Below are 54,829 nucleotides of genomic sequence, written 5' to 3'. Positions count from 1 at the left end.
TAATGCCCCACAACTGACAGCCCCTGAGGTTCAACCTTTCCAGGTAACGCAATCCCAACCATCGCCTGTGAATTTAACACCGCCAGAAACAGTACTTAACATGCCTGGGCCTGTGAGAATTAACGATCCTTTCGATTCTCCACTCCCTGAAACTTCAAAAACAGATCCTTTTCGTGAATCAGCATCAACCCCTGAACCATTGGCGCTTCCCAATCCTGATCTTAGTCCCCCTGATATACTCAAATTTCAATTTAATCAACCAGAGCATCCGGTACCGGACATTTTCCACCCACCATCAAAACCGCCAGAGTTGCCTGCCGTTTGGCATAAAGCAGAGCAACAAGAAAATAAGAAACCTGATAAGCAGCAAGATGTTAGAGGGGTTTCGGTAGAATATAAGGTGAACCCAATTATTAATATAAGCGGTTCTCAGCCTCCGAATGGTTTAACGGAAAATGATGTACGTCGAACTGTGATCAAAGTTTTTCAACACCGCGAGTCAGAGCTGATACACGCATTGGATGATGCGCTACGCGAGCTATATAGCCGCCATGAATACCTGAACTAGCTAATTTTAAGATCTCATAAAACGGGCGTTTTATGAGACCTTTGATCCAAACACATTTAGAAGTACCAAATCTTAGTAAAAGTTGTCTTAGAAACTCATCTCAACTATCATAGTCTTATTATCTCAATAATTAGGGAGCTAAATGAGATTATGCCCACTCAAGAATCCAAGAAAGGAAAAAAGATCGGCTATGCTCGTGTCAGCACAAAGGATCAGGATCTATCTTTGCAACTTGATGACTTAAAAAGTTTTGGTGTCTTAGAATCAGATATATATTCAGATGTTGTATCGGGAGCGAAAGACAATCGCCCTGGATTAGACTCTTGCCTTGCAATACTGCAACCAGGTGACACATTGGTAGTATGGAGGCTTGATAGACTTGGAAGATCCATGGTCCACTTGGTAAATACTATTCAAGAGCTCACAGAACGCGGGGTTTTCTTTAAGTCACTTAATGATGGTGCTATTGACACAACAACTGCCAGCGGTGAGCTGATATTCAATATTTTTAGTGCGTTAACACAATTTGAAAGGCGATTAATTCAAGAGAGAACTAATGCTGGATTAAAATCGGCTAGAGCTAGAGGGAAGCTAGGTGGCCGTCCTCCAATAGGTGCGAATGATCCAACAGTTGTAATGGCTAAGCAGATGCATGAAAATAAGGCCTTATCTGTGGAGCAAATTTGCGAAACTCTGTGTATTAGCCGAGCTACATACTACAGATACATTTCTCTTTAAATCATGGGATTAATTAAGGAAAAAAATGAATTCGAAGGTTTACATTATTTTTGTGGCAATTGTGTCCATTATTCCATCATTGCTCATTTTAATATTTGCGCGTGATCACTATCTTGCTTTAGCCTTTAGCATAACCATATGTTCAGCTATTCAGGTATGGTTTTATGTCAAAAACGGAACGATATCTTATGCAGTGGCTTTAAAAAGTAATAGTATATTCGTTATGGCAATAATGGTGATATTACAATTTCTTTACTCACTCGCGGAGACAGAATTTCAATCAGTAAAAGCCTTAGCTATAACATGCATACTCTTGGGCAATGTTGTTTTTGGAGCTCAGTTTTACACCTTTCTCAAAGGGAAAGTTAATACGGCTAACCTTATAAAAGAATTCTTTACATTACTCTTTTTTGGACTGTCGAATATAGCCTTATTCGCAGCGTTCTACTATCACACTGGCTTGTTAGTTGACAAAACTCCAGTTCAAGACTTTCCAACAGCCATATATTTTTCGATTGTAACGTGGACAACTTTAGGGTATGGAGATGTCCTTCCTATTGAAGAAATTAGATTGATAGCAGCAAGCCAAGCCATACTAGGATATACCTACATGGCTATTCTAATTGGATTGATCTTAAACGTTATTCGAATTGAAAGTGAATAGGCCACGATGGCCTATTCATTTCTCTTCAAATACTCTCCCAGCACCATCAACATAATAGCCACTTCATCCTGAGTTTTTGAATCAAGTGGCTGCGCATTAATCAAATTTGAGATTCCGTTAAGGCTTGCAGCGACATTAGTCGCTCTACGTTCTGCATCTTCTAATTCGTTTGGGTTGTTACTCATTACTCTCTCCCGAAATGATAGGGTGACAGTAGAGCTTTAAAATGGATAAAGTGTAATTGAAAAGTTTCATAAGTGCTCCGGTATTTTTCGAATAAAAAGCGCTGTTGGGCGTTCGAAAGGCTACCAGAAAGTCGCCCGCGTTTATTCGCGTGTAGTCAATGCTACACCTTATTTCACGCCACCCAACACACAGCAGGGTATCGCAGCTGTTCGCAGTAGTCAATGCGTTCACTGATTGTAATATGTACTGTTTCTGGTCACGGTTTCGACGCCGTATTTGCAGCATAGCGTACTGGAAAAATAGAATGCAATAGTTGGATTTAGAAAAATCCACAATGAAAACGGGCATAAAAAAACCGACAAAATGTCGGCTTTTTCAAGTAGTTTAGTTTTATTGTTTCTTTTCTGCTTGCATAAATTTAAAGGTCATTGAATACAATGCAAACAGCTCTATGAACATAAACGCAGCTTTAACTTGCGGATGATACGCGTACAACCAACGGGCATTTTCATAATAATAGTTAACAGTGTCACTTGATATGCACTCTGTACAGATTGCGTTTATTACATCGAGACGCCTTAAAAAGTGCTCACCTAAAAACAATACATCTGCGATGGTTGCCAAAAGTAACAGTAAGATCATCATAAAATCTTGGCGTCTAAATGTGATATCCGTACGGCCTGTTAAACGATGAACAAGCGGCACTCTTAAAGTTAAAATTACTAACAGGGCTATATTAAATGTGGCATTGTAGGGATAGATAACCCATCCTGTGTAGAGTGCTTCAACATACTGAGGTAGTACTTGCATTGGTAAATCAAGTAACCTTGCTGCGAGTAAGATAAGGGCAAGTGATAACGTATCTATATCACGAATTTTCGTAATGCATATATACGCTATAGCGCCAATTGTCAGTGTTTGGAACATAATGGAGTCCTGAAAGATATGGACTCCCGTTGCGATGATTAAAGCAAAGACAGCTAAGTTTATATAACTAAGGGGCTGGTGGTGGTGTAATTGTCCCTCTAATCGCGAGCTCATAAATGTCCTGTTTTGCGTTTTCTTGCTGCGGTGGTGGTGTTATTGTACCGCCACCAAATACAGTCGTTAATTGTTTTTTATTCAGAGTTTTCATAACAACATCCTGTAACTATTGGAGTTATGAATATATCACTCAGAATCTCTATTTTCTACTTTGTCAATTTCTTGAATGCCTGCTTGTTCACCGCCACGCCTCAACGTGCTCAGTGAAGGTATCAAACGAGCTGGCTCTATTGAGAGTTTCATACATAGCAAAACATAGATGTGCAACGGAGGGGTTGTATCTCCATTTTCCCAATTTTGATAAGTGCGCAAGCTCACGTCAGCCAGCTTCGCTAATTCACCTTGCGTTCTGCCGCTGCAATTACGTAACTGTTTAAAGATCGTGGCTGTGAGTAGCTTCACTCGTTGATTTCCGTATCGACTATATCGTCAATTTATTTGTTATTAATATGTGAAATATATATCAATACATAATAGAAATTCAAATTTTTTTCATATTACGCAAAATATTGCATATACAACATTGTACATTGGCTGTATGTGGTGAATAAGGAGATTGAAATGCACAATCATCATATAAGAGCAAATTTAAAGGTACTATCATTATTTCTGATGGACAGCAGCACAGGATTAACCCAGGAACAAGCTGTCGAATTGGGAGTAGTTCTTGACGGTTTAGTTAATGAAATGCAGAAATCAAGCGAGTCAAAGGAGGCGGTAAAAGTTTCATCAGAATTATAAAAATATTTATTGCTTCCGCTCCCAGGGCTGATACCACCAAAAGTGGTTTGCCCCTGGACGAGCCTCTAGATCAACATAGAGTAGCGTTTTATGTTTTAGTTGTGCTCTTAAACGTTTTAACTGAGTCTCGCTTAACTCGTTTCGCTCAAACAACTTATCCAGCATTAGTAGCCCGTCTAACTCATCAGCCCAATTATCAGGCTCTAACAACAGCGTCAGCGCCATGCTCAACGACTCTTTACTTACTTTTGACGTATATTTGCTGTGCGCCATGACGCTTTAATCCTTCGTAATTATTGTTAGTCATAGTGTAAAACGTGCGTGGCCCGCCATCAAATGCTCTGAATCCAACGGCCATGCCTGTTTTCATTTTCTCGTCTTGCCACTTTATTACCACAATGGACGCATCAAACTCTCCGCTTTTACGTGGGCTAAACGCCAGCCACGCTTCGTCTGCATCTGAAATTGCCGCTTGTGCCAATTCTGTATGGTCGCTTAGTTCTGGACGTCGGTTCGTCGCATGATTGATTGCGGCTTTGCTTAATTTGGATTTTGATAAGTCCGCGATTCGGGTTGAAAAAAATCCACGGTTACTCGTCGCGGTATATTTTAGTATAGCCTCGCCTAGACCGTATTGAATCGCTCTAATCGCCAATGAATTAGGGATGGTTTTTAATGCAGCGCCAGGGTGTGCTTTGAACTGATGTTCACGTTTTGCGGTTGGATTTTTGTAAATATCCGCCGTTTTAGTGCTACTAACTGTGATTTTTCGGCTTTTTAGCTGTGCTTTGGTCGCTGCGGACACAATCGATCGACAATTATGATGATTTGTTGGGTGAAACGTGTTCCAAAAGCGATCTTTTTTTGGCTTAGTCGTACCGTGCAGCTTTTTGCATAGTTCAGTTGTATGACCATCCAGGATGGCGTTGTATATCAAGTACTCAATGTGTTCATTTTGCTCTATTTGAGCCCAGCGCCCCGCGTTGTATGCGGCCATCATGTTGTTACGATAGTGCGTGTGTAGCCATCCGGGGTTAGCCTCAGTCACGCCTGCAGCGTCTAACAATTGATTTAGGTTTTGTAAAAGGTGGGGCGCGCTGTGGCCTTCTTTTAACTGTGCCTGGTACATGCCTTTAATTTTTTGAATGACACTTTCTTGGCCTATTTTCGCAATGGTAAACGCTCTAAACTTTAGGCTTGCTTCAAGCTTTGCATAGTCATCTTTGTTGATAGGCACTTGGGCACGTAAGTGTTCCTCAGCTTCACCAAAGGACACTTCATACATATCATTGCTGAGCTCTATGGGGTCTGGGCTCTTACTTTGCTTATAGACATGATATTGGCCGTATAGCCAAGCTACAGTCATGGCTGAAGCGTATAGCTGAGCAAACCCCTTTGCATGTGTTTGCCCAAGCGGTGTGCGTTTGGTAAACCTAGCGGTGATTTCATCTTGTAGGATACGGGCGCTATGTCTGGCATATTGCCCCTCTAGGTCTATCATTTGTTGCAGTAGCACTGCATCGGCGAGTAATAAATCATCCATGGTGTTATAGATACAGGTTTAATGATGGGTCGTTAAAGCCGGTGCCTGGGTTGCTGAGATGCAGAGGCTCACTCTTTGATGACTGGGCTTTTTGACTTTCCTTATAGGCTTCATCATCAAATAAGAGCTTTGCATTGAGGTGACCGAGCCCGTTTAATTCCAATATCCAGCGAAACAGCGTTCTATTGAAGCGGTTTAGTAGTAGTTTTAAATCTTGAATGGCATACGCTTCTAGGGTGTTCTCATGGACCTTACCAAGCGCTTGAGTCCCATATTGGCTTTCGCCCTGGGCAAGCGTTTGACCAGAAATAACCTTAGAAATTGCTTTGTCTTTTTTATCAATGGCTTTAATCAATTCTTCGAGCTTGCCTGTCACCGTTAAAATGATGATTTCTTCAACCCCTGATACGGCAATTCCATTGCCATTTTCAATCCTCGCAAGTGCGGCTCCTATACGAGCCAACTCACCGTCATCATCTGTGTTGGTACGTGCAATAAATGAGGGTATAGAATATTTTTGGCCCAGCCGGGTAAGTTGTGCGTCTGCTTCCCACTTGGCAGCCCAATGCGGATAACACCCTTTTAGTACGCTTTCGCCATACGGGGCTTCACGTGTCGCGTTCCTGGTGAATAACATCACCTTTTTATCTGGCACGGGGTTAAACCCAAAATTCTTGTCACTAAATAGCAATTGGCCGCGTTGACCAATACGAAATTTTTCAGGTGAACGCTTTTCAATAGACTCGACATAGAACTCACTGCCAGATTTGGCCCACTGGATTTCACACGGGTTAAAGCCCAGTTCTAACATGCTCAGACCGTCCATTTGGTCCTGCGTAAAGGTTAGGTTACTCAATACACTTTTAATAAGCGCAATGGCATTATCATCACCCACCCATTTTGTGGGCTTGGCTAGCGCGCGGCTTTTTCTCAGCTCCAATGATGCAATAATTTGGTCATCTTGCATCATGGTATTAATTGCGCCCCAGTAGCTGTTAAAGGTGGGCACATCGTAGATTTGCCCGGGTTGCGGATAGTGCCCAATAATGGGGTTATCGTCCGCCGATAAAGGGGTGGTAAGGGTTGAATGATTGATTTGCATCTTTGCTCACACTTATTTTTGCGGTTCGTTTTACAGGCTGTTCATCGCTTTGCATGCCTAGGAGCGCATTCATAATGACATAGGCGTCTTTGCGCTTTTCCTCTGCGCTGCCTTCAAATTCACAGAGACTGTACAGCTCATAAATGGTCATCTTGCACATTGCTTCGGTGAGCAATGACAGCTCATCGTTATTGAATGTGTTGTTTTGCGCTTTGCCCTGGATAAGCTTTGAGTAGGCCCACGCCGCCGCTTTATCTATCGCTATTGGTACTTTTTGCGGTGAATCATAGGTCAGGGTTTCAAAAAGTTGGCTGTCGAGACTGTTTTGTACAGCCTCGACTGAGACCAAGATTTTGATCTCATCTAGTGTCATGCAGCAGGCTCCTGTGCCGGTGCAGGTTCCTCTACAACGGAGGCCCAACAAATTGCTGGAACAACAGGGCCAGGAAGAGGTTTAGAGCGGCCGATAATTTCCAATTGGCTTGGATTATCATTTAGGTTTTGGCTAGGGAAAAATGGTAATGCAATTAATCCAGCTTTAAGATCATCAAGAGCAAGCCACCAGAAACCGTGTCCAGCCTCAACGTCTACAGCAACAACCTCATGGTCAGGCACTTTTTTAGTGATAGCTTTGTTCACGCCAAGATATGTACCATTTTCCAAAGTAACACCAATCCCTCCGATATAAATGGTATTATCCTTAATCTCAACTTTAATCGCTTTGCTTGTTGATTTCTCAGCAATCGCAAGCAATGCCGAAAATGCTTTTTTACCTGCCTTAAATTCAACTTTAGAGCCAAATCCATTTTGTTCTATTTGGGCAGTCATTTCCATTAAGACGTCATACACCTTGGTCGCGGTTATGTCAGCGCTATCCCACTTTTTGCCTGAAACATGCTTGTTTGGATCGCCAAAGTTCACTTCATACGTATCCATGCCTGCATCCGTTTTCATTGGGTAGGCTATTTGACCTGTGATAGCTTGGGAGCATAAGGCTTCCGCAGATTTACTGACTATTTTCATCATTTTATCTGTTTTTTGATCAACTATTTGCTGAATAGAAGATGTAGAAAGCATTCTCATGTCGTTCAAGTCTTTTGCAGTTATTCCATCAATAATGTCAATCCCTTGCGGTTCAATCAGCTCCATTGACTTCCCATCGCTACCTATATTGTATGCAGATGTACCACGACGCACTACGGGCACATTATTAAGAACCTGTTGCAACTCTGAAATAGCGATATGCGCAAAATGGTGTTGGACAGCATTGCCAAATAACCAGTTGCGTATTGTTTGATTGATGGGTTTTTGCTTTGAGATCCGCAACGCAATATGCTGCGGCGTTAGGAAACCCTGTACAGTCTTAAGTGTTTGTGCAATATACAGCATACTGATTTACTCCTTCTCGCCCTGAGGCTGCGACGGTTTTGATTTGCCATTGGGCTTCATCAACTCATCAAAAGCGTTGCCCGCATTTTTAAGCTCTGTTAATGCAGCTTGAGCTTGCTTTAACTGTTCAGCTCTGTGTTCGCTGTGCAGCAAGTTGTGCGCATTACCGCCGAGATTTGACACGCGGCTCAAGAACGTGTTAAACGCATTGCTGTGATTCTCACGCGCTGCTCTGTGTTTTTGATCCTGTGTTGGATTCGTCATGGTTTTCTCCTTTTTGCGGCGGGCTAGCTCAGCCAAACGCCCGCTAACTTTAATTTCTTGGCCTGTGCTGGTGTGGGTGCATTGCCACTGACAAGGGCATGCTCAGCAATGACTTTCCCGTGTTCGATAACGGGGCCACTTGCAGCGGTGTCTGTGTCAATGTCTTCTGTAGCTACGCCTTCTAACGTGCCGTTTGTGCCATCCCACACAATGAGGTCGCCGCCGTTTTCAGCAACAAATGAGCCAGCCGGAATAAGCCCATTATTCATTTCAAATTTACGGTTGTTGATAATGGGCGGATGACTGGCATCAACAATGTTTTTTTGGGTGATTGTCACTTTTCCTGAGTTAAAATTGGTCATGGAGTACGTCCTATAGTTTGTTTGCCAGATCGGCTGTATCTAGCTGTTTTTTCTCACCATCACCGGGATTGGAGAGTTCCAACGGATTGAGCACATCTACGTTCGGCTCTGGTTCTTTTAACCCATTGATAAAGGTCAGAGTGCTGCAATAAGCGCTATTTGGCTTGTTATCAGCCAGTTCTACCGCCTCAGTAGCTTCAAGTCGCTCTACAATTGGTTTAATCTGCTCATCACTTAACCCTTTGTTTTTTGCGGCGGCTTGGATTGACTTAATTCGGTCTGCTTTAACGGTCTCAAGCAACGCACTCAGTTCTTTACTTTGTGGCTGTTCGGTATCAACGGGGCTGTTTTTATCGTCCTTGTCGCCCGCTTTTTTGCCCTTGTTTTCTAGCGCTTCAATACGCGCAACAACAGGTTCCAACGCTTCTACGAGCAATTTTTTCAGCTCTTCTGGTTCCATGTTTGTGTCCTCTTTAATAATTTCGGATGATAGGTAAATGATGTCGTCACCTGTCGCGCTGAGCTCGACGACTTCTAAGGTTTTGGTGTCTGCGGCAGGTGGTAATTGGCCGCATGCCGCCACGTGATGTAAATAGAATTCGCCTGTTTGTGGGTGCGGATGAATACCGCCACTGAACCCTTCAAACTCGCCTTTGTCCTCACGCGCTTCGAGTTCAGGGGTGTAGTTGAGGTTGAGCACCAATGCACCATCGCCATCAAGCTCTGGTTTACAAGCGCGACCAAAGGCGGGGGTTCTGTCTGCGCCTTTTTCCGGGTGCCCAAAAGTGATGGGGGGACGCGCATCGGCCTTGTAGTTTTTAACCACCTGCTCCAGGTGTTGTTTGGTGACTATTTGGCCGTTAGCTTGCACGCCTGGCTTTACTAATCTAAGTTTGCGAACGCGCATTACGCCAACTCCTTAGGCTCAACAACGCCGCTTGCCAAGTCAATGAGCAGTATCGTTCCTGACACATCTCTCATTTCAATGAATTGCACATTGATAGTCAGCTCGAATTCGGATTTACCTTCATCGTTTGGACCTTGCCCTGGGATGGTCTCACACCACCCCCGCAATATTGTGGTGGCCGCATTATCAAACGATAAGCCGCTGGTCGAGTCGAGCGAACGACATTCACCTGCAAACGTGACATTGATATAACCATCATTGTTGATGATTCTCCGCCAATCGCTAGGTGAAATATTGTTAAATTTGATTTTCGCGACCAGCGCTTCAAATTTACCGTTGGGCACTTTGGCCGTGCCCGGCATACCCAAGCCTTTGAGCTCTGCCATTTCCCGCTTCATTTCTAATTCGCCAGATTCAACGCGTCCGACATAATCAGAAAAGCCAATAAGTACGCGATTACGTCGCCATGCTATTGCTGCCATATTAACCTCCTATCAGTTGATTAAGTGCAATTTCAAGCCCCGGTACATAGACCTCAGCCTCATATGTGACATGCTCTATCGGCACAGGCGGCGTGGCCTGTAAGTGATATTTCACTTTGCCGTTTGCCAGGTTAGTGAGCGGGTTGTCTTCGATACGCAGCTCACACTTGCCATATACCAGCGCTGTGCCGACTTTCGAGCGCAAAAAGTCGTTTACACTCAATTCAATTTGCCCAATCAATGACGTGGCAATGTCATTCGGTCTTGTGAACATGGGCTTATCTAGGAATTGACGCGTAAAGAATTGGATAGAATCTTCGATGATATCCATCGTGCGCCGCCATGGAATGAATGTGAGTGAGTCTGAACTTGCTGGAAATGCCGTGGAACGATTCCCCCAGGCTTTAAATCCTGAACCCCCATTGAGCACAGACACGATCCCTTGGCCTGCTAGATAGTTGAGCTCATTGTCATCGTCCTTGGGGTTAAATTGAATGCTTCGCTCAAGACCGACCACCCCCTGTAAAACACGGTTTGATGCACTACACCAGTAGCCTGTTGGGTCGTTGTCACCAGTTTGGTTCTTATCAACTTGAGACATTAACGCGGCATATCGCGCGGATAACCAGGTCGCAACCACTTGACCATCATGGTTTAGCGTTTTAACACGTGGGTATGTGACAATAGCTCGATAGTCACTGAACGCGCCTTTGAACGCGACCGCTTGCTCAGGTGTGGCCGTTTCTGGGGCATCAATGATGGATACCGCACCAATTTTATTGCCAATAGACACCATCTCAGCGCCAACGCCCGTTTTGTGGCTGAAACCTGGCGCAATGATGATTTTAGGAAATAAGCCAAACTGGCCATAGGCATCTTCAATCAGCTTTAATCCCGCTACGATGTTTGCAATTTGCGTTGATTCCGTGCCATCGGTCGCAACGCGAATAGAAACAACCGTGAGTGTTTTTACATGGTCATAAATCGCATCAAATGCTTCACCGAGCGTGCCGTTTTTGCCATAAAGTGCAGCCGCTTCTTTGGCCGTTCTGACAATGTTAAGCGTGCCTAAATCGCCTGCATCCGCTGTGCCGACTACGGCAATGATGGCGCTTGCCATTTCATTGATAGGAATGGGGCCCGAGACAGTTTCAATTATCTCTACCCCTTTTTTAAAAGACATAGTTCTCTCCAGTTAGGTAACTGAGAGACAGTGTAGGGAGTTTTAAATTGCCACGTTGCTGTACAGCAAGCGGGTTATTGAGTTACGCGGGTTACATGCTCAAACCGCTGATTGTTATACGTATAGTGCAGCGTTATATGTATTTGCCCATTTACCGCTTGGTTAATGTCTGGTGCAACTTGGTTTAGCGTTATCCGCTTCTCATAGCGATTGATTGCGTTTGTGATATCGGCGATGAGAAAAGGCAAAGCCGTAATAGGTTGGTCCAATCGCTGCCATACATTGCACCCGAATTCATGGTCAGCAATTCGTGTCCCTTTTGACGTGGTCAAAATCACATCTAAACTTTGATTAATGTCGTCAATCACGTTGTCGATTCGTGACTGCCCTGAAAAACTCATTGCAAACATGGTTCATTGCTCCTCTATGCCCTCTATTTTTGATGCACATCAAACAGGTCACCCAACTGCACTTATAATACCTTTCAGCGCCTTAAATTGCGTTTCAGGGATTATTGTCGATTTGACGGTGGCGGCACTTTTTTGTTGTGATCGTGTTCATTGTAAATATCTCTGTCCTCTGACATGGCCCGTGTGGCGTCAGAGACTTCTGCATCGCTGTGAATATTACCCGTTGTGTCTAGTGTCCCGTCCATGTTGGTATTGCCATTGATTTGTGTATCCCCGTTAATGGTTACATTGCTATTGATGGTGGTCTCAGGTGCGGTGACAACTAGGGTGCCCGCTGGCATGTTAAGCTCACAATGATGCTGCACTTGGTCATAGTAAAAACGTGTGCCATCTTCAAATTGGATCCATGTCTGCGCCGCATTACTCGTGGGCGGTGTATCTTGGCGATTGAATGTTGCACCCAGCACTAGCCCTTTTTCCATGCCACTAAGTGGCAAAAAGAGCGCCCAACATTGTTCTCCAATTTTAGGCAGTGCATATATTTGCACGCCCATCGCTCGACGCGTCAACACAGGGAGCCAGCCAGTTTGAATATTATCGTGCCCTGGCAAAACCAATTTGACGCAATGTGTGTACGGGTCAACGTCCGACACTTCACCACAGGCGAGCAATCGCTCGAGACGTGACTGCACATCAACAACGCGCTTGATCAGCTTTTTAACGTCATTCAGCACTGGGAATGCCTTCCGATTTGAGAGTTAGGTGAAACCCGCTAATGGCATTTTTATTTTCAAGGTAGGCGGTGCGCGCTTGATCGCACAGCTCCGTCAATAGTTCATCTATGTTGCAATAGTAGGTTTCTCCTTCGCCAAAATCCGCGACGATCCCATTTTTAATGTTTTTACATTTTGCTTTAGTCATTATCTATATCCTCCGGTGAAAGCATTGATTTTTTCTACAATTGAGCGTGCTGCCACTTGACCAACTGTCACGCCACCTACAAAGCCGCCACTGTTTTCCAACTTTGAAACACACATCTCAAGCGCGTCCGGTAAATCGTCATGGTCTTTGGGGTAGTTTAAGAGTTGTTGAATGAGCAGTTCTTGGGACTCTTTAAACTGCAAAACACCATTTTCGACATACGGAGCCAGTGACTGAATACGTAAATCTTTGTTGCCGCCTTTGAACCCTTTTAATGGGAGTCTCACTCCCAGCTTGGCCGCTTCACGTGCCACCATCTTTTTATAGATTTTTTGGAACACCACCTCTTCAAACCAAACCTGTTTTGGACCCCACACTTTAAACACTTCGATAATTTTATATGCCAGCTGGAGGTCTGATTGCCGTGCTCCCCAGGCATATAGCACATAGTACACGCCAGATTCTGCGTCATACCCCACAACGACAATGGCACTGTAATCGCCATTTTTGGTACCTGTGGCTGGATCAACGCCCATCATGATTTTTAGCCGCCGCAGAACTTCAATGGGCAGTTGCGTGTAATACTCGATCCATTCTTCTTTGAATTTGCGTTCTTCATCGCTCAGCGGTTGATTGAGCCATTCTGTGCTAAAAATTGATACTCCGAGTTGCCTCGCTTTATCCAGAATATCTCTGATTGACCAGCGAGCAGGCCACAAGGGTTTGATATGCTCGTCAATGTCTTTGTGTTTGAGCGCGTCCCCCTGTTTATTTGGTTGCACAGCAGCGAACCGCAGCCCTAACCAGTTCTCCAATTGCCCGTCAGCTATCTCGTTTAACAGTCTCGATGGCAGGTCGTCAGGGTGCATGATGGTGTTGGCGATAATAGTTAATGCGCCTTTACCTAGATTTAAAATGACCCGCTTAAACCACTTATAAATTTTGTCTCGTTGCGCTTTGCTTTCAACTTCTTCATCTTTTAATAGGTCATCACAAATAACATAGGTAGGACGTTGGAATTTGTTTTTTATCCCGCGCAGTGGCTGGCCTGCACCCACAGCGGCAATGGCCGAGCCATTGGGCAACTGGATTTTTTTCTTGGACCAGGTATTCCCTTTGATTTTTTGTATGCCATAGTCTTCAATGATGGCGTCGTTATCTTCTAATGCGCTTTTGACTGCATCGAGCATGTCTGTAGCAGAATCTTTTGACGCGGCACAAATGACAGGGAACACGCCCGAGAAATTGAGTGCAAGCCACAAGGGCAAAGCCTGTGTATTGCGCGTCGTTTTACCGTGGTCCCGGGGCTCAATATCAAGTACCGCTTCCAACTCATCCCCATCGCGTGGCATCTTGATAAAATCATGATCTGCTTTTGCTATGAGCGATTTGAATAATCGTTCATTCTCAGCGCTCAGTGCGCGCGTTGATACCACATCAATCAACGCTTTTTGATACTCTGCAAAGTCTATCGGGAAAGCATGTGGCAAATAGGTTTTACAAAAGTACGCAAAATCCGACTTTGCTTTCCTTAAGCGAACTTTGCGCCGAATATCGGCATCTTCATCATAGTCTCCGTCTGCCTCTGCAAGTAGCTCTTCTAACATCACTTACTCTCAGCATTTATCCGTTTAACTATATCGCGTAGCTTCTTGAGTAAATCGGGTTCAGTTTTAAGCTCTTCAGCCAACTCTCTCAAAAATTGCTTTTTCGCGGCCGCAAAGCCTTTTTCATACTCCATGCGTAAACGGCCGATGTTAACTTGAGCGCGGGATAAATCTGCCAGGGACGCAATAAACTTTTCAGGATTTGAAAAATCCAATTCATCCAACGATTTTGCAAACCCAAGCATTTTACCCGCCATAATGGAGTGTACTGACTCAAAGATATCTGTATTGGGTGTATTCTTAACGGTATCCATGAGCAACTTTGCCTCATCGAGTACTTGCCGATGCTGCGCTGCGACTTCCTCATAAGATTTTAAGGAACGTTGGATCGCACTTTTACTAACGTCATACCCTTCGGCTTTCAAAATGGTTTCGATGGCACGAATTTCCATTTTGTCTTCGGCATACATTTTGATCACACGCTCTAATATTCCCAACATTTCGAGCTTAGGCCGTGGTGGCATTGTTAACCTCCTTTGGGGGCATACAGGTCGTTGACAATCTTGTCCACGCGACTTTTTAATTCGTCATGGGCACTTTGTTCTACTTTCGTTGCCACTTGAACTTGTGTTTGTTTCAACACTTCCGTTAGCCCTTTAATTTGACCGCTTAGGTAAATTACGGCAATGATAGCGCCGCCGTTTAAACACATTTTGATGGTTTCTGATAAATTTACATTATTGAATGTCATACCCACTCCTTTAATCCAAGCGCTTTACGTTGCGCATTCCACTGTTTTACTTTGGCTTGAACCTGAGCTGTAGGCACGGGTCTACCTTGCGCGATGCGCATTTGCTCCGCCGTTGCTTTTTCAAACTCAGTCATGGAGCCACCCCGGATATTTGTCTTCTATCATCATTTTTGCCAGGGTATAGGCGCGCTCTCCTGGGCAATTCCCAACATCGCGAGACCACTTAGAATTGAGCATTTCAAATGTGGCATCCACCCATTCACTGGTCTCTACTGCCTTACGCATACGTGCAAACCAACTGAGTCCTTGTATGCCTAAGTTAAATGCCATATCTCGCAGCACATCTTGGCGCACATCACTCAATTCCGCCCAGTTGGTGAATAGCTTAGGCAACCGGCGCTCGACGTACTCTAAATCACGTTGCAGCAGATAAATTGCAATGTCTTCGGTGATTTCCATCTTTGCGATGTCGCTATAGTCAACGCCGTTTTTATCCAAATACGCACACTCATCGGCAGACAGCCCGTTGTCATCTAGGTTGCGACCTATGCCAATAGTGAGCTTGGATTTTGGACAGTTATACGGTGTTGAACGGTAACCTTCATGTCTGAGTAATAGCTGTTGAATTTTCATGTTTATGTCCTTTTGTTTTCCACTTTTTCAATTGTGCTCAGTGTAACTGGCGCAAATTGATCACGTTGCTGTACAGCAACGCGCCGCAGCACAACCTGTCACACTGGCGGTATGAAAAAGTTTCTTAGTTCGTTACATAAATTTGAGCGCGCAGCAAACGGATTGCCTGAGGCCATTGGGCCGCTGGTTGCAGCGAGTGTGCAGCAAAACATCACGGAGTTCAGTGAGCCGAGCAACAGCCCTTTAACAAAACGCTTGAAGGGCAATAAAGGACCGCTTAAAGACTCAGGAGAGCTTCGGGCCAGTATTACGTATACCACCCGCAACGATACGCTGTTAGTGGGCACCAATAAGGCCCATGCGCAACTATTAAACGATGGCGGCGTTATCCGTGCCAAGAAGGCGAAAATGTTGACCATCCCCGCCACGCGACAGGTGAAGTTGCAAACCAACATCAAAGGCGTACGCGGGTTTTTAAGCGCCCTTGAGGCAAAAGGCTGGTCTATCGCCTGGCGCGGTGGGTCAGTGCTTGGCACACCGCCAATTGGGCAAAAAGGTCTGGGCGTTAAATTGCCCGCCAAGATTGGTAAAGATGGCAAAAAACTGCGGCCTGCATATTTGCTGTATTACCGAAAAAAAGAGGTGGAGGTGCCAGCGCGGCGATTTATGCGATTGACGGATCAAAGCAAAACAGAACTAAACGCATTTGTTAAAAATTACATGTCGGGAGCATTAAAATGAAAATCATAAAACATAAGGACAATACACTCGTCAACGGCGACGCGCTCGCCTATTTACGAACATTGGAAGATGCGAGTATTGGCGCGTTGGTAACAGACAATCCATACAGCTCTGGCGGTTTGCACCGCAGTGATAGGGTTCAAAAAACCAGCACTAAATACCAAGGCACAGGGTTTAAACATCTGTATCCTGAATTTGTCGGAGATAATCGCGATCAACTTAGTCAATTAGCTTGGATGAATTTGTGGCTCACTGACTGTTACAGAGTGCTAGAAGTTGGCGCATTTGTGCTGGTTTTTACAGATTGGCGTCAACTCCCCTTAACCTGCACCGCAGTGCAAACAGCGGGATTTATTCAACGCGGCATTGTGCCTTGGGATAAGACGCAAGCGACTCGACCACAAAAAGGGCAATTTCGCCCACAGTGTGAATATGTGGTGTGGGGTACCAAAGGCGGATTGAGTGAAGCAGCGAAAACCCGACCACCATTACCAGGTTGTTTTACTCATTCTTCACAAAAAGGCGGAAAGTTCCATATTGCAGGCAAACCCGTCGCGCTCATGCATGATTTAATTGAAATAGTGCCACCCGGCAAATCCATTCTAGATCCATTTATGGGCTCTGGCTCAACTGGTCTTGCATGTGAGGGGCGCAACCCCTTTGTTGGCGTAGAACTGACAGAATGCAACTTTGCGGTGGCTTGTGAACGGTTTGGCATAAGTCAGGAGGACATCGCATGTTAGAGCATTTGGAAGACCTGAAAAAGCAGCTCACTGGGCTGTTAGACATTCCGGGCGTAATAGAGCCGTCAAAAGCCAGTAGCACCAATTATTTCAGTTTGTTACCTGGTATCGTTGAGTTAGTCCCTCTGAGTCAGGAAATGGGACAAACGGATGTACCGTACGATGCACGTATAAAAGTGGTGTTTAGTTGGCGACTAGAAGGGGGTAACGAGAACCTAAACCTAACTAAAAAAGCACTGCGCCGGGCCGTACACGTTGCGGAGTTCTTCAACTCTGACAATAACATCACAACACACTGCGCTGCGCCGCAATGTGTGGATGACGAGTTGGAGTTATCTGAGTATGGGCGCGTAATGGATCCCAAAAAGCAAAGCGGTGATTTTGCCCGTATTGGCGATGACAACAAGCTGTTTCTTTATCGTGAAGACTGGGAATTTTGGTTGTGTATCCATGTACTTAGACGTCACACCCCGCCAACCCTGCAACAAGTAACGTTTGAGCGCGGCGACAGCGCACCACTGGTGGTGAAATAAATGCGCTGGGGAAGTTGGGGAAGTATGATATTTGAAACCACATCTAGCCCGGATAAGCTTGCCAGCGCGCGTAAGTATAATGTGGTGCCACATAACTTGATCAATCGCTATCCTGCCCATGAATTTATGGGTGAAGACGAACACACCCTCAATATGTCCTGGCACCTAAACAGCCGATTTACTACCCCTGACAGCATGTATGAGCAATTACACAGCGCGGCGCAAATCGGCACCATAGGGGCACTGATTATTGGTGGAAAGCAAATCGGACAATTTGCGATTAAAGAGTTGAAACAAGATTTACTCAACACAGCCCCAACAGGTCACACTCGCGAGATGAAAATTTCCGTGATATTGGTGGAAGTACGCCCATGAACACCACGATTAGTTTGGAAAATGAGCGATGGGATCAGCTTGCGAGCCGCACGCTCAAACGCGCTGATATGGACACGGTGACACACATCATTGCGCTAAATTCACAGCTTGTACCAGCCATCCGATTTGCAGCCACCTTGCCGGGCGGGCTCATCATTAAGCTGCCAGACATGCAGCAAATTCCAGCACCGACAATAGGAGCAGCCCCTTGGCGACGCTAAATCGCACACAATTACACATTACCTGGGCCAATAAGGATGTCACACACAACCTTTCGGCCTTTATCGAAGAGTTTACATTGACTGATTCCATCGAGGGCGGTCGAGATGAAATTACGCTGCGACTCAACAATCAAGATGGCCGCTTTTTGGACCAATGGCACCCGCAACATGGTGATGTGATAGAGCCCGTCATCGTTTCCAGTGCTGGCCGATGGCCTGTCGGCAAATATACCATTGATAAGCTGAGTATTCGTGTTAACCCGACTGTCATGGTGGTCTCTGCATTGGCCCAAGAGATAAACCGCGATGCCTTAGACAAAGTACAAAACCGTGCATTCACTAACACATCTGTACATCACGTCGTGCGTGCGATTGCGTCAGAGTCTGGATTTATACCCCATGTGGCCGGGCAAGATGTACCACTGGCACGGGTAGAGATGCGCAACGAGTCCGCACACCAACTATTACAACGCCTGAGCAAGCAATATGACCACTACTACTCAATCAAAGGCGACAATTTGTTGTTTATGGCACGCATAGATGTTGGTGAGTTCAACATTGATTTATCCAATGACACGCGGCTCAAAGTTGCCGATTTTGAAATCAGCCCACGTAAAGGTTACGCCCGCGCGACGATGCAATATTACGATGTGCATCAAAAGATGCTCATTACGCACACTGAGCACAATACGACCATGCCAGGCGATCGCACACTCACATTACATGACATCGCCAATGACTTGAATGACGCGGTGAGCAAGTGCCGCGCAGGGCTTAGCGCTGAAAACAAAACCGCTGGCGGCGAAGGGTCATTGGTGTTGGTCGGCACCGCCATTGATGCGGGCACTGAGGTGCGTATTGCTGGCGCTGGGCAACTTCACACACATTGGATAGCCGAAAAAGTTACCACCACGATAAATAGTACCACTGGCTGGACTACCCGCATCAACCTTAAAGTGAAGGAGTTATAATGGACGTCACACAATTACCCCCACCAGAGTTAGACTCAACCTCTTTTTTAGAACGCTTAGCGCGTCTTAAACAACAGTATCAAGATACGACCGGCGTCTACCCACAACCAACGTATCCTGAGACCTTTTTGCTGGAGCAAATCGCCTATGAGGGGGATTTGTTACGCCAGCAGATCAACTATGAATCACTGCAAAACCTACTGGCCTGTGCAGTAGGAGCGCGTCTTGACCAATACGGCCAATTTATGGACACACCGCGTTTACCCGCGACACATGCAAAAACTCATGTGACGTTCAAATGTGGCGGGCATACGCAGCCTTTTAGTATTCCAGCTAACACGGTGATCCGCGCTAACGACAATCAAACCGTGTTTGTGTTGCAAGATATGAAAACGGTCGCTGTCGGCCAGTCATCCATTGATGCCATTGTGATGTGCAGCACCGCAGGCACTGGGGGGAATGGCTTTTTACCCGGGGAGATCAAACAACTGACACAATCACTGGCCTATGTACAGCAGGTGGAAAACATAGATACATCATCAGGCGGCGTAAATATTGAACACGATGAGGCGTACCGGGCTCGCTTGCAACTCGCCCCGGCCAAATTCAGTACCGCAGGCTCCGAGGACAGTTATTTATTTTATACCCGCTCAGCGCATCAAGACATTGTGGATGCGACTATCGAGAGCCCAGGTCCCAGTCAAATTGAAGTCACCGCACTGCTAAAAGGGGGACAAATACCAGATCAAGCCATGCAGCAACGCATCTTAGATACGCTCACAGATAAAAAAGTCCGGCCCATTGGTGATAGGGTCACATTGGGTTTGCCTGAGCCTATGCTTTATTCCGTCGAGTTAACGCTGCAGTTCTATCGCAATCAATCTGTGATGGCCGCAGTGAGTGAGCAAAGCGCAAAAGACAAAGTGAACACGATCACGCGTCATTGGCAAGAGCAACTTGGGCGAGATATTGTCCCGGAAGAATTAGTCGCAGCATGCCAAACTTTACCAGGCGTGTACCGCGTAACAACAACATTGACGCACACGCCCTTAACAAAAACACAATTCCCAGTTTGTACATCCGTGACGGTTACCAGTGCGGTTATTGATGAGCATGCGCGCTAAAGGTTGTTTTGCACTTCAAACGTGCGTACACCATGCTTGGATAAAAAGCCCCCCAGATTATCCAAACGCCATTTCCTGAGCTCATTGATGCGGCCTTGGCGAATGGCATAGGCGGTGCGCGCCGCTGGGGCGATGCCAACTAAGTGATATTTTCCTTTAAACTGCGCGCTTTCTTGTGCTATAAATTTGTGCAAAGTGTGTGTTTGAAGCAAGCGCACAAATTCGCCTTCTGTGACATGATGAAATGTCGTCATACATTCCCCCAAAATGTCAGTGACATTTTGCTATTTTGTCTTCTCGCTGCCGCATGTAATGAACTTATCATATAAGGCTATTAGTTCAACATGTTTAAACTTGCTCATCAGCGCTTCGAAGCACGCTGATTCTAAATGCTGAATTTTATCTTCCGTCATTGTGATACTGTGACCATATTCCGGCACCCCGTGAGACAGCCAAAAGGCCCGAGCATATTCAAACGCCTGTTTGGCTTGCGGTGAGTTGATGTGAAATGTCAGGTTTTGATAAGCCCAATCGACTAAACCAAATGTGATCAATCGCTTAATGCGTTTTCTAATTTGTTGTTTCCCGATTTTGTCCGATACTCTGTGGCACAAATGCATCGACATATCGGACTGACTTTTATAGTTATATTCGTCGTTTTGGACTACCGAACAACCCACATAGCAACTGCGACTTACCACACGTTTACTGAGCATCTTTAACTGTAATTGCCATATAGCTTGTAATAGCGCGTCATCTGATATTTTCATAGCGTTTCCTTTTGATAAGCAAGCGTTTGGTTTCTCGTTTCCAAACGCTCTATGTGTGCAAGTAAAGAGGCTTTTTGTTGGTAAAGTTGAGCCAGTCTTTGCGTGTTTATTACCGTTTCACTGAGCGGCGGGTACAGGTCTATGGTGCTGTCGTATTCACAATTGAAACGATTCCAAGCTTCAAGTGTGTTTGCATGTATATTGCCGCTTAACTCTAGGCCACAATGCGGGCAAAATTGCTTTTCTGGCTGTGTACACATCAATTTTTAAGTAACCAGTAGCCTAGCGCTAGCACCGCGACAATGCATGATGCCAATACTGTACGTCTGGTTCGGCTATAAATGGCCGTCATTTGCGCTTTTTGTTCAGGGGTTGCGCAGGGGGTGTTAAACATCTGGTATTTTAATTCACTTGAGATGAACACCATAACACCCAGCGCCAATATCAGTATCAGCACCAACCCAGCAATTATATGTATTAGCATTTCCATGTTAGTTCCCCTCTTTTTGAGCGTGACTAACTCCGGCTAAAAAAGCCTCTCTTAGTGCCCAGCCATACCAAGCGCGCGGTGTTTTCAAATCACTGGTGTGAGAAACCGAATTACCATAGTGATAGGCTGCTTTTACGTCTGGGTGCAGACCGTTTTCATTCATTGGGCGTTTGTCATGTTCAGGTGTAAGGGATTGCATATATTACTCCGAGTTTTATGAATTAGGCTTTTATGCTATCGCACACTCGCTTGTTGGATTGCTGTACAGCAATGTCTATTTTTATCTACCAATAAGCTAGCCGTTCAATCGTTATTAACTTGGAGAGTGGCATGAGTTGGTGTTTAACAAACAGTGGGATTAAATTTGAAATTCAAAACCCGACTAGTGAGCAGATATGCATTGAAGGAAAAAAGGGAAAGGCGAACAACTTAAGCTTAGAACAAGGATAGTTGGTCGCCAGATTTAGGTTCTGTAGGTCGGTTTGAGTCTGATACAAACACGTACCAGCCGTGAAACCGTACAGCAAAACATTCCAGTGTTTTAAATTTTCTTGAACGCGTACGAGCGCACCCGGCCACATTGCGATTGGCCGGGGCAAGGTTAATTTGCTGCGTCTGCTTTTCCATAGTTTGAGTTATCCCAAATTAAATCGGCCATATCCGCAATTTTAAATACATCCACATTGCCTAGATGAGATTTGATGTGATTTCTATCTATTTGATTGATATTAAAGCGTTCAAAAAGTTCTTTGGCGGGGATCCAACCATCCGGCCAATGCTGGCGAAGGATATTTTCAACGTCTTCCACCGATTCAGGGTTTATCACTTCTTGATCGTTTATTGTTCGCATGTTTGACATATATCCTCCAATTCATACTCAATCAATTCCATAATTCCCTTTGTACGTTCCGGACAATGGTTAGAGACAGTACGTACTGTGCCAATAAGCGACTCGATGCGACCTAGAATGTTTCTTGGCACCGTCACTTTGATTAGTTCTTCTGCATCAAGACGCAAATCCACGCTGTCCTTTTCAAGTTGAGTGTTAATAGTCTTAATATGTGGATTTATATCCCCCGTATACTTACCATCAAGTACACGATAGAGAGTCGTGCGATCCATACCACACAAACGTGCTAATTGTGCCAATGAGCCATAGCGTGTTTTTAATACCTCTGAATAGTTACTTTGCATGCCATTTCTCCAACCCAGTGATGACATTAGACATTTGGCGTTTGTCCAACTGATAAACGGACTCTACGCCTGTAGTGCGACGAATAAAACCTTTCAAATACTCCGAGCCCAACCCGGACCACCCCTTGCTTCTCACAACGGCGAGTAACTTTTTAAATTGGCGCTCAGTCGGTGCGTTCGTGTTTTGCATTTGCGTCTTTACTGGCGTGGGTTGTCGCTGAGGTGGCATATTTTGCTTAGGGAGTGCACCTTTATTTTCTAGTTCAGCTTTTAACGCACGTAGCTGGCCTATCGACAAATCTTTACATGAACGTTTTCTCGTTTTGTCATATAACCAGTTTCTGTACGTTTGATCTGCGTCTGGCTGTAGCATTTGATTTAACCCCAACAATTGCGCAGCGCCTTTGTGTATCAAGCCATAGTATGCGTTACGATTCATGCCAAACACTCCTTGTCTTTTAGCTCTAGCGCTTCAATTTTTTTATACTGGCTTTTGATCGTTGAGAATTTAGGAAAATACGGCTCAAACCAAACTGCTTTGTCAAATAATCTAGGAAAGCTTTTTAATGCAGCTCGTTTACCTCCCCAGATTTTCATAAATTCCTTTTGTTGCTTTTGCGTGTAATAAGCTTTTGTTCGGCGACGCCAAATTGATTCAACAAGTGGCTTGTATTTTTTCGAACTTGAAAAGCCCCACGCGGGGTGATAGGCACCGTCAATGTATACCATGATAACTAATCTGCACTCGTCCAATGCCATACGATACAATGTAATTTTATGGTCGCCATATTCTAACTCAACGCGGCCATGTATCATTGATAGCGTTTGCTCTATTGAATCCCATTGTTCCTTTGAAATCATAAACACCTCCTAGTTGAGGGGCCATGGCCCCTGGTTATTAGTTCAACGCGTCTTTAAGTGCCTTACCAGGCTTAAACTTAGGCGTGATTGCAGCGGCAATATCAATACTCTCGCCAGTTTTTGGGTTGCGTCCCACACGTGCTTCGCGCATCGATGTACTGAATGTGCCAAAACCTACAAGTGCGATAGAGTCGCCAGCTTTTAGCGTGTAAGTAACAGCCCCCGTAAATGCGTTTAGTGCCGCTTCTGCATCTTTTAGTTTGATACCTGCATCTTCTGAGATTGCTTGAATGAGCTGTGTTTTGTTCATGTGTATATCCTGTTTTATGGTTAAGTAAATTGCTAGATTGCTGCGATATCCAGTGATATCGCTTCGAACTTTTCATCGCTGTTTTTGCGTTTATAAAATCGAATGTACTCCTTGCTGTCAGTTATCTGAATGCTGTCTGCAATGGCTTTCATGGCGTTATCCCACCGCGCGTCGCGCATATCAAGCTTGCGTAACCCCAGAATACGACTGATAGATACTTGCCCTTGTTTATCCACTTGAAATGCATGTTCAACGAGGGTTTTAACTCTCTCGTCGGCATCATCGGACCAATCTCGTATACACTCATCAATGAGGTCTTTAGCGACCTTTAGGCGTTCATCAAAAGTGCGGCGTTCCGAGATTTGAACCGTCACTTTTTGCGTGCCGTTAAAATTCAAAAGCGTGATATTTCCCTTTTTGCCACCTAACTGCTCGCCATATTCACTGGCGGATAGGTCAACAAAGGCATCTACTTCTATGAATGCACCACTTTTAAACTGTGTGAGTATTTTTTGCTGTTCTGTTGCATTGGCGACCAGTTTTTCTACTAATTCACTGCGTAGTAAATCGACCTCCTTAATGTTCTTTTTGGCGACTAGGTTGCCCTTGGCATCCATTACGAAGCCCTCAGGTATGTGTTCCACTGTAATCTCCTTAAATTGGCTGCTCATCAGTGCCGGGCAACCACACCCGGCAGACCTCAACGTTACGCTGAGGTTTCGCTCAGTTTGTTTCGAATTTGCTGTGCTGCATTTTTCATCGCGCCGCTGGCTTGGAAGTGATACACGTAATGACCTGGCACGTAGCACTTTGTTTGACTTCTGCCTGTGAGTCCATTTCTGGCTGGCACTAGTCGGGCGTGAAATGTGCCAACCTGGGGCCACACAACCGGGTCATTGTTGGCGTAGCTTTCTGATAATGTGGTTGCAAGTGCTTCTAAAACGCTACGAACGTCTGCTTCACTCGCGCCTGATTTTTCGGTGATTTGCTTTACTAGTGTTAAGTAATTCATTATATATCCCTCAATGTTGATGCAGCGGTGCTGATAATCTCATTGGTAAGTTCATCCAATGGGCTATCTTGTAAAATGCGTAGACACTGCGTCATTAGTGCGTTCGCTGTTCGCCAATTGCCTTTTTGTGTGAACTGATAAAAATGTTTTGCTAAATCTCTTGTTACTTCTTGGGATAGATGTGGTTTAAGCACATAGCCCGCAATCTCTTTTACATTCATTGTGGAAATGTGGAGTTGTTTAGTACCGATGCGGCCTGTTAGCTGTTCGAGGTAGATTTTGTTATTCCCCATACTGAACTGCTCTTCAAAGATGCGCGTTCCTGATAGGATGAGCGTCACCTCACATTCATCGGGCAAGTAGCGTAACAACTCTAAATGTTTCCAGTTCAGGTGATTACACTCATCAATGACTACGATGACTTTTTGCCCCAGCAAAAACTCACGTAAGCGTATCATCAGTGTATCCTTTGATGCCTTGTTGACCGACATGCCGATGCCGTCGCACACTAATTGAAGCAGCGCTTTTGCGCCGATGTCTTTCCACACTGCAACGCGTATTGCGCCCATTTCATTTTTCAAATACTTTGTAATCGTGCTTTTGCCCGTACCTGGCGCACCAATTATCCGGCCAACGCGTTCATTAGAATTTGCAGTCACATTGACCAGTTGCACTGCGCGTTTAATATCATTTGTTTCTATCGTCATGGTCTGCTCCTTAGTTTGGTAAATCGTCATCGTCCCAACCAATGTCATCGAGTAATGAATTACTTGGATCTGTCAGGAATTGGTCGTAAACCTTTTTCGGCTTCTGAACTTGTTGGTCTGCTTGTTTCATCGCTTCTAGCGCTTGGCCGAGCTCTGAATCTTTCGCGATTTTCACTTTTTGGACTGTTGGTGCCTCAGGTGCATCTGGTAGGCGTTTGTTCCAATCAGCCATTTCCACCACTAAGTCGAGTCTGTCACAATGTTTTCGGCGAGCCGTTATAACGCGCTGTAAGCATCTAGCGCGGCGTGCTTGCTCTTTCGCACCTTTTGCTTCTAACACACCATATTCAGGGTCATACGCAGCGATACAGGTCAAGTTACGCCCATCGGCATACACTAATACTTTCGAGGGGTCATGACGTGCCCAGCGGACCATTACTTTACGTTGAGAGTACGGTAATAAATCATCGTGGAAGTAGTAATGACCATTGACTTGAAAGCGCCCACGGTCAATTTTGGGGTTGTGGGTTTCAGCAAAGGCAAACAATAGCGTCTCTTTGGTTACAGCGACCTTGCCCCAACCTTTAGAGATGAAATCCGCATACTTTTGGTTAGGTGAACGGTCATCAAGCGCGCTTTGAGCGCGTTTATGGTATCGCTCTAGTGCAATGTCACACTGCGCGTGAAAGTCGTCCATAGAGCCTGAAAATGCTTTTGGCTCTTTGCCCACATTTTGCTTTTTCTGGTCTTGCCTGTCGCCGCCGACGTACCCCTCAATGCTGCCTAGATACTGCTCAACAACAGAGAACAACCCTTCAATTGCTTTGGCTGGCGCGTTGTAGGGTCGGCTTCGTAGTATGCGACCTAGTTCGCGCTCTGTGTCCATGAGCGTAATACTCATTTTGCTGGTGAGTTCGGCTATTTCTAAAAAGCCGTCTAACATTTCAGTCCATTTATATTCATTACCGTTATCAAGGTATAAACGAACGGGTAGCCCCCAGGCCTCAGACATAGATGCAAACGACATTGCCACGTGTTCACGTCTAACGCCTTCGCCTTTTTCTAGCATAATTAAGGTAAACCATAGACGGCCTGTGCCGACGTCGTGCCAAGCGATTGCACGCGGATAAACAGCAGAACCATCTGGGCGACGACATTTAATATCAATTGGGTGTACATCTCCGACGATTAAATCCATCGGGCGTAAGCCGTCGGTATGTCGTGTGATACGTGGTACATACTTGTCAAAAAACTGCTTTGCATCATTGTCATGAATTGCAACTAGTTTGTATTCAGCCCTGAACCGCTCTACATATGCACGCGTGACAGTGCATTTGCTCTTTGTGCTATCAATTTGTGATTGCGACACGCCCGCATCGAGCAACATGTCGTGCAAGCGGCCCGTTGAGTATTCTGAAATCACGCGCCAACCGTTTGCGTTATTGGCCCAAAGCGAGATTACGTAGCGTTCTATTGTTTGCTCGATTTGCTCATGCGCACCTTGAGACAGTTGGCCCAATTTAACTAGGTTGTCCACATCGCGAATAAAGTTCTTTTTGCGTCCGGTGTCTTGGCGTACTTTAGGCATTAAGTCGCTCACATTGCGATCGCCATTCTCATAAGCACAAATCCAACGATAAAGCATGTCTTGTGTGACTTTTTTGCTGTTGCCGTTAGGCATTACGTAATTGCGGCCCGCGATTTTTTTTACTTCTGCGCCACGTTGAGCACTATGTCGTTCGCATTCGAGCGCCGGACGTATCAGCTCAAATCTCCATAACGCGATCTTCATTCTGTATGCTGTTTTGTGTGTAGCAACATCACCATGCTGCACGGTGTCAGCAACCAAAGCAGAGAGTTCTGTAGAGTCATTGCCAACCTGAGACATATAGAATTTATGTCTAAACTCTTCGGGTAAGCTATCAACATTTACTACAAGTCCTTTGCCTGCATGCCCACGAACGCCATGTATTTCCCTTGTACTAATTGATTGATTCGCAATTTCGCCCTGGGAGATAACCGTTCGAGCTCGTCTTTCTCCAACGCCCATCAACTGGGCTAAAACAGAAGAGCCAATCCAATTGGAGTTTGGGTTGCTAACTTCCATAACTAAACCTCTTTCTTAGCTTGACCTAACCCACAATCCTCAAGAAGCAGATCTACGCACTCTTGAGCTTTTTCCCCTTCCCAAACGCCGTGGAGCGCTTGCCGAGCATTAGGGAGTGCGACTCCGATTTTTTCGCAAGCTTTGTTTAGTGAGTTACCTTGAAATGCGTATGCAGCTCTTACAACCTTGTACAACTCTTTTGATGGTGGACAAGCCTTTAGAATAATCATTTTATTTATCCTTGATGCAGTTCCTTACTCGTTATGTTTATATTTTTATTAGATTCGTATATGAATGTCAACTATAAATTCTAGATATATTTATTTTTAATACTAGAAATATTTATTTTTTATATGTATCTTTTATATTAGAATCTAATAACGAGTAAAAGGGACACGAGTTATGAGCACTGAACTAGATCTAAAAAATGACATATTGCCAAGGCTTAAGGATTTGCTAGCGGTAACGAAAAACACTGAGGTAGCCAAAGCACTTGGAACATACCCGCAGACGCTTAATGGGTGGATGGATAGAAATTCCGTTCCGTACACTCAGCTATATAAATTGGCAAAAGAGAAAAATGTGTCTTTGACGTGGATTTTGGACGGTGAAGGAGAGCCCAAAGGCAAGCCTGATTGCAGTGATGCGGAAACGGCAGTCGTAAAAGCGGTCGATTCGCAGAACGTAATCAAAATAGGCAGAGAATTTGTGCCAGCTAACCAGAATTCGGCGTATTATGTCGTGCAAAGTGACGCAATGGAGCCAATGATCTCAAGTGGTGATACGGTATTGCTGAACACCGATACAGTAAGTGCAGGTGATGGAATTTACGTACTCAGAATTAATGACAGGATCTCTGTCTGTCGATTACAGTTTTTACCCAGCTATATAAAAGCAACAACAGAGAACAATTCGTATCAACAATTTGAAATTGGTTATGATGATAGATATGAGCTGTTAGGGCTTGTTGTAGGAAAAATAGGTAAAATCAAATAAAAGTGTGATCCGTAAAGGATCCGAATTCTGCACATGATCAGATCCGAATTCAGGATCAAGAGTGTTATCAGATTAACGCCAAACCCTCATAAACTCTAAGAAATGGCACACTCAAACAATTAACGTGCCATTTTTTATATTTCAATTCAGTTAGATTTTACAAAGTACTTTATTTTCAAAGCGTTATGTTTTATCTAACTTTTTTAGCTCCAAAATATTAGGATTTTCAATTCATCCCATACTCTAGATTTATAAAGATCTACTCCACAAGAGTCGCAGTTACATACTCTTTATTTCGAGGATTTTTCCAACGTACAGAATGTTTATCTTTCTGATACACAATTGACTGAGCTCAATGTAGAGATGATGCCCAAATTATCATTTTTGCAAATTGCGAGAAATAAATTAGTAAACTTAGACGTTTCTCAAAACTTGAATATCAGATCTTTACAAGCATCTGAAGGAACCATAAAAAGTGTGTTATTGCCCGATAGTGAGCATGCGCAGGGCGGTAGCTTCAATGTCGCATATAATAAAATTGAGAGTTTAACTATACCGGCAAGTTTACAAGGCAGCTCTTTAAATTTTGATAATAACCATATTCAAGAATTAAATATGTTGGGTAACCCTTCTTATTTGAGCTTGAAAAACAACCAATTGGAAAGCATTTCACTCACTACCGAGTCTCAGGTTAGAACTGTAAACTTGGCTGGAAATAAGCTGAAGTCAGCTGAACTCTCGGGCCTCTTTGATAGTGTGGACTTATCTAATAATGAGCTAGTTAGTTTTTCCTTGTCGGAAACCACAAACATAAGCTCGTTAAACTTGTCGAACAACTTATTGGAGCAATTTTCAGCTTACGGGCAATTAAACGGGAGTTTGGATTTATCTAGTAACCTTTTGACAAATCTAGTAATACCCGAGTTTCAATACAGCTTGTTTAAATTCGATGTAAGTGACAATCCATTGGGCAGCATTACATTCGAAGGTGGGAAATATTCAAATGTCATTTTATCGGACACAGAATTAACACAGTTGGATATCTCAAAATTGGAATTTATATCCAACTTAGTTATTGATAGGACAGATATTGCATCTGTCGATATCCCAGTGACCCTACGTTATTTAAGTGCTGATAATGTTTCAATAACCAGCTTGAATATCTCAAAAGGAAGTGCATTGTATAATGTTAGTTTTCAAAATAATGTGCTGAATAGCATATATGGTTTGGACAATATCGATAGTCGTCTTTTATTGAATTTAACCAACACTGACGTAGATGAAGACCTTGAAGCGACCCTTAAGAGTATGAGTAATGTTATACTTTGGGGGTTGTGATAGGCTGAGTTATATATAAACTGATATGAACTTTTCTTGGTGTTAATCGCTTGACCTTAGAAAAGTTCATGTTTTACACTTATCTGTGAACGAACCCTCCATATTGTTATCTCGCAAAATTGACTTGGCATTTAATCCTATCTCGATGTAGGGGGGATTTATTGCTAAGGTTCTTGTATTTTATGGCTTAATACATATCCTTGGTAATCTTGTGTAAAGCCTGAACTAGAGAGTTTCACTAGAATATGTACCTCACAAAGACAATAAATAAGTAACTTTTGTTAAAGAAAGTGGACGCTTTGAGCTTCACAAGTTTTATCCCTTTGAGGGATTCTGAAATTAAAAATATTTTATATTTTTTTGGGCGGTTTATAGCATATATATAGCATTTAAAATCGGTGAGTTTAAAGTTGAATTTTAAATGCTATATATTTAATTTGGTTGGCCTTTTTGGCGTGGTTTTGGTATTTACTAAAAAGGGGTTATATTTATTCTTATTTTTTTATTCAGTTTTGTTCTATTTATTCACCCTTGTTTTTAAGTGTTTTTATATTATAACTTGTTGTCAGTCTTCTTTTTACGAGTGAGGCTAAATCAATGAGGTTACAATAAGGAAATTAAATTGAAAACTTTTACCAGCTTTTTACTTTTGACTGTATCAGGTCTCGTATTATCCAAAGAAAACATACCAGACTCATTTTTGCCTTTATTTAACTCTGGAGATAGGCAAGACATCACAGAGTACTTAACCAATAACATGGCAAAAACTGCACTTGAAGACTTTGGCATTGATGCGCATGTAGATACATTTCTAAATACACAAAATACCCATGGAGAGCTGACGTTACTGAAGCAACTGCCAGCAAAAAACGGCCATGATCATTTGCTGGTATTGTCAAAAAACAACCAGCTTACATATACCTTGGTGATTAACAGAGAAAATAAAAAGCCTCATGGGATCAACTATTTTTTTCTACGTAATACGCCTTTGGAAGCAGACCTAAAAACCAATCTATCAAAAAAACAGGTAGCAAATGCGTTATCAGTATTCACTGAACGCTTGAGCAAAAAAGATGCATTTTCTGGTGTTATTCTCGTTGCAAAAAATGAGGAGATTATTTTCAATCAGGCAGTTGGCCTAGCAAATAGGGAGTGGCGAGTAAAAAACACACTTGATACGAGATTTGCTTTGGGCTCAATCAATAAGATGTTCACTGCGCTGGCAGTGCTCAATTTAATTGAACAGGGAAAGTTAAAATTTGAAGATAGGCTCACCGATTATGTTGATAGCAGCTGGTTACCAAAAGGGGAGGTTGATAAGATAACTATCCGGCAATTACTCACTCACACATCAGGATTGGGTAATTTTTTTAATGAGGAGTTTATTAATAGTAATAAAGAGCTCTATCGAGATTTGAATAACTATAAGCCCCTTATCTCAAGCATGCCATTGCATTTTTCTCCGGGGACTAAAAACCGCTACAGTAACTCAGGCATGTTGATGCTTGGTTTAGTTATAGAAAAAGTCAGTGGCATGTCCTATTACGATTTCGTGCAAAAGCATATTTATGACAAAGCCAATATGCACCAAGCAGGTAGTTTTGAGCTTGATTCAACCACGCCTAATTTAGCCACTGGTTATCTAAAGCGCATGCACAGTGACACTTGGGTCAATAGCACTTATACCCGTGCAGTCAAAGGCAGCCCAGCTGGTGGCGGTTTTGCAAGTGCCAAAGATTTACATAACTATGCGCTGGCACTAACAAGCTATAAACTGCTCAATAAGGAATTGACGGAATCTGCATACAGCGAAAAATCTAAATATAATTCTGCCAAATGGTACGGATATGGTTTTTCGATTGGAGGCACACCTGACAATCGTATAGTTGGACATGGTGGTGCCTATTTAGGGGTCGATGCGAGAGTTGATATGCACCTAGACAAAGGGTACGTCGTCGTGATTCTGGCCAATCAATCTGATGTAGTGTCACCTGTGCGTCGTAAAATTAATGAGCTACTTGCAAGGATGAGTGATTGATATAGATAAAGCATGAGGTATCAAACTGATTTGTGCTTTCACTATGCGGCTATATAAGTAACTTTTACGGATAGGTTTCGTATTGTTATGTATAGCGAGACATGTAACCCAAGTGGGCATCAAATTTGAGGGGGGCGCCGACTGTACTAAGTTGCCAACGATATATGGAATTAGTGAATAAAATCATTCATCTACAGCAAAACTTTGCTGTGTAGCACTAGGGGGCATTATTTGTATCAATGCTATCAAAAAGTGCCCTTAGTGTGGTTTATTTATTGCTGATTGATAAACCATTCAATTCCATCATTGTGCGTTTTCATTTTGCAGTTCAATTTATTTTACTATTACAGCTCTGGCTTATATTTGTGCTCGAGGCGGCGTAATCTCTCCTCACTTTTGCTTGTCGCTGCTAGCTTATTTGGTACATCCACAGTTGTAGCCAAAGAAGTTAATCTATCACTCAAACAGGCAATCGATAGGGCGCTGACACATAATATCAGCGTGCAAAATCAATATTTATCTCGCATCACGGATAAGGTTGCACTGGAGGCAGCTGAACAGGAATTTGAGCCCCAATATTTGATAACTATTGGGGATCAAAGTAACTCAGTGTACTCATCGACCTTGGCGCAGCATGAGCAAAATACGCAAACGTCTGTTGGCGGTTCTATCCGACTAAAAAACGAGCTGGGTGGGCAGTTAGAGTTAAATCTTGCACAACAAAAAAATGAGTATGAGGGATTTGATCCTCAGTATGCCTCGACGCTGACTTTATCCTACAAGCAACCTCTGTTGCGGGGTGCTGGCTCTAAAGTCGCTGGTGCCTCATTGAGGCAGGCTAAGTGGCACGAGCTCAGTCAACAGCTTCGCATGCAGCAGTTTTTAACAGAGGTGATTGGTCAAGTTGTTACGCAGTACCGAAGCTATCAATTAGCTTTGCACGCGATGAAAATTAGCCAGCACTCATTTAAAAGGGCACAACATCAAGTACAGACAAATAGTGCGCTAGTTGAAGCTGGTCGCTTATCTCATTCAGAATATGTTCAAAGCAGAGCTGCATTAGCAAACCAAAAGTTGGCATTAAAGCGAGCTGAAAACGAGCTTGATCAAGCGCGTTTATTGCTATTGCAAATACTGCGTTTAGAAGAACACACCAATTTAAATCTCACAGAGCCGCTTGCTGTGTCAGCACCTAATTTAAACTTGGCTCGCATGGTGACAACAGGGCTTAAAAATCGCCCAGACTATTTGCAAGCTAAGCTCAATGTTCGGTCTAACGACCTTAACTTATCCGTTGCGAACGATGAGCAAAACTGGGACTTAAGCCTTAACTTGTCATATCAATTAATGGGCAGTGAAGGACACTTTACGGACTCGTTAGCGTACCAAGGTCATCTAAACCAAGGGGACTATAGCATTGGCTTGCAGCTTAATATTCCGATAGGCGACAAGATTAAAAGGCAGTCGTTATACAATGCGCAAATCGCTCTGTATCAGTCGCAAAATTCGCTTTATGAGCTAGAAAGCAAAATTCGTCTTGAGTTGTTAAATAGTAAACGCAATATTGAAACTGGCTGGGAGGGGCTACAGCTCGCAAAGAGTTATCTAGCACTCACCCGAGAGCAGTTGTCTCTAGAGCAAGAAAAGTTGGCGGCGGGGCTGTCTTCAAACTTTCATGTAGTGAGCTTCGAAACGCAATTAGTGGATGCCGAAAATCAGTTTATTTCTGCGCAGATAAGCTACCTCAACCAGTTAACCATGTTGCAAGCACAATTGGGCACTACTTTGACAGCGTGGCAGATCAAACTTGAGCCAGAATCAGGTATTTCGGTTAACAATATGAAGGCGTATCGCTTAACGGCTGGACCCCATCAAGAAGGGGGGACCAGTCATGAATAGTATTCAAGTTAAAGAAGCAACACGCAAGCCTTTGCCCTCACAGCATAATATGTGCTTGAAGTTGAGCCAAGCCGTGGCAGAGTTGCTCGCTGCAGAGCACACTATTGTGTTTTTATTAGACCATGGAAAAAGCCAATTTTTGGGGGTGCTGGAAAGTGAAGCGCGGGTTGTAGATATTCACATCACGACAGATAGCTGTCCTGTAAGTTTTGTTTTCACGCTGCAAGAGGCGCTCTTGAGTACTGACTTGATACAGGAACTAGATGCCAAACTTAAGCTGTGTATCCAAAACGGTATATCGGCAATTATGAGCAATGAGAGCAGCGAGCCTTTGGGATTCGTACTGGCACTCAACAAAATGGCCAACCAAGGTATAGCGCCAACAGAGTTTACAGTGCAAGACCAGCAATTGTTGCAAAAGCTGAGCTGTATGGCTGGCTGGGTTGTCGAGCAAACATTGCAGGTAGACACAGAGCATGCAAAAAAAGAGCAGCTGAACAACCAATATCAAGACTTACAAATGGCTTACGCAACAGTGTGTAAGGATAATCATCAGCTAGAAAGCACTGTGCGTAGCAAAAGAATAACAAAGAAACTTACTGTTACTGCTGCGATAATGGTTTCTCTATTTTGTTTGTTCTACCTATTTTTCGCCTATTCTTTTAACGTTGCACCTGAAGCGCAGGATCGGGAAGGTCCACAAAGTCACATACAAAGTCAGCTGATTTCACCTCAAGTTGAGCGAGTAGAGGATTTTCTGCATTTGTCTGGCAATTTACAGCCTCTGAGCTGGGTAAAAGTGAACGCGCCGTTAGATGCCGCAATCGAGCATGTCAACTTTCAATATGGAGATACTGTACAGCAAGGACAACTTCTATTGGAGCTAGATCAGAGCACTATTCAGTTAGCTTATAGAGATGCCACTGCCGCCTATTTTCAAAGTTTGAAAGAGTTTGAAAGATTAAAAAACTGGTCAAATAGTATAGAGGTTAAAAACGCCAAAAGAGCTGTTGTTAGAGCAAATAAAGCACTGCAATTGGCTAAAGAGCGTCATGCTTCCACCAACTCGCTGTTTCAAAAAGGCATTGTTGCCAAAACTGAGCTGGACTCAGATTGGCGCGCTGTGTCTGAAGCTGAAGTTACCTTAACCATGGCTCAAGAATCGCTGATTGCGCAGCAGTCAGTTGCCAGTGATGTGCAGCTGAAAATAGCTCAACTTAGTTTGCAAAACGCAGAGCAGAAAATGCAGAGTTTGGCACAGCAAGTAGAGCAAGCAAACATCCACAGCCCAGTGCAAGGCATAATCCTCCCCGCAACTTCAAAGCAAGAAAAGCCGTCTTTTAAAGGGGGGATATACTCGGGGGCTCAAGTTGTTAAAAACGAGCCTTTGGTGATGATTGCCGACATGAGTGGAGTATCAATTGACAGCCAAGTGAATGAGGTAGACCTGTTGAAAATCAAGCCGGGACAAAGTGTTGATGTGCGCATTGAGGCACTCAACGATTTGTCATTGTCAGGAGTAATTCACTACGTGGATGCGCGAGCCCGAGCAAGCAAAGGGAGTCGCAGTCGGGTTTTTAATATTCAGATCCAAGTGAAGCAATTAACAGAACAACAGCGCAGCTTGATCCGCATAGGCATGTCTGTTGATACTCGTGTGCTCATTTATTCTAACCCGGAGGCGCTGGTAATTCCTGTCTCAGCAGTGCAACTCGAAGGCAATAAAAAGTTTGTTTGGGTTCAAACTGAGCAGGGGCAAGTGATTCGCAAGTACATTGAGATACGTACCAGTCTGCCTCAAGGGTTAGAAGTGTCTTCGGGATTAAGTGCAGCAGACAAAGTTGTGATTGGGTTTGGAGAAAAGTACTAATGCTTAAATTGACAAATATTAGTAAGTCGTTTTGTCTCGGCCACACACATTTGCCCATTTTGAATAACTTATCGTTGTCTGTCTCAAAGGGAGAAATGCTTGCTGTTATGGGCCGCTCTGGTAGTGGCAAGACAACGTTAATGAATATTGCAGGGTTGCTAGATCATCCTGACTCAGGAGAATTTGAGTTAAATGGTCGTTCGATTATGCATATGCCTGATGATGAGCTTTCTCGACTGCGTAATGAATCAATTGGCTTTGTATTTCAGTCGTTTCATTTAATGCCACGGCTCTGTGCCTGGGAAAATGTAGCCATCCCTTTGTTATATCGAGGTGTCTCAGAGCAGGAGCAAAAAAGGCGCAGTTTGGCAATGCTGGCAAAAGTAGGCATGGCGGAGCGAGCTGAACATAAGCCAAATGAGCTCTCTGGAGGCCAGCGCCAAAGGGTGGCTATCGCAAGAGCATTGGTGGGAGAGCCAGACCTAATCTTAGCTGATGAACCAACCGGTGCATTAGATCCACATGTCGCCCAAGAGATCATGGAACTGTTTTTGACCTTAAATCGAGAAGAGCAGATAACCTTGGTGATCATCACTCATGATCCACGAGTTGCCGCGCAGTGTCATCGAACTCTACATATGCAAAGTGGTGAGCTTTCGACTGAGCCAAAGGTCTAAAACGATGATATTAAAAGCCTACGTTAGAGAAGCGTGGCGCAGTTTAATTGCCACTAAACAACGAACACTTCTGGCGCTGATAGGGATCAGTATTGGTATCGGCGCGGTGATATCTATGGTTGCCATTGGGCAAATGGTATCAAACGAAGCGCTGCGACAATTTAGAAGTTTGGGCTCAAATTTGATCACCTTGAGTCTTTACGATATCAGTACACAACAATTGACCTTTAGATCTACTCGGCATGCGGCAGAGTTAGATCAAAGATTGAACTGCGTTGAGCTAAGTGCGCCGCTGAGCACACAAGGCGTAACATTGGATAAAGGGGTGAACGGAACTTTGGCAAGTGTGAGCTCTGAGTTTTTTACCCTGACAAAAGCCAAGCTAGCAGCAGGCAGGCAGCTTTCTCACTTTGATGGTGCAAAGCCCTACGTCGTGATAGGTGCACATGTTGCTGAGTTGTTGGGGCTTAGCACAGCGACAAAGGCTCTGATCGGTCAGCGCATTAAGGTGGAGCAACACCACTTTACTGTAATTGGAGTGTTAACCGAATCACCGGATATAAACACACTTAACCTTGCTACTAACACCAGTATTTTCACGACCCAGGATTACATTAAAAAACGCGACAACCAAGCTAGTTTTAACCATGCGTTGCTAAAGGTAGGGGAGAAATTTGATACAGAAGTTTGTGAGCGGCAGATGCATCAACACTTTTACATCTTAAATGATCGTATTCTCGTCAACACAGTCACTGCCAAGCAATTACTTGAGCAAATGCGTGAACAAACAGAGCTGCTGGATATTATGCTGGCAATGATTGCTGGCATTTCTTTGTTGTTAGGTGGCGTGGGGATCATGAACATCATGTTGATGTCAGTTACAGAACGAAAGCAAGAGATTGGGATCCGCCGAGCTATGGGGGCGAAAAAGCGGGATATTCGTAGCCAGTTTTTAATCGAATCAATTTGCCTATGTGCTATTGGCGGGGTAATGGGTGTTTTGATAGGCATAGGCGCGAGTTATGCGGCGGCTTCACTCTATCACTGGGTGTATTTGATCCCCATTTATCCAATTGCGATGGGTTCCTGTGTTTCTATATTAACCGGGATATTTTTTGGCTTTATACCGGCAAATCACGCTGCCAAGTTGGACCCAATCGACGCCTTACAATGTGATTAGAAAATCATATAGGTTATTTATGCGCTTTTATAAGTGCCTATGTGGACTAGTTTAGATGTTTATGCGGAGTTTTCAGGGTAATTACTTATATGAAATTTTTACTTTATTTTAAGTATTTGAAATATATGAAGTATCTCTTTTTGGCCTACTGATTGCTCTTTGTAGGGTATGAAATCGGCATGATAAAACCCGGTTCATAACGTGGAGTATTTCTCTGAATAAAAGTAACAGGGCAGTTGTTCCTCGCTGATATTTAGAGAGCAGCACATTCCATGACCGTAGTCTATAAACGGCCAGTTGGGCCAAGTGGAGATAAAGAATGAAATCAAAATTAGGATTGGTAAGCATAGGTATCGCAATGTTTGCCTCAGCTTCTGCTTTTGCAGGAAGTAAAACATGTAGCATTAGAGTACAAAACCTTGTTTACGATGGCGGCGGCCCAGATGGTTATGTGTGTGCCTTTGATGGTGCAGACGAAGTACTATTTGTACCTTATTCAAAAGGAAAGGTTGAGTTTGGTAAGGGGGTAAACTTTACCTGTAAAGGCAGTAAGTGCGCGCTTAAAATTAAAAAAAGTGGCAGCAACTGTGATGGGGTACCTACTTGGACTCGAAGTATTCCACTAGTGAAGTGTGGCGCGACCTACACCTTTACCAGCTTCGATAAAAACGGTTGGCACACTAAGTAAAGGTTGGTTTAAACCGAGCATCTAAGCGTTTAAAAAAGCCCGGAGTAGACACTACTCTGGGCTTTTTAATTTGTTAGCGCCGATTAAGAGCAAACCATCCAATGACGGCAAGAGTGAAGAGCAAAAAGGGGGTATTGCGCCAGTAAACAAATGGAGTACTGCCTTGAAGTGGTGCGATGGTTGAACTTAATATCGCAAACTCTTGATGTGATGTTCGCTTTATCACAGCCGCATCGGGAGCAATAAAGGCCGTGATACCCGTTCTTGCTGCACGCGCTACCCAGCGACCTGTTTCAATCGCACGCATTCGAGCGATCTGTAAGTGTTGTTCGGGTTGGGAGGTCCCATCGAACATACCATCATTGGTGAGCATTACCAGAAAATGTGCACCAGGCAGCGCATCTGCTACTTCTGAACCAAAAGCGGCTTCATAGCAAATAGACACCCCGGCTAAATACTCGGAGGTTGGCAATAGCGGGCTAGGTGTTCGAGAGGCATTGAAGGTATCCTGATGAACATTCAGCAATTGCCATAGCGGTGCGAGAGATTGGCGCAGTGGAATGGTTTCACCAAAGGGAACTAAGTGACGTTTATCGTAAATCGCTTTGTCTGTAGCATTGACCGCCAGAACGCTATTGTAAGTGAGGTTATTTTGGTGATCACGAATATTTGTCCCCATTAAAACAGACTTGTTCTGGGGAGCTGTGATGGTTTCAAGCTGTGCTACAAAGCCTCTGTATTGGGCTGAGCTGGTGGCAAAAGGCAAAACTGTATCATTGAGGCTAAATGAAACTGTTTGCCATATATGTTTATCTAACTCAGTTATATGTGAAGGTTGCGGTGCCACTGCATGCATTGAAAATTCGGTTTCTGGCCAAACAATGAGTTGATGTTTACTTAGCAACTGCCGATTTAACTCAACAGCGCGCTGCCACTTGTCTTTATTCGATAAGGCGCTGTAAATGTGGTTAGGTTGAACAAGCGCAATTGGGATTGGGCTGCCAACCTCTTTAGTCCAAGAAATACTCTGCAGAAGCATGCCTGATGTCCAAGCAATGGTAGTTATGCTCATTGCGATGAGTCTATAGCGTGTATAAAACAGTGCAATCGTTACCAGTGCTGAACTCATTGCAACCAAATAAGCTATGCCGTTGACCCCAAATACGCTTGCCCAACCAATCAAGGGCATATCAAGCTGTGAATAGCCAATATTGAACCATGGATAACCGCTAAGAAACCATTCCCGTGACCATTCTGCAAGCCACCACAGGCTGGGGAAGAGCAAGCAAGCCCGGGTAAGTAAAGCGCGCCCTTTGAGCAATACATATATTGCGCCCGCGGCGCCCATACACAAACTTACAGCAGCAATAACCAAAACCGTGACAAGAATAGCCAAGGGCATTGGCATATCGGCAAGTTGGTTCGGTGACAAATATAGCCAAGTCCCGGCAACCGACAGCAAAGTTGCGGTATATAAAAAGCCAGTTACAAAAGCCTTTTTGATTGAAACTCGCTCCCACAGCAAGAAGCAAATTATCGGACCATAAAAAGCTAGATAATACAGGTTATATGGAGCAAAAGAGAGCGCACTGATACAGCCAGATGAGCCAGCCAGCAAATACACTTGGCTTTTGACGAGGCGCGTGCGACACACTAAAGATGGGAGAAATTGTATAGCAAACATATACTGAGTTTAAAGTTATAACATTCCTGTATTGCCTAAGAGCAAGTAGTAAGCCACATATAAGCCTTTGAATTTCATGTTTTCTATGCGCGACTTTATGAATCTATAGGTATTTTTACCTATATGTCTTATTTATGCGTAATTTGCGAAAAGTTACGTATAACTTATAATGAAGTAATTAAAGTCATTAATAATTAATTCCTTTTTTGATTGGGTAGTTTATGGTTGTTCAACAGTTTTTAGATGAAATGCGGCGACTACTAAAGATCAGGCAGCAGGAGCCTGAATTATGGGTAGATTGTTGTCGTGAAACAGCCGTGAAAGCGCCGACGAATATACTAATGGGGATGTTGGCAAACGTATTAATGCTTTTGGCTGCAATTGATGCTGATGCGCCTGAAGGCTTAGTGACACTATTAATAGTGATTATTTCTTTGTCACTGTTTCGCATTAGCAGTCTGTATTTAATTAAGCCGGATTTGGATGAAGATGACGTCGTACGTGGTTTGGAAAGTCGATACTTTGTTGGTGTGTTGGTACTTGGGTGTTTAACTGGTATAGGTATTTTGACTCTGATCCCGTACCAACCTCCTTTATACAATGTTTTGTCTTGTAGTGCCGTGATCGGGATAAGCGGCATTGTCGGGGTAACATTTAGTACCAGTTTTAGAACGGTATTGTCGTATTGCTTGCCAACAACGCTGGCCGTATTTATTAAATTTATCATAATCGGTGGCTGGATTTACTACACCATGGCGCTGTTCACTTTGATTCTGACGGTGAATATTTTGTACACATCAGTGATTGTTTCTCGGCGCTTACTGAATGAGTTTCGCCTTCGTCATGCACTGCAAAAAGAAATAGCTGAGCGTAAAAAAGCAGAACAAAACCTGATCCAGGCTAAGGAGCAAGCAGAAGCGGCAGATAGGTCAAAAAGCGATTTTTTGGCGATGATGAGCCATGAAATGCGAACGCCTCTAAATGCAATAATCGGCAGTGCTGAGCTTGCGCAAATGTCAAAACAATCGGATGCGCATCCCCATCAACATTTGTTTGAGCGGATCGGGACAGCGTCCAACAGTTTGCTGGGGATAATTAACGATGTGTTAGATCATTCGAAAATAGCGGCGGGTAAAATGCCGCTAGAAAGGGTGCCTTTTAATCTACCTGAACTGGTTTGCAAAGTGGCACAGATGTTTCTGCCGCAGCAACTTCAAAAGCCCATTCGATTTGACGTGATCCAGCCTCAATACCAGCAAACACTCTTTATGGGAGACGCTCTGCGTCTTGAACAAGTGCTGACAAATTTACTTTCAAATGCTTTTAAGTTCACTGAAACTGGACAAGTTGTTTTAGAAGTAACCCAACAGCGGGTGGGCGCGCAGGTAAGCCATGAGTTTAAGGTAACAGATACTGGTATTGGCATTGCGCCACAAAATCAAGCCCAGTTGTTTGAAGCGTTTACTCAGGCAGACTTGTCGACTACCCGTCAATATGGAGGAACGGGGCTTGGTTTGACTATAAGCCAAGATTTAGTGCGTTCCATGGGGGGGGAAATCAAACTTAAAAGCGAACTGAATAAAGGCAGTACTTTCAGTTTTGAGTTGGCTTTTGAGCCATACGACTTACCGATTGAAGACGGTGTTACGGCTGAAGTATCAGATCGTTTTAAAGGCTTTAAAGGGGCCCAGATCTTGATTGTTGAGGACAATCCGGTTAATCAACAAGTATTGCGTGAACTATTAGATATGTGGCATGTTGCTGTCGCGGTGGTATCAAGAGGTCGCGATGCGTTAGTTTATCTCGAAAGTCGCAGTGTTGACTTGGTGTTGATGGATATTCAAATGCCAGATATGGATGGATTGCAAACCACAGATAAAATTCGTAATCAACTGAACCTTAAAGATTTACCTATTGTTGCTATGACAGCTCATGCCTATGAAAGTGACAGGGAAAAATCCATCGGTGCGGGTTTGAATGCGCATTTGACCAAACCCATAGAACCACACACCCTATATGAGACACTTGCTCAGTGGTTGTTAGAAAGTGAAGACGAATCGCAAACTGCCTGCACTGAAGTGCTTAACGCTTCATTTGAACATCTGGATATTCAACAAGGGCTTCGCCAAGCTGGTGGTAATAAGCAGAGTTATATTAGGGTACTGAATAGCTTTTTACGTTCCCAGCCAGATTTGATTAATCGTTTAGACGCGGATGACAGCAAGGCTGTTATTGCCAGTGAATTACATGGGCTTAGGGGAGCGGTTAGCACGATAGCGGCTACTCAAACTGAGCGACAAATTGCGCAATTAGAGGCTGAGTTATCAAGTATTAACAAGCAAGAACTGTATACCCAATTGAGCGATATCAAATCTAACTTGAAGCACTTATTAATGGACATAGAGACATATATTCAGCTTAATGAGAAAGCGCTTGAACCTGAAGTTACAACAATCGAATCATCAACAGTCACACTGACTAATTTAATCAATAAGCTAGAAATGCAGCAATTTGATGCGACCTTTGAGTTCGACAACATCAAACATGAGCTGGTCACAATTTCTCCCAAATTAACCGCAGAATTAGACAAAGCGTTAACTGAGTTTGACTTTAAACTTGCTTTGCAACTGGCGTTGAAAATTAAGCAAGAGGTAAAAAATAATGCGCGATAACAAACAAGGTAGACGCCAAAGAATACTGATAATTGATGACAATCCAACCAATATAACTGCGGTTGGTATGAGTTTGTCTAGAGACTATGAGATTATTGTGGCAACCAGTGGCGTGCAGGCATTTGATACCATCAGTAAACAATTGCCAGATTTAATATTACTAGATGTGGTGATGCCGGGTATGGACGGATTACAAATATGCAAGCGAATCAAAGCTAACGAAAAAAGTGCGCAGATCCCCGTTATATTCATTACCGCCCATGACGATGAAGAGAAAGTAGTAGACTGCTTTTCTGTTGGGGCCGTAGATTATATCCGCAAACCACTGTGTGAGGTTGAGCTGGTTGCTCGGATCTCCACACACTTGACCCTACAGCGACAAATCGACGAGCTTGCCAAGCAAAATCAAGCTTTGGAAAAGCTGGCACAAGAGCTAAAAATAGAAAGTGCAGAACGCAAAAAAGCAGACGCAAAAGTCAATACATTGGTTCGTCATGAAGCACAAAAGTGGGATGGTTCAAATCTCATTGGTCGAAGCCCTGCGATGTTGGCATTACACGATGACATAAATCGGCTGCAGCAAATAGACAAAACCAGTGTGTTAGTACTGGGTGAGTCGGGGTCAGGTAAAGAATTGGTTGCAAGGGCCATACATTTTGGTGGCCCAAGATCAAAAAAGCCATTTATAGCAGTTAATTGCTCAGCCATTCCAAGAGAGCTTGCGGATGCAACATTTTTTGGCAATGTTAAAGGCGCCTATACCGGGGCCGTGAGCGATAGAAAAGGGCATTTTGTTGAAGCTGATGGTGGCACCTTGTTTCTCGATGAAATTGGCGATATGCCCTTGGAGCTGCAAGCTAAATTGTTGAGGGTGCTTGAAGATGGGGTTGTGACACCCGTTGGTGGAAACCAATCTAAAAAAGTCGATGTGAGGGTGGTATGTGCCACCAATGTCAATATTCATCAAAAAGTATCGCAGCAACAGTTTCGACAGGATTTATACTTTCGCTTAGCGAGCTATGTTGTCAATGTGCCTGCACTGCGTGACCGCCAAGAAGATCTCGCTTTGCTAGTTACACATTTTATTCATTTGTTCTCACAGGAAATGGGCCAAGCACCTGTTTCCATCAATGAAGAGGCGATGCAGATACTTACTGCACACCATTTTCCTGGCAATGTTCGAGAGCTTAAAAACCTGATTGAGTTTGCACTCATTCGCAGTAATCAACAAATCATCACGCCAGCTCAACTACAAATCATGCAGTTTCAAGACATTGATGTGAATTTGCAACACAGCAGCAAAACTCCGGAGCATACGCCGTCGTTTGTTACACGAAGAAAAGACGAAGACGTGATCTTAGCGTATTTAAATTCACATGATCAAATCACCAACATGGAATGCCAAAAGCTGATCGATGTGAACCATGACCGCGCATCATATTTGTTAAGAAAATTACATAAGGAAGGAAAAATTATCAAACAGGGACAAAGACGTTGGAGCTACTATTGCCTTTCGAACCATTCTGAAACATGATAATTCATGCCCTTTACAGATACTAATATATCGATAGCAAGGGCTGAACCATGAAAGCAGTCAAACAACAGCGGTAGAGAATATGATGGAGCACACTAAGATAGAGCGAGGATGGGATTTGTCACATGTTGGCAAAGTGGCGGAATTGTACGAAATGGCGTTTGGTGCAAAGTTTGCTACAGCAATTAATTGCCAACAGAGCAGAGTACTCATTTTATCTAAAAGCTTCGTACCTTCTTTTTCCTACGTTGTTATGGTGGATGATAAAATCGCGGGCATTGCCGGGTTTCATACTAACGCAGGCTCGTTGACAGGTGGATTGAGCTTTGCTGGGCTAATTGAACTTTTGGGGGTTTTTAAAGGAGTGAAAGCCGCACTGATATTTGGCCTCCTTGAAAGGCAGGTCAAGGAACATGAGTTGCTTATGGACGGAATTGCTGTAGACGAGCAATTTAGAGGCAGTGGCTACGGTTCCCAACTATTGGATGCCATCATTGAACACGCAAAAAATAATGGCTATAAATCGGTGCGTCTCGATGTAATAGACAGCAACACGAGAGCGAAAAAGCTATATGAATCTAAAGGTTTTGTAGCGACGCAAACCGAGTATTTTCCTTACCTAAAGTGGTTGCTTGGCTTTTCAGGTTCAACAACCATGGTTTACCACTTCGAAAATGATGAACGCTGATGTAACGTCGTGTTGTTTTGAATGATGGGCTTGTAGATGAGCAAGTTGTTAAACCGAAAAACAACACAATTTTCGGTCAGAGAATATTTGCATTCAGCTTTTATAATCTACCTGTGCCATTGCAAATAAATACTGGCATACCAGCACCAATTGGGTACTCGCAACGGGTATAAGTAATTCTAACACCAGGATACTGGCTCTTAAAATCATTGATAAATAAACGGCGTGCTTCACTTTGGCTTACATAAGTATAGGCATTGCTATACCTAACTTCACTGTAGGCTGTTGTTGCTAGAGATGTGAAAAGCGATGCTGTTGCAAGCGCGGTGGTTAAAGCTAATGTTAATTTAGATCGCATGTTTAACTCCTTTTGTTTGAAAAATATACAGTATTTCTTCTGTTCTAATAATTCAAATGAATTTTATAAATGTTCATTTAATTAGTTTACTTTTTTCATGAGTTAAATGAATGCAAAGTTTAGCTCGATTTTCTCGCTGTGGCAGCTATACCAATAGCAGTAAAAAATAACCTTCTTTCTATCGCGTTTTTAGTAAATAAATTTAATTTAAATTTAACAATAGTGAACGTCATTAATTATCCTTTTTTGGGTATTAGTCGTTGTGGTAATACACATTATTCTGACTAAAAGTAATAGAATTTAAATCTTTTTTATCTAAAAAAGGTAAAAATGAAAGCAAAGTGTAAAAATTGTGTGTTACCTTATTTGTGTTGCGCAACATATATACAATTTAAACCTAAAAAAATATATGAGGATAACCATGAAATTTAAATACGCTGCATTGTTAGGCGTTATCTCTGCTATCACATTGTCACCTGCTGCCAATGCCTATTTATATAAAGATCCGGGCTATGTAGAGCGAAATGTTCGTTCAATTCAAAAAAATAATGTGATTGGGCAGTCACACCAATATCGTGATCAGCAAGGTTGGATGTATGTTGATCAAGTGAGCAATGGCGCAACACAAGGGGTGTATCAGGCTGGAAACTGGGTGAAACTACATAACCGTAATTTCAAAATGTCTATAGGCGAGCTTGAATTTTCATTCAATCCAAGCAAACTCGACTGTACGCAAGGGATGAGCTTCAATTTTACAGTTGGAGATGACACTGTCGCAAGCTTTAAACCAAATTGTGACGACTTATTGAATGCATCAATCACTTACCCTGTTGAGTACTACTTTGACCTTATTCCTGAGCCAATTAAACCAAAAGTTGAACTGCCGCTTGATCCTTTGGGCCTACTCAAGGTGGGCGTTAAATTTGGTGCAGGTGTAGAAGCAGGTGCTGAATTTACGGTCGGTGGTGTGATTGGTGGTCATGGCAATGAAGAACCGTTTGAAGTGGATGGTGTAAGACGCCCTGATTATGTGTATGCCTCAGTTGAACCTTATGTCGGTGGTTTGGTGTCTAGCTCAGCCTATGGTTCATTTGGTCATGGTATCTCGGAAGCGGGTGTTAAAGGTAAATTAAACCTTCTGAAAGTAAAAGGAAAAGGCTACGTAGAGGCGGGTATACGCCGTGTTGTTCAAGATGAGCAAGTTGTAGAGCAGGGCTTCTTGGAGCTGAAGATCAGCACTAAGTTGACTGGTGGTGACGGTAAAATCCAAGCTTACTGTAAAAAGCTATGGGGTTTGTTGCAATTCAATGTTGACGTAATGAAGTGGGATCCACTTTATACACGTGAAACCGTGCTTTACGAATACGCAAGCCCAGTTTGGGAAAATCTATAAAATGCTATAGGTGGTGGCTTTGCCACCACTTTTTGAGAAGATTCCATGAAAAAAATAACTTTAACGTGCGCTGTTGCAGCTTTATTGATCGGATTCATCATACTTAATGTCTCTGAAGATGAAAAAGAGGTCAGCGCCCAACCGACAGCTACCGCGCCAAAACAGCGCGACACGATATCAGCAAACACTTACTTTTTTGCGTATCAGGTAGATATACATTCGGCAGTGCTGACAGAGCAGGGCAGTGCTATGACTTTCTCAGAATTCAGCTGGCAAATGAGCTTCCAACCCCATGCTTCGGCATCAACCAAGTCGGCTGCAATGCTCAGCAATATTCAGTTTGTTGCAGACAATAAAGTACAGGCAATGCCAGATCAGTTACCATTTTTGGTGAAGTATAAGAATCATCAGTTTTCTGAGTTAGATATGTTGGGTCTGAGCGGCCAGCATCCGTTATCCGTGCTGTCAAAAGTATTGGATTTAATGAGTTATTCTTTAGATGAGCCTTTAACATTTGAGGATGCTCTGGGTGTAAAAACATTTCAGTATGTGCAGCGTCAAAATATGATAGAGCGCTCAATTACACAGCAGAAAAAAAGTGCTGATAACGAAGAGCTAGAGCAGTGGCAGATCACATTAGATGCTGATAAGCCGGGGACTATACAGGCACTGGATTACAACAACAAACAAATTTGGCGACGCGATGATCAGCAGTACGAAGTTGTGCAATCTGTTACGGTTAAACTGATTAAACATACACCTTTTGAACCAACAGATTGGTTAGCTTCTCACAACCAACATGTTTTGCCACCAACAGCTCAGGTGCAGGAGGTGGTAAAAGTGACCAACGAAAACTTTTTAGAGCATGTCCAGTCACTTAAAACTAATTTAGATCCCATGTTAGCAAAAGAAATTGGCCTATTTATACTTGAAAACTTTGATCAAAGCGCGCTTAAAAGGCTGTTCGAAGAGCATGAGGGATCAACGTCTGCGTTCATTTATGCACTACAAAAAGCACAGACAATGCAAGCAGAGCAGATGTTGTCAGATCTGTTAACTGACACTGATTTAAGTCAGCAAGTACAGCAAAAGCTAGTTATGGCGTTAGGGCGGTTTGAAAATGCATCAGAGGTTGGTTTTGCTAGTTTACGGTCTGTTGCAGAGCAACAATCAACGCCAGCTTTATCTGATATGGCATTGTTAAGTATCGGAACTATGAGTAAATTCTCTCCTGGTCAATCACGACAAGTCGCGAATTATTTGACCGATCAATTGACCAACCCCGAACAACTGCCTACGGCAGTATTGGCAATGGCAAACAGTAAAAATCCGCAGTTAGTTGCAAAATTGCCCGCGTATTTACAACATTCAAATATGCAAGTGAGAAAAAACGTAATCAAATCTTTAGCGCGAATGGCTGACTACCAAGATCAGGTAGTATCGAGTTTAGTTGCATCACCGCAAGTCGGTGCAATTGACGCATTCTCTCGTGTATACCAACAAGCAAACTACAAATTGTCGGCGCTTAATTTAGATAGGCTAGAGCACCTTTATCAATCGGAATCAAATCCGGTAGTAAAAAAGCGTCTTAGTACAATTATGAATATGTAGTTGTTTTTATAACGTTTAATTGAGTTAAATGTGAGTCTCGAGTGCGATTACAAAGAGACTCGCAATTTAGTTTGAGGTTATAAGTCAGTGTACGTACGCGGTGTATTACTTATGTTATTACAGTAGTCGGGGTCATAAGTTCTGCGTTCTTTGGCAGTGCCTCACCAATATAAGGTGTCAGTATCGCAGGTACTGCAAGCTTGTGGTTACTTAGGGTTGTACTCTTTGTTTGGTCGGTGAGTTCTTACGAATTGAGTTCCTAAACGGGTTACTTTTTTAATCTACAATTTGAGTATTCAAAATAAAAACTGTTCTACCTGACAGTGCTTAGATTCAAGTTAGTGTTTACTTTTACCTACTCCCTTAACTAGGTTCAGGTTATGAGCGAGTTCACACAGTAATAGTTTGACAATTTTATGACATTCAAGGTGATAGTGATGCCATAGTGAATGAATCGTATTTGATTGCATCGATCCAAATTAGAGCGTGTCAGTGACATGATTTTTGCAAGATGCTTAAAAAATAAGCTTGAAATTAACTTTGATATAACATAAATTTCAAAAGTCTTTTATTAAAAAAGCACAATAATTACAATTAAAGGATTTTAAGTTTATGACATCATGTAAAGTAATCAAAACCATACTCCCTGTATGCGCACTCGTACTCGCTTCAAGTGCTCAGGCCAGCGCATTTGATAGCGCTGTGCAAAAAACAGATATCGCCCACGCTGTGTCTCATCAAGCCAATTTGGGTTTGCACAGTATGTCTCGTTCAGACAGCAATGAATTTGAACACGTCATTCACCATCCAAACGCCAACTTTATTAAAATCAATTTTACCAAGTTTGCTTTACCAAAAGGCGCTTACTTAGAAGTGAGTGACCTTAAAGGCGGTGAGGTTTATCGTTATGACCACAATGACAGCGATGTCTCTTCTTCAATGTCAGTATCTGCAGATGCTGTTAAGCTTAAGTTAGTAATTACTGACAAAAGTGCGTGGAATCATGAACACGGCATTGAAATAGCTGACTTTTTTGCTGGTTACTCGGACACTGAACTCGCTGCAAATGAAGTCATGTCAGAGATGGATATTGTAAAGCCGAACTCGACTTGCGGCATTAATGAGCGCAGAGATGTAGCGTGTTGGCAAAGCTCTCATCCAGTAGAATATGAACGCAGCCGACCTGTTGCGCGTCTACTAATTGGAGGTCGTAGCTTGTGTACTGCTTGGCGTGTAGGCGCGAGCAACCACATGTTCACAAATAACCACTGCTTTGACTCTGCGGCAGATGCAAAAAACGTAGAAGTATGGTTTAACTATCAGCGTTCAGCGTGCGGAACAGGTGATACTAACGGTACTGTTAAAGTAATGGGCGATCAGCTTCTTGCTACTGACTATAAGCTAGATTATACCCTCTTCACAGTGAAAGATTTCGATAAAATTAAGCAGTTTGGTCACTTTGGCTTGGATGTAACTTCTCAGCTGAAGGGACAGCGTATTTTTATCCCTCAGCATGGCAGTGGTAACCCTAAAGAGTTAGCGATTGAGAGTGATCAAAATGCAGGTGGTTACTGCCAAATTGATCAAACTGTGACAGCAGGTCGTGGTTCAGATACAGATATGGGCTATAAATGTGACACCATTGGCGGGTCATCGGGATCTCCAGTTGTGTCAGCTGAGCATAACAATGTGATTGCATTGCACCACTATGGCAATAGCACACAGTGTACCACTAAGCTAAATCGCGGTACTCGAATCGAACTTATCTGGCCTGAAGTTGCATCACATTTCGGTGGTGTAGTGCCTAAAGGTGACAATGGTCCTGTTGATAATACACCGCCAGTTGCAAACTTCTCTTACACACAAAATGCGTTATCTGTCACCTTTACTGATACATCTTTTGATGACAAAGGAGTGGTGAGCTACAACTGGCAGTTTGGAGATGGTACATCGAGTCAGGCGCAAAACCCGGTTCATACCTACGGTGCTGCAAATACTTACACGGTTACTCTGACTGTTACTGATGCAGAAGGCGCACAGTCAACTAAATCTGAACAGATCTCAGTTTCAGTTGGTGGTGGCTGTACAGTTGATGCGTGGCAAAGCAACAAGACTTATCTAAAAGGCGATCAAGCATCGCAAAATGGCAGTATTTATGAAGCACAGTGGTGGACGCAAGGTGCTTCGCCAGCTGACAATTCAGGAAAATGGGAAGTTTGGCAGTGGGTTAGAGACTGCAAATAACCTTGTTTATGATTTCTTGGTAGATAAAACGCTCATTGCATAGCAATGAGCGTTTTTGTTAAATGAGTGGGAGGTTATGATTTTTAAACCGAAATGAAGTGCTCAATGGGCAACGTGATTTCCGTTCTCAGTAAATGTCGGTTCTTTTTCGCATTTTGTTTTGATGCGTCATTGCCACCGTATATATAGCCGCAAAAAAAGTCATATTTTCGCTTTAACTTATTTAATGTAGCTGCTTGGATTTTAAAGGCAAACCCTTTTCCTCGAAAAGCCTTCGCAATAATAAAATCGCTGACTAATACGCCGCTATACCCGAGTTCAGAGCAAGGCTCTAACATAATGACGCCAATTTTTTTCGCTGGTTGGTTGTGTGTTTCTGCGACAAAAAGAAGCTGGCTTTTCAGTGCTTCTTCAAAGGTTTCTTTATCTTCGATTTCGATACGCTCTTTCAGCTCAGGTGTTTCTTTGTGGAAGAGATCATATTCTGTTTTATACCAGTGCCAGTCTGTTTCCATATCTAGTGGACGCAGGGTTACATCATCCGCTGCTGCCAAGGGCATATGATCAATTTCAGCACCCCAAAAACAATCTTCTAAGTGCGCGCCACTTAACGATAACAGGCTATCAAAGTGCTGACTGTTGGGTTTGGACCAAACAGACAATAGCTCTGGTTGACACCAGGTGAAAAACGCCAGTATCTCGGGTAAATAGATTTTTAGATCGGCATATTCTGTTTGAGATTCACCAATTATTTCAATAATGGTTTGGTCGATATGGTTGCGGTATATACTGGCTAACCAAATCTCTCCGTTGGGCAAATATACGATTTGATCATGTAACTGTTCATCGGGAACACTGTCAGGAATTTGTCTACGGGTGCGAACTTCATCAAAGCCGTCTTGATAGTCATCACACCGAGCGCGGATATCTTCGCGCTCAGCAGTTATGGCCTGTGCCGAGTTTACTTTGCGTAGTGGCGAAGTGTTATAGGTATTGATCAGCCCTTTAGTAATTCGCTCAAGCTCTTGTTGTGTCGCCTTGCTTAATGATTTAAAGGTGAGTTTTTTGTCCATATTAAAATTTCAGCCGAGAAATTGGCTGTACTCCATTTTAAATTTCAACACTAACTATATGGGTCGATATTACAGTTTTTCAATTGTTCGTACCCAAAAAGATTACATTGAACGAATTCTCAACAACCAGCTAAACTTACTCGAATGATGTCGTTGCACCTAGTCAGTTGCGTTTCAAAAGGCGTACCTTGATGGTGTCACAGATATAGAACATAGGTTTTGACTATGCGCGAACTAACCTTGAAGCATAGAATGTTCATATTTTGTATTGCTTTACTTGTTTTTAGCAATATGTGTATGGCGTCTACTGCGTTAAAAAATCAACATTTAATCAGCAAAATAGAAAGTAGTAGTGGCTCAGATAAGATTGAATTGATAATCGACTATGTGTCCAAAAACTTTCATTATAAAACCAAAGACGCCATTAAATACGCTGAAGAAGGACGCACTTTACTGAGCTTAATGCCAAATAGTGATCAGTCAGCTAGATTACTCAGCTTTTTTTCTCGGGCGTATATTTCTTATGGTGATTTGGCGCAAGCACATGCTCTAGCACTTGAAGCGCAAGGCTTTGCAAAACGCAGTGGTGTCAAAGAGAATGAACTTAGGGCGCAATTGGTGCTTGCTGATATTGCAATCAGGCAGCGAAAGTATGATCTCGCAAACGCGCGGTTGATAGATATTATCGAACAAGCGACTAATGATAAATACGAGCGCTTTTTAGCCAATGCCAAAAGGCTTTTCGGACGTTTATACAGTAAAACTCAAGACTATGAGGCAGCACTTGGCAGCTTTTTACAAAGCTTAAGTTTATATCGCAAGTTGAACAAACCTGTTTACATCGCTTCAAGCCATCAAAGCCTCGCGTCGATCTACCGAAAAATGAATTTATATGAAAAAGTCTTGTTTCATCAAAATAGAGCTATCCAGATATCACTTACGCTAGACAACCCCAATCAACAAGCCGTTTTTTATAGCAACATGGGCACATATTTAGATGAAGTCGGGAAGTTTGATAAAGCCATTGAAATGCACTTAAAGTCTCTGTCTATCAAGTCTCAGCTTGGATATAAAATGGGCATGATCCATAGTCTCAACCGGTTGGGTAGTGTATATCGAGAAGCGGGCGATTATGAAAACTCAGAAGATGTACTAAAACAAGCAATCGCCCTCAAAGCTGAGATTAACCGCCCTGACCCGAATATTTCAACTTTTCTCGACTTAGGGCGTTTATACATTGAAACTGACCAGTTGGTTATAGCTGAAGACTATTTGAATAAGAGTATCCCGCTGTATCAAGGTTCTCCATGGGAAGATAGGCTTGCTGAAATCTATCAAGCTTTAGGTCAGCTTTACGTTAAACAAAATGAACCTGAAAAAGCCATTGATGCCTATTTGGTTGCAATTAAAATCGCGAAGGAGCACCAAAGAGACGCCTTGTTAATGGATTGCCAGCTAGAAGTTGCTGAAATACTCAAAGCTCAGGGCGAATTTCAACAAGCATTGTCTTATATGCAAGCTTATTTGGCACTTCAAAATTCTTGGAATGAAAAAAATAGTCAATACCGGATAAGTGCCTTGGCAATTGAATTTGATGTTCATGAAAAAGAGCGGGAAATTGCCAGTTTAGTACAACAAAACCGAATAAAAGATCTTGAAATAGATAAGCAAGCGGTACAGCAAGTGATGATATTGATCGCCATGCTATTTATATTCAGCTTTTTATCTTTTACATATTTTTGGCGCAATAAAAGCAAGCAGCTGAGCGTTGAGCAAACTGCGCTCAAACAAGTAAGTAAAGTTAAAGATCGCCTTAAGCATGCACTTTGGGGAAGTGGAGATGAACTGTGGGATTGGGATTTAGACACAGGCTTGATTGTCCGCGACAACAGAATGCATAACCTTTGTTTGCCCTGTGAACATATTGGATCAGACCTAAACGCATTAGAGTCATCGGTTCATCCAGATGACTATGCTGATTTGCATGCCAGGTTTCATTGCCATCTTGCAGGTGACAGTGAGTTTTATGAAGTGAGTTATCGTGTAAAGACCAAAGGTGGCGGATGGATGTGGGTACTGGATCGCGGCAAAGTCACTGAGCGAAGCTCTGATGGAACGCCATTGCGAGTGAGTGGCACTATTAAGGATATTTCTAACATTAAAGCATCTGAATTGGCTTTAGCGGAACTAAACGCAACACTTGAGAAACGAGTCGAAGAGCGTACCGTCAGTTTGAAGCAGTCACGGGATGAATTGGCGCAGATATTAGATGAACTTACCTCGACACAGGCGAATTTGGTAGAAGCGCAAAAAATGGCATCGCTTGGGCGTTTGGTTGCGGGGGTTTCACATGAATTGAATACACCACTTGGCACGACTGTGACGGCAAGTTCAATTTTATTGAAAGAGCTATATGATTTTAAAGCTAAACTCGAGAACAGCAAACTCACACTGAGTGATACCAACGCATTTCTTGAAGTGTCGCTATCGAGTATCGAGCTAATAGACAGCAACACAGAGCGCGCTGCACAATTGATCAAGCGGTTTAAACAAGCTTCGGCACAAGAGTACGTTGGTAACGAAACGACCATAGATCTTAAAGCGTCTATTGAGGGCATTACAGCATTTCATAGCAAAGGCAGTGGCGTTGTGGTAGAAATTGACTGCCCAAAAAGCCTTCAAATACAATGTGATTCGCAAGCATTGTCCAAAATTTTAGAAGATTTATATCTAAATGCGTCACTACATGGATTTGAAGGAAAATCGGGTCATATTCTTATCACTGTTAAAATAAAAGATGGCCATGTAAACATGCTGTTTGCAGATGATGGGGGAGGAATTGAAGAGCAAACCGTATCGCATATGTTTGAGCCTTTTTATACGACCGCTCGACATCAAGGCAAGGTTGGTTTGGGCTTATATATGGTATTTAACTTGGTGACTTATGTATTGCAGGGCAGCATTCGTTATTTGCCAGGCACACACAAAGGGGCGTGTTTCGAAATTACCTTTCCGGCGGCTCAGCAGCATATATAAAAGCGTTTGTGAATAGGTTATGTTCAAGATTAAATATAAAAAGGAAGCCTTATTTAGCTTCCTTGGAGGGCTTTATTGTTATTATGAGTAGGACTTGGGTTTAGCGCTTAAATCAAAGCCTTTGAAAATCATCCAAAGAGGGAAGATTAATTCATATAGTCCACCCGGGATGTACATCCAAGAGCCTGAAAAACTC

The 54,829-nt window shown here is 43.3% G+C and carries 65 protein-coding genes and 1 other RNA gene; 26 read left to right on the top strand and 40 right to left on the bottom strand.

Annotated features, from left to right (window positions below):
- From MHN81_RS25705 to MHN81_RS25695, 3 genes are all read left to right on the top strand, one after another.
- A partial coding sequence (locus MHN81_RS25705) for a hypothetical protein (protein ID WP_239427139.1) occupies positions 1 to 568 on the top strand: 568 nt, incomplete at its 5' end.
- A 150-nt stretch (positions 569 to 718) separates the two neighbouring features.
- On the top strand, positions 719 to 1,306 hold the full coding sequence (locus tag MHN81_RS25700) for a recombinase family protein (RefSeq protein WP_239427138.1): 588 nt from the start codon (positions 719 to 721) through the stop codon (positions 1,304 to 1,306).
- Positions 1,307 to 1,331: 25 nt separating this feature from the next.
- A complete protein-coding gene (locus MHN81_RS25695) occupies positions 1,332 to 1,970 on the top strand; it encodes an ion channel (protein WP_239427137.1) in 639 nt (212 codons plus the stop codon).
- An 11-nt stretch (positions 1,971 to 1,981) separates the two neighbouring features.
- On the opposite strand, the gene MHN81_RS25690 is transcribed toward MHN81_RS25695, so the two are convergent.
- From MHN81_RS25690 to MHN81_RS25675, 4 genes are all read right to left on the bottom strand, one after another.
- On the bottom strand, positions 1,982 to 2,155 hold the full coding sequence (locus MHN81_RS25690) for a hypothetical protein (protein WP_239427136.1): 174 nt from the start codon (positions 2,153 to 2,155) through the stop codon (positions 1,982 to 1,984).
- 391 nt (positions 2,156 to 2,546) lie between these two features.
- Positions 2,547 to 3,083, bottom strand: coding sequence for a hypothetical protein (locus MHN81_RS25685; RefSeq protein ID WP_239427135.1), 537 nt, complete (start codon positions 3,081 to 3,083; stop codon positions 2,547 to 2,549).
- A gap of 67 nt (positions 3,084 to 3,150) precedes the next feature.
- Positions 3,151 to 3,291 carry a hypothetical protein gene (locus tag MHN81_RS25680; protein ID WP_239427134.1) on the bottom strand — a complete coding sequence of 47 codons (141 nt, stop codon included), beginning with the start codon at positions 3,289 to 3,291 and terminating at the stop codon, positions 3,151 to 3,153.
- 35 nt (positions 3,292 to 3,326) lie between these two features.
- Positions 3,327 to 3,602 carry a helix-turn-helix transcriptional regulator gene (locus MHN81_RS25675; RefSeq protein WP_239427133.1) on the bottom strand — a complete coding sequence of 92 codons (276 nt, stop codon included), beginning with the start codon at positions 3,600 to 3,602 and terminating at the stop codon, positions 3,327 to 3,329.
- A 159-nt stretch (positions 3,603 to 3,761) separates the two neighbouring features.
- Here MHN81_RS25675 and MHN81_RS25670 point away from each other — a divergent pair, with 159 nt between their 5' ends.
- Complete coding sequence (locus MHN81_RS25670) at positions 3,762 to 3,941, top strand: hypothetical protein (protein ID WP_239427132.1); 180 nt, start codon at positions 3,762 to 3,764, stop codon at positions 3,939 to 3,941.
- A 6-nt stretch (positions 3,942 to 3,947) separates the two neighbouring features.
- On the opposite strand, the gene MHN81_RS25665 is transcribed toward MHN81_RS25670, so the two are convergent.
- From MHN81_RS25665 to MHN81_RS25580, 18 genes are all read right to left on the bottom strand, one after another.
- The gene (locus MHN81_RS25665) at positions 3,948 to 4,214 is read right to left on the bottom strand and encodes a hypothetical protein (protein ID WP_239427131.1); all 267 of its coding nucleotides are present in this window, start codon (positions 4,212 to 4,214) and stop codon (positions 3,948 to 3,950) included.
- Positions 4,180 to 5,484, bottom strand: coding sequence for a phage minor head protein (locus MHN81_RS25660; protein ID WP_239427130.1), 1,305 nt, complete (start codon positions 5,482 to 5,484; stop codon positions 4,180 to 4,182). Before MHN81_RS25660 ends, MHN81_RS25665 begins: the two co-directional genes overlap by 35 nt.
- 4 nt (positions 5,485 to 5,488) lie before the next feature.
- Positions 5,489 to 6,586 (bottom strand): DUF935 family protein, encoded by a 1,098-nt coding sequence (locus tag MHN81_RS25655; protein WP_239427129.1) that lies wholly within the window; start codon positions 6,584 to 6,586, stop codon positions 5,489 to 5,491.
- On the bottom strand, positions 6,537 to 6,959 hold the full coding sequence (locus tag MHN81_RS25650; RefSeq protein WP_239427128.1) for a hypothetical protein: 423 nt from the start codon (positions 6,957 to 6,959) through the stop codon (positions 6,537 to 6,539). The genes MHN81_RS25655 and MHN81_RS25650 overlap by 50 nt, the downstream gene beginning before the upstream one ends.
- Complete coding sequence (locus MHN81_RS25645) at positions 6,956 to 7,975, bottom strand: major capsid protein (protein ID WP_239427127.1); 1,020 nt, start codon at positions 7,973 to 7,975, stop codon at positions 6,956 to 6,958. Before MHN81_RS25645 ends, MHN81_RS25650 begins: the two co-directional genes overlap by 4 nt.
- A 6-nt stretch (positions 7,976 to 7,981) precedes the next feature.
- Positions 7,982 to 8,239: a hypothetical protein gene (locus tag MHN81_RS25640; RefSeq protein ID WP_239427126.1), complete on the bottom strand. Its 258-nt coding sequence runs from the start codon at positions 8,237 to 8,239 to the stop codon at positions 7,982 to 7,984.
- 23 nt (positions 8,240 to 8,262) lie between these two features.
- A complete protein-coding gene (locus MHN81_RS25635) occupies positions 8,263 to 8,601 on the bottom strand; it encodes a hypothetical protein (RefSeq protein WP_239427125.1) in 339 nt (112 codons plus the stop codon).
- Between the two features lie 10 nt (positions 8,602 to 8,611).
- Entirely contained in the window at positions 8,612 to 9,508 is an 897-nt protein-coding gene (locus MHN81_RS25630; protein ID WP_239427124.1) for a hypothetical protein, read from the bottom strand.
- Positions 9,508 to 9,990 carry a phage major tail tube protein gene (locus MHN81_RS25625; protein ID WP_239427123.1) on the bottom strand — a complete coding sequence of 161 codons (483 nt, stop codon included), beginning with the start codon at positions 9,988 to 9,990 and terminating at the stop codon, positions 9,508 to 9,510. The genes MHN81_RS25630 and MHN81_RS25625 overlap by 1 nt, the downstream gene beginning before the upstream one ends.
- A 1-nt stretch (position 9,991) precedes the next feature.
- A complete protein-coding gene (locus tag MHN81_RS25620; RefSeq protein ID WP_239427122.1) occupies positions 9,992 to 11,173 on the bottom strand; it encodes a hypothetical protein in 1,182 nt (393 codons plus the stop codon).
- A 74-nt stretch (positions 11,174 to 11,247) separates the two neighbouring features.
- Positions 11,248 to 11,583 (bottom strand): GPW/gp25 family protein, encoded by a 336-nt coding sequence (locus tag MHN81_RS25615; protein WP_239427121.1) that lies wholly within the window; start codon positions 11,581 to 11,583, stop codon positions 11,248 to 11,250.
- A 101-nt stretch (positions 11,584 to 11,684) separates the two neighbouring features.
- On the bottom strand, positions 11,685 to 12,317 hold the full coding sequence (locus tag MHN81_RS25610; protein WP_239427120.1) for a phage baseplate assembly protein V: 633 nt from the start codon (positions 12,315 to 12,317) through the stop codon (positions 11,685 to 11,687).
- Positions 12,307 to 12,504, bottom strand: coding sequence for a hypothetical protein (locus MHN81_RS25605; protein ID WP_239427119.1), 198 nt, complete (start codon positions 12,502 to 12,504; stop codon positions 12,307 to 12,309). Before MHN81_RS25605 ends, MHN81_RS25610 begins: the two co-directional genes overlap by 11 nt.
- The gene (terL, locus tag MHN81_RS25600; protein ID WP_239427118.1) at positions 12,504 to 14,111 is read right to left on the bottom strand and encodes a phage terminase large subunit; all 1,608 of its coding nucleotides are present in this window, start codon (positions 14,109 to 14,111) and stop codon (positions 12,504 to 12,506) included. Before terL ends, MHN81_RS25605 begins: the two co-directional genes overlap by 1 nt.
- Positions 14,111 to 14,635, bottom strand: a complete 525-nt coding sequence (locus tag MHN81_RS25595) for a phage protein Gp27 family protein (protein ID WP_239427117.1) — start codon at positions 14,633 to 14,635, stop codon at positions 14,111 to 14,113. The genes terL and MHN81_RS25595 overlap by 1 nt, the downstream gene beginning before the upstream one ends.
- Before the next feature lie 2 nt (positions 14,636 to 14,637).
- On the bottom strand, positions 14,638 to 14,862 hold the full coding sequence (locus MHN81_RS25590) for a hypothetical protein (protein WP_239427116.1): 225 nt from the start codon (positions 14,860 to 14,862) through the stop codon (positions 14,638 to 14,640).
- On the bottom strand, positions 14,859 to 14,996 hold the full coding sequence (locus tag MHN81_RS25585; protein WP_239427115.1) for a hypothetical protein: 138 nt from the start codon (positions 14,994 to 14,996) through the stop codon (positions 14,859 to 14,861). Before MHN81_RS25585 ends, MHN81_RS25590 begins: the two co-directional genes overlap by 4 nt.
- Positions 14,989 to 15,495, bottom strand: a complete 507-nt coding sequence (locus MHN81_RS25580) for a hypothetical protein (RefSeq protein ID WP_239427114.1) — start codon at positions 15,493 to 15,495, stop codon at positions 14,989 to 14,991. Before MHN81_RS25580 ends, MHN81_RS25585 begins: the two co-directional genes overlap by 8 nt.
- 111 nt (positions 15,496 to 15,606) lie before the next feature.
- On the opposite strand from MHN81_RS25580, the gene MHN81_RS25575 reads away from it, so the two are divergent.
- Genes MHN81_RS25575 through MHN81_RS25545 form a run of 7 tightly spaced genes read left to right on the top strand, consistent with a single transcriptional unit; the run spans position 15,607 to position 20,203 of the window.
- Positions 15,607 to 16,236, top strand: a complete 630-nt coding sequence (locus MHN81_RS25575) for an HK97 gp10 family phage protein (RefSeq protein WP_239427113.1) — start codon at positions 15,607 to 15,609, stop codon at positions 16,234 to 16,236.
- Positions 16,233 to 16,979: a site-specific DNA-methyltransferase gene (locus tag MHN81_RS25570; RefSeq protein ID WP_239427112.1), complete on the top strand. Its 747-nt coding sequence runs from the start codon at positions 16,233 to 16,235 to the stop codon at positions 16,977 to 16,979. Before MHN81_RS25575 ends, MHN81_RS25570 begins: the two co-directional genes overlap by 4 nt.
- Positions 16,973 to 17,512, top strand: coding sequence for a hypothetical protein (locus MHN81_RS25565; RefSeq protein ID WP_239427111.1), 540 nt, complete (start codon positions 16,973 to 16,975; stop codon positions 17,510 to 17,512). Before MHN81_RS25570 ends, MHN81_RS25565 begins: the two co-directional genes overlap by 7 nt.
- Entirely contained in the window at positions 17,513 to 17,887 is a 375-nt protein-coding gene (locus tag MHN81_RS25560) for a phage tail protein (protein ID WP_239427110.1), read from the top strand. It abuts the gene before it with no gap.
- On the top strand, positions 17,884 to 18,108 hold the full coding sequence (locus tag MHN81_RS25555; RefSeq protein ID WP_239427109.1) for a tail protein X: 225 nt from the start codon (positions 17,884 to 17,886) through the stop codon (positions 18,106 to 18,108). The genes MHN81_RS25560 and MHN81_RS25555 overlap by 4 nt, the downstream gene beginning before the upstream one ends.
- Positions 18,096 to 19,079 carry a hypothetical protein gene (locus MHN81_RS25550; RefSeq protein WP_239427108.1) on the top strand — a complete coding sequence of 328 codons (984 nt, stop codon included), beginning with the start codon at positions 18,096 to 18,098 and terminating at the stop codon, positions 19,077 to 19,079. Before MHN81_RS25555 ends, MHN81_RS25550 begins: the two co-directional genes overlap by 13 nt.
- Entirely contained in the window at positions 19,079 to 20,203 is a 1,125-nt protein-coding gene (locus MHN81_RS25545; RefSeq protein ID WP_239427107.1) for a baseplate J/gp47 family protein, read from the top strand. Before MHN81_RS25550 ends, MHN81_RS25545 begins: the two co-directional genes overlap by 1 nt.
- Here MHN81_RS25545 and MHN81_RS25540 read toward each other — a convergent pair.
- The 15 genes from MHN81_RS25540 to MHN81_RS25470 all read right to left on the bottom strand — a co-directional run bounded on the left by MHN81_RS25540 (position 20,200) and on the right by MHN81_RS25470 (position 27,884).
- Positions 20,200 to 20,457, bottom strand: coding sequence for a hypothetical protein (locus MHN81_RS25540; protein ID WP_239427106.1), 258 nt, complete (start codon positions 20,455 to 20,457; stop codon positions 20,200 to 20,202). The two genes, MHN81_RS25545 and MHN81_RS25540, sit on opposite strands and share 4 nt — an antisense overlap.
- A gap of 30 nt (positions 20,458 to 20,487) precedes the next feature.
- Complete coding sequence (locus MHN81_RS25535; protein ID WP_239427105.1) at positions 20,488 to 20,973, bottom strand: hypothetical protein; 486 nt, start codon at positions 20,971 to 20,973, stop codon at positions 20,488 to 20,490.
- Positions 20,970 to 21,233 (bottom strand): hypothetical protein, encoded by a 264-nt coding sequence (locus MHN81_RS25530; RefSeq protein WP_239427104.1) that lies wholly within the window; start codon positions 21,231 to 21,233, stop codon positions 20,970 to 20,972. Before MHN81_RS25530 ends, MHN81_RS25535 begins: the two co-directional genes overlap by 4 nt.
- Positions 21,233 to 21,463, bottom strand: a complete 231-nt coding sequence (locus MHN81_RS25525; RefSeq protein ID WP_239427103.1) for a hypothetical protein — start codon at positions 21,461 to 21,463, stop codon at positions 21,233 to 21,235. The genes MHN81_RS25530 and MHN81_RS25525 overlap by 1 nt, the downstream gene beginning before the upstream one ends.
- Position 21,464: 1 nt before the next feature.
- A complete protein-coding gene (locus MHN81_RS25520; protein ID WP_239427102.1) occupies positions 21,465 to 21,662 on the bottom strand; it encodes a hypothetical protein in 198 nt (65 codons plus the stop codon).
- Positions 21,663 to 22,064: 402 nt separating this feature from the next.
- Positions 22,065 to 22,313 carry a hypothetical protein gene (locus MHN81_RS25515; protein WP_239427101.1) on the bottom strand — a complete coding sequence of 83 codons (249 nt, stop codon included), beginning with the start codon at positions 22,311 to 22,313 and terminating at the stop codon, positions 22,065 to 22,067.
- Positions 22,301 to 22,657 (bottom strand): hypothetical protein, encoded by a 357-nt coding sequence (locus MHN81_RS25510; RefSeq protein ID WP_239427100.1) that lies wholly within the window; start codon positions 22,655 to 22,657, stop codon positions 22,301 to 22,303. The genes MHN81_RS25515 and MHN81_RS25510 overlap by 13 nt, the downstream gene beginning before the upstream one ends.
- Positions 22,647 to 23,096 (bottom strand): regulatory protein GemA, encoded by a 450-nt coding sequence (locus MHN81_RS25505; RefSeq protein WP_239427099.1) that lies wholly within the window; start codon positions 23,094 to 23,096, stop codon positions 22,647 to 22,649. The genes MHN81_RS25510 and MHN81_RS25505 overlap by 11 nt, the downstream gene beginning before the upstream one ends.
- Positions 23,093 to 23,518, bottom strand: a complete 426-nt coding sequence (locus MHN81_RS25500; protein WP_239427098.1) for a hypothetical protein — start codon at positions 23,516 to 23,518, stop codon at positions 23,093 to 23,095. The genes MHN81_RS25505 and MHN81_RS25500 overlap by 4 nt, the downstream gene beginning before the upstream one ends.
- A gap of 37 nt (positions 23,519 to 23,555) precedes the next feature.
- Positions 23,556 to 23,846 (bottom strand): HU family DNA-binding protein, encoded by a 291-nt coding sequence (locus MHN81_RS25495; protein WP_343224739.1) that lies wholly within the window; start codon positions 23,844 to 23,846, stop codon positions 23,556 to 23,558.
- Positions 23,847 to 23,860: 14 nt separating this feature from the next.
- A complete protein-coding gene (locus tag MHN81_RS25490; RefSeq protein ID WP_239427096.1) occupies positions 23,861 to 24,472 on the bottom strand; it encodes a DUF3164 family protein in 612 nt (203 codons plus the stop codon).
- A gap of 13 nt (positions 24,473 to 24,485) precedes the next feature.
- Positions 24,486 to 24,553: hammerhead ribozyme type II (locus tag MHN81_RS25485), an RNA gene on the bottom strand.
- Between the two features lie 286 nt (positions 24,554 to 24,839).
- On the bottom strand, positions 24,840 to 25,547 hold the full coding sequence (locus MHN81_RS25480; protein ID WP_239427095.1) for an ATP-binding protein: 708 nt from the start codon (positions 25,545 to 25,547) through the stop codon (positions 24,840 to 24,842).
- A 10-nt stretch (positions 25,548 to 25,557) separates the two neighbouring features.
- Positions 25,558 to 27,654 carry a Mu transposase C-terminal domain-containing protein gene (locus tag MHN81_RS25475; RefSeq protein ID WP_239427094.1) on the bottom strand — a complete coding sequence of 699 codons (2,097 nt, stop codon included), beginning with the start codon at positions 27,652 to 27,654 and terminating at the stop codon, positions 25,558 to 25,560.
- Positions 27,655 to 27,656: 2 nt separating this feature from the next.
- On the bottom strand, positions 27,657 to 27,884 hold the full coding sequence (locus MHN81_RS25470) for a hypothetical protein (RefSeq protein ID WP_239427093.1): 228 nt from the start codon (positions 27,882 to 27,884) through the stop codon (positions 27,657 to 27,659).
- A 172-nt stretch (positions 27,885 to 28,056) separates the two neighbouring features.
- On the opposite strand from MHN81_RS25470, the gene MHN81_RS25465 reads away from it, so the two are divergent.
- The 8 genes from MHN81_RS25465 (at position 28,057) to MHN81_RS25430 (ending at position 38,340) form a co-directional block, all read left to right on the top strand.
- Positions 28,057 to 28,650, top strand: coding sequence for a S24 family peptidase (locus tag MHN81_RS25465; protein ID WP_239427092.1), 594 nt, complete (start codon positions 28,057 to 28,059; stop codon positions 28,648 to 28,650).
- Positions 28,651 to 29,013: 363 nt separating this feature from the next.
- Complete coding sequence (locus tag MHN81_RS25460) at positions 29,014 to 29,988, top strand: hypothetical protein (protein ID WP_239427091.1); 975 nt, start codon at positions 29,014 to 29,016, stop codon at positions 29,986 to 29,988.
- Positions 29,989 to 30,610: 622 nt separating this feature from the next.
- Entirely contained in the window at positions 30,611 to 32,026 is a 1,416-nt protein-coding gene (locus MHN81_RS25455; RefSeq protein WP_239427090.1) for a serine hydrolase domain-containing protein, read from the top strand.
- A gap of 321 nt (positions 32,027 to 32,347) precedes the next feature.
- Positions 32,348 to 33,925, top strand: coding sequence for a TolC family protein (locus tag MHN81_RS25450; RefSeq protein WP_239427089.1), 1,578 nt, complete (start codon positions 32,348 to 32,350; stop codon positions 33,923 to 33,925).
- Positions 33,918 to 35,795 (top strand): HlyD family efflux transporter periplasmic adaptor subunit, encoded by a 1,878-nt coding sequence (locus MHN81_RS25445; RefSeq protein WP_239427088.1) that lies wholly within the window; start codon positions 33,918 to 33,920, stop codon positions 35,793 to 35,795. The genes MHN81_RS25450 and MHN81_RS25445 overlap by 8 nt, the downstream gene beginning before the upstream one ends.
- Positions 35,795 to 36,472, top strand: coding sequence for an ABC transporter ATP-binding protein (locus MHN81_RS25440; protein ID WP_239427087.1), 678 nt, complete (start codon positions 35,795 to 35,797; stop codon positions 36,470 to 36,472). Before MHN81_RS25445 ends, MHN81_RS25440 begins: the two co-directional genes overlap by 1 nt.
- Positions 36,473 to 36,476: 4 nt before the next feature.
- Positions 36,477 to 37,652, top strand: a complete 1,176-nt coding sequence (locus MHN81_RS25435; RefSeq protein ID WP_239427086.1) for an ABC transporter permease — start codon at positions 36,477 to 36,479, stop codon at positions 37,650 to 37,652.
- A 319-nt stretch (positions 37,653 to 37,971) separates the two neighbouring features.
- Entirely contained in the window at positions 37,972 to 38,340 is a 369-nt protein-coding gene (locus MHN81_RS25430) for a hypothetical protein (RefSeq protein WP_023401972.1), read from the top strand.
- Between the two features lie 73 nt (positions 38,341 to 38,413).
- Here MHN81_RS25430 and lnt read toward each other — a convergent pair whose 3' ends face one another.
- The gene (lnt, locus tag MHN81_RS25425) at positions 38,414 to 40,024 is read right to left on the bottom strand and encodes an apolipoprotein N-acyltransferase (protein WP_239427085.1); all 1,611 of its coding nucleotides are present in this window, start codon (positions 40,022 to 40,024) and stop codon (positions 38,414 to 38,416) included.
- A 221-nt stretch (positions 40,025 to 40,245) separates the two neighbouring features.
- Here lnt and MHN81_RS25420 point away from each other — a divergent pair, with 221 nt between their 5' ends.
- From MHN81_RS25420 to MHN81_RS25410, 3 genes are all read left to right on the top strand, one after another.
- Complete coding sequence (locus tag MHN81_RS25420; RefSeq protein WP_239427084.1) at positions 40,246 to 42,696, top strand: response regulator; 2,451 nt, start codon at positions 40,246 to 40,248, stop codon at positions 42,694 to 42,696.
- On the top strand, positions 42,686 to 44,230 hold the full coding sequence (locus tag MHN81_RS25415) for a sigma-54 dependent transcriptional regulator (protein ID WP_239427083.1): 1,545 nt from the start codon (positions 42,686 to 42,688) through the stop codon (positions 44,228 to 44,230). Before MHN81_RS25420 ends, MHN81_RS25415 begins: the two co-directional genes overlap by 11 nt.
- An 82-nt stretch (positions 44,231 to 44,312) precedes the next feature.
- On the top strand, positions 44,313 to 44,918 hold the full coding sequence (locus tag MHN81_RS25410) for a GNAT family N-acetyltransferase (protein ID WP_239427082.1): 606 nt from the start codon (positions 44,313 to 44,315) through the stop codon (positions 44,916 to 44,918).
- A gap of 100 nt (positions 44,919 to 45,018) precedes the next feature.
- Here the strand turns inward: MHN81_RS25410 and MHN81_RS25405 are convergent, their stop codons facing one another.
- Positions 45,019 to 45,276 (bottom strand): hypothetical protein, encoded by a 258-nt coding sequence (locus MHN81_RS25405; protein WP_023401977.1) that lies wholly within the window; start codon positions 45,274 to 45,276, stop codon positions 45,019 to 45,021.
- Between the two features lie 421 nt (positions 45,277 to 45,697).
- Between MHN81_RS25405 and MHN81_RS25400 the strand changes: the two genes are divergently transcribed.
- The 3 genes from MHN81_RS25400 to MHN81_RS25390 all read left to right on the top strand — a co-directional run bounded on the left by MHN81_RS25400 (position 45,698) and on the right by MHN81_RS25390 (position 50,524).
- On the top strand, positions 45,698 to 46,669 hold the full coding sequence (locus MHN81_RS25400) for a hypothetical protein (RefSeq protein WP_023401979.1): 972 nt from the start codon (positions 45,698 to 45,700) through the stop codon (positions 46,667 to 46,669).
- 45 nt (positions 46,670 to 46,714) lie between these two features.
- Positions 46,715 to 48,280, top strand: coding sequence for a HEAT repeat domain-containing protein (locus MHN81_RS25395; protein WP_023401980.1), 1,566 nt, complete (start codon positions 46,715 to 46,717; stop codon positions 48,278 to 48,280).
- Positions 48,281 to 48,892: 612 nt separating this feature from the next.
- Positions 48,893 to 50,524, top strand: a complete 1,632-nt coding sequence (locus MHN81_RS25390) for a PKD domain-containing protein (protein ID WP_023401981.1) — start codon at positions 48,893 to 48,895, stop codon at positions 50,522 to 50,524.
- Between the two features lie 83 nt (positions 50,525 to 50,607).
- Here the strand turns inward: MHN81_RS25390 and MHN81_RS25385 are convergent, their stop codons facing one another.
- Positions 50,608 to 51,597: a hypothetical protein gene (locus tag MHN81_RS25385; protein ID WP_023401982.1), complete on the bottom strand. Its 990-nt coding sequence runs from the start codon at positions 51,595 to 51,597 to the stop codon at positions 50,608 to 50,610.
- A gap of 225 nt (positions 51,598 to 51,822) precedes the next feature.
- Here MHN81_RS25385 and MHN81_RS25380 point away from each other — a divergent pair, with 225 nt between their 5' ends.
- Positions 51,823 to 54,633, top strand: a complete 2,811-nt coding sequence (locus tag MHN81_RS25380) for a tetratricopeptide repeat protein (protein ID WP_023401983.1) — start codon at positions 51,823 to 51,825, stop codon at positions 54,631 to 54,633.
- The last annotated feature ends 196 nt before the right edge of the window (positions 54,634 to 54,829 follow it).

Origin of the sequence: Pseudoalteromonas sp. Of7M-16 (genome assembly GCF_022347805.1) — a bacterium.
GTDB classification, from domain to species: domain Bacteria; phylum Pseudomonadota; class Gammaproteobacteria; order Enterobacterales; family Alteromonadaceae; genus Pseudoalteromonas; species Pseudoalteromonas luteoviolacea_F.
Note: the sequence above shows the minus strand (reverse complement) of the source record. Positions and strands in the feature narration are given on the sequence as shown.

What these genes read in the sequence shown, in the direction of transcription:
- MHN81_RS25700 (WP_239427138.1), top strand. Translation starts at nt 719, where the DNA reads ATGCCCACTCAAGAATCCAAGAAAGGAAAAAAGATCGGCTATGCTCGT.
- MHN81_RS25695 (WP_239427137.1), top strand. Translation starts at nt 1,332, where the DNA reads ATGAATTCGAAGGTTTACATTATTTTTGTGGCAATTGTGTCCATTATT.
- MHN81_RS25690 (WP_239427136.1), bottom strand. Translation starts at nt 2,155, where the DNA reads ATGAGTAACAACCCAAACGAATTAGAAGATGCAGAACGTAGAGCGACT.
- MHN81_RS25685 (WP_239427135.1), bottom strand. Translation starts at nt 3,083, where the DNA reads ATGTTCCAAACACTGACAATTGGCGCTATAGCGTATATATGCATTACG.
- MHN81_RS25680 (WP_239427134.1), bottom strand. Translation starts at nt 3,291, where the DNA reads ATGAAAACTCTGAATAAAAAACAATTAACGACTGTATTTGGTGGCGGT.
- MHN81_RS25670 (WP_239427132.1), top strand. Translation starts at nt 3,762, where the DNA reads ATGCACAATCATCATATAAGAGCAAATTTAAAGGTACTATCATTATTT.
- MHN81_RS25665 (WP_239427131.1), bottom strand. Translation starts at nt 4,214, where the DNA reads ATGGCGCACAGCAAATATACGTCAAAAGTAAGTAAAGAGTCGTTGAGC.
- MHN81_RS25660 (WP_239427130.1), bottom strand. Translation starts at nt 5,484, where the DNA reads ATGGATGATTTATTACTCGCCGATGCAGTGCTACTGCAACAAATGATA.
- MHN81_RS25655 (WP_239427129.1), bottom strand. Translation starts at nt 6,586, where the DNA reads ATGCAAATCAATCATTCAACCCTTACCACCCCTTTATCGGCGGACGAT.
- MHN81_RS25650 (WP_239427128.1), bottom strand. Translation starts at nt 6,959, where the DNA reads ATGACACTAGATGAGATCAAAATCTTGGTCTCAGTCGAGGCTGTACAA.
- MHN81_RS25645 (WP_239427127.1), bottom strand. Translation starts at nt 7,975, where the DNA reads ATGCTGTATATTGCACAAACACTTAAGACTGTACAGGGTTTCCTAACG.
- MHN81_RS25640 (WP_239427126.1), bottom strand. Translation starts at nt 8,239, where the DNA reads ATGACGAATCCAACACAGGATCAAAAACACAGAGCAGCGCGTGAGAAT.
- MHN81_RS25635 (WP_239427125.1), bottom strand. Translation starts at nt 8,601, where the DNA reads ATGACCAATTTTAACTCAGGAAAAGTGACAATCACCCAAAAAAACATT.
- MHN81_RS25630 (WP_239427124.1), bottom strand. Translation starts at nt 9,508, where the DNA reads ATGCGCGTTCGCAAACTTAGATTAGTAAAGCCAGGCGTGCAAGCTAAC.
- MHN81_RS25625 (WP_239427123.1), bottom strand. Translation starts at nt 9,990, where the DNA reads ATGGCAGCAATAGCATGGCGACGTAATCGCGTACTTATTGGCTTTTCT.
- MHN81_RS25620 (WP_239427122.1), bottom strand. Translation starts at nt 11,173, where the DNA reads ATGTCTTTTAAAAAAGGGGTAGAGATAATTGAAACTGTCTCGGGCCCC.
- MHN81_RS25615 (WP_239427121.1), bottom strand. Translation starts at nt 11,583, where the DNA reads ATGTTTGCAATGAGTTTTTCAGGGCAGTCACGAATCGACAACGTGATT.
- MHN81_RS25605 (WP_239427119.1), bottom strand. Translation starts at nt 12,504, where the DNA reads ATGACTAAAGCAAAATGTAAAAACATTAAAAATGGGATCGTCGCGGAT.
- terL (WP_239427118.1), bottom strand. Translation starts at nt 14,111, where the DNA reads ATGTTAGAAGAGCTACTTGCAGAGGCAGACGGAGACTATGATGAAGAT.
- MHN81_RS25595 (WP_239427117.1), bottom strand. Translation starts at nt 14,635, where the DNA reads ATGCCACCACGGCCTAAGCTCGAAATGTTGGGAATATTAGAGCGTGTG.
- MHN81_RS25590 (WP_239427116.1), bottom strand. Translation starts at nt 14,862, where the DNA reads ATGACATTCAATAATGTAAATTTATCAGAAACCATCAAAATGTGTTTA.
- MHN81_RS25585 (WP_239427115.1), bottom strand. Translation starts at nt 14,996, where the DNA reads ATGACTGAGTTTGAAAAAGCAACGGCGGAGCAAATGCGCATCGCGCAA.
- MHN81_RS25580 (WP_239427114.1), bottom strand. Translation starts at nt 15,495, where the DNA reads ATGAAAATTCAACAGCTATTACTCAGACATGAAGGTTACCGTTCAACA.
- MHN81_RS25575 (WP_239427113.1), top strand. Translation starts at nt 15,607, where the DNA reads ATGAAAAAGTTTCTTAGTTCGTTACATAAATTTGAGCGCGCAGCAAAC.
- MHN81_RS25570 (WP_239427112.1), top strand. Translation starts at nt 16,233, where the DNA reads ATGAAAATCATAAAACATAAGGACAATACACTCGTCAACGGCGACGCG.
- MHN81_RS25565 (WP_239427111.1), top strand. Translation starts at nt 16,973, where the DNA reads ATGTTAGAGCATTTGGAAGACCTGAAAAAGCAGCTCACTGGGCTGTTA.
- MHN81_RS25560 (WP_239427110.1), top strand. Translation starts at nt 17,513, where the DNA reads ATGCGCTGGGGAAGTTGGGGAAGTATGATATTTGAAACCACATCTAGC.
- MHN81_RS25555 (WP_239427109.1), top strand. Translation starts at nt 17,884, where the DNA reads ATGAACACCACGATTAGTTTGGAAAATGAGCGATGGGATCAGCTTGCG.
- MHN81_RS25545 (WP_239427107.1), top strand. Translation starts at nt 19,079, where the DNA reads ATGGACGTCACACAATTACCCCCACCAGAGTTAGACTCAACCTCTTTT.
- MHN81_RS25540 (WP_239427106.1), bottom strand. Translation starts at nt 20,457, where the DNA reads ATGACGACATTTCATCATGTCACAGAAGGCGAATTTGTGCGCTTGCTT.
- MHN81_RS25535 (WP_239427105.1), bottom strand. Translation starts at nt 20,973, where the DNA reads ATGAAAATATCAGATGACGCGCTATTACAAGCTATATGGCAATTACAG.
- MHN81_RS25530 (WP_239427104.1), bottom strand. Translation starts at nt 21,233, where the DNA reads ATGTGTACACAGCCAGAAAAGCAATTTTGCCCGCATTGTGGCCTAGAG.
- MHN81_RS25525 (WP_239427103.1), bottom strand. Translation starts at nt 21,463, where the DNA reads ATGGAAATGCTAATACATATAATTGCTGGGTTGGTGCTGATACTGATA.
- MHN81_RS25520 (WP_239427102.1), bottom strand. Translation starts at nt 21,662, where the DNA reads ATGCAATCCCTTACACCTGAACATGACAAACGCCCAATGAATGAAAAC.
- MHN81_RS25515 (WP_239427101.1), bottom strand. Translation starts at nt 22,313, where the DNA reads ATGCGAACAATAAACGATCAAGAAGTGATAAACCCTGAATCGGTGGAA.
- MHN81_RS25510 (WP_239427100.1), bottom strand. Translation starts at nt 22,657, where the DNA reads ATGCAAAGTAACTATTCAGAGGTATTAAAAACACGCTATGGCTCATTG.
- MHN81_RS25505 (WP_239427099.1), bottom strand. Translation starts at nt 23,096, where the DNA reads ATGAATCGTAACGCATACTATGGCTTGATACACAAAGGCGCTGCGCAA.
- MHN81_RS25500 (WP_239427098.1), bottom strand. Translation starts at nt 23,518, where the DNA reads ATGATTTCAAAGGAACAATGGGATTCAATAGAGCAAACGCTATCAATG.
- MHN81_RS25480 (WP_239427095.1), bottom strand. Translation starts at nt 25,547, where the DNA reads ATGACGATAGAAACAAATGATATTAAACGCGCAGTGCAACTGGTCAAT.
- MHN81_RS25475 (WP_239427094.1), bottom strand. Translation starts at nt 27,654, where the DNA reads ATGGAAGTTAGCAACCCAAACTCCAATTGGATTGGCTCTTCTGTTTTA.
- MHN81_RS25470 (WP_239427093.1), bottom strand. Translation starts at nt 27,884, where the DNA reads ATGATTATTCTAAAGGCTTGTCCACCATCAAAAGAGTTGTACAAGGTT.
- MHN81_RS25465 (WP_239427092.1), top strand. Translation starts at nt 28,057, where the DNA reads ATGAGCACTGAACTAGATCTAAAAAATGACATATTGCCAAGGCTTAAG.
- MHN81_RS25460 (WP_239427091.1), top strand. Translation starts at nt 29,014, where the DNA reads ATGATGCCCAAATTATCATTTTTGCAAATTGCGAGAAATAAATTAGTA.
- MHN81_RS25445 (WP_239427088.1), top strand. Translation starts at nt 33,918, where the DNA reads ATGAATAGTATTCAAGTTAAAGAAGCAACACGCAAGCCTTTGCCCTCA.
- MHN81_RS25440 (WP_239427087.1), top strand. Translation starts at nt 35,795, where the DNA reads ATGCTTAAATTGACAAATATTAGTAAGTCGTTTTGTCTCGGCCACACA.
- MHN81_RS25435 (WP_239427086.1), top strand. Translation starts at nt 36,477, where the DNA reads ATGATATTAAAAGCCTACGTTAGAGAAGCGTGGCGCAGTTTAATTGCC.
- MHN81_RS25430 (WP_023401972.1), top strand. Translation starts at nt 37,972, where the DNA reads ATGAAATCAAAATTAGGATTGGTAAGCATAGGTATCGCAATGTTTGCC.
- lnt (WP_239427085.1), bottom strand. Translation starts at nt 40,024, where the DNA reads ATGTTTGCTATACAATTTCTCCCATCTTTAGTGTGTCGCACGCGCCTC.
- MHN81_RS25420 (WP_239427084.1), top strand. Translation starts at nt 40,246, where the DNA reads ATGGTTGTTCAACAGTTTTTAGATGAAATGCGGCGACTACTAAAGATC.
- MHN81_RS25415 (WP_239427083.1), top strand. Translation starts at nt 42,686, where the DNA reads ATGCGCGATAACAAACAAGGTAGACGCCAAAGAATACTGATAATTGAT.
- MHN81_RS25410 (WP_239427082.1), top strand. Translation starts at nt 44,313, where the DNA reads ATGATGGAGCACACTAAGATAGAGCGAGGATGGGATTTGTCACATGTT.
- MHN81_RS25405 (WP_023401977.1), bottom strand. Translation starts at nt 45,276, where the DNA reads ATGCGATCTAAATTAACATTAGCTTTAACCACCGCGCTTGCAACAGCA.
- MHN81_RS25400 (WP_023401979.1), top strand. Translation starts at nt 45,698, where the DNA reads ATGAAATTTAAATACGCTGCATTGTTAGGCGTTATCTCTGCTATCACA.
- MHN81_RS25395 (WP_023401980.1), top strand. Translation starts at nt 46,715, where the DNA reads ATGAAAAAAATAACTTTAACGTGCGCTGTTGCAGCTTTATTGATCGGA.
- MHN81_RS25390 (WP_023401981.1), top strand. Translation starts at nt 48,893, where the DNA reads ATGACATCATGTAAAGTAATCAAAACCATACTCCCTGTATGCGCACTC.
- MHN81_RS25385 (WP_023401982.1), bottom strand. Translation starts at nt 51,597, where the DNA reads ATGGACAAAAAACTCACCTTTAAATCATTAAGCAAGGCGACACAACAA.
- MHN81_RS25380 (WP_023401983.1), top strand. Translation starts at nt 51,823, where the DNA reads ATGCGCGAACTAACCTTGAAGCATAGAATGTTCATATTTTGTATTGCT.